This window comes from Streptomyces sp. NPDC060002, assembly GCF_042737245.1.
Classification (GTDB): Bacteria; Actinomycetota; Actinomycetes; order Streptomycetales; family Streptomycetaceae; genus Streptomyces.
Window position 1 is genome coordinate 56,132 of the sequence record NZ_JBHWUW010000029.1, and the last position, 45,805, is coordinate 101,936.

The following is a 45,805-nucleotide window of genomic DNA, read 5'->3' on the forward strand; positions in this document are numbered from 1 at the left end:
GTCGCGGCCAGGTTCATCCGCGGCGCCCGCGCGGCCTCCGATCCGCTGCTGGAGGCCTCACCGGAGGCGCACAGGAACCCCGAGGGGGCAGCACAGCGGCGCGTCGTCTCATAGCGGTACGCCGGCACGGGCCGACGGGGCAAGGGAGGAAGCCAGCCATGGGATCCACGGGATTCATGATCACGCTGTCGGTGCTGCTGATCGTCGGCGCGGTGGCGGGGGTGGTGGCCCAGCGTCGCGCGGCTCGCACCCGACGCCCGGCCGGTCGTCCCGGTCGGTCCGGTCGGCCTCGTCGTCCCGGTCGGTTCGGTCGGTCCGGCCCACCGGGCCCCTCCGGGTTGTCCGACCTGGATGCGGAGGTGGAGGCGAATCACTGGCTGATCCGGCTGGGCGGCGGACTCGTCCCGCCGGACGCGCGCTCCTGGGCGGGTGCGGACGAGACGGCGGGCCGGGCGCTGACCAGCGCGGCGGAGTGTCATCGCGCGGCGCGGGACCGGCTGACCGGGGCCCGCACGGCGGGGGAGTACGAGGAGGTCACGCGGATGGCGAAGGAGGGGCTGGCGCATCTGCGGACGGCCCGTACGGCACTCGGGCAACCGGCCTCGGCCGACGGCGTGCCCGCTCTCCCCCGTGCCGCCCGCGTCCCGGCAGTCGGCGGGGCCTGCACGGTCACGTCTCGCTAGGGGGCCCGCGCTGCGTCTGTCTCGCCGCGCTCCCTCGCCGCGCCCTCCTCGCCGTCCTCTCGGTGCCGCCGCGTGAACGGCCGCGAGGCGGCGTACGCCGACGAGGTGTCGGAGTGCGCCGCCCCGGAGCGGGACGAGCCACGTGCCATGGCCGGCAAGGCTGCCGACCGGTCCTTCTCCCCGCTACTTCGGGTCCCGGTCGAACAGCGACTTGGACCAGAAGTAGCCGAGTACGGCGAGACCCAGGCACCAGGCGACGGCGAGCCATCCGTTGTGGCCGATCTCGCTGCCGAGCAGCAGCCCGCGCAGGGTCTCGATGGCCGGGGTGAACGGCTGGTACTCGGCGATCGGCTGGAACCAGCCCGGCATGGCGTCGACCGGGACGAACGCGCTGGAGATCAGCGGCAGGAAGATCAGCGGCATGGCGTTGTTGCTGGCCGCCTCGGGGTTCGGGCTGGACAGCCCCATCCCGACCGCGATCCAGGTGAGCGCCAGCGCGAACAGCGTGAGCAGCCCGAACGCGGCGAGCCACTCGAGGACCGTGGCATCGGTGGACCGGAAGCCGATGGCCACGGCGACGACACCGACGAGGGCCACGCTCATCACGCACTGGATCACGCCGCCGACGACGTGTCCGAAGAGCACGGAACCGCGGTGGATCGCCATCGTCCGGAAGCGGGCGATGATGCCCTCGGTCATGTCCATGGAGACGGAGACCGCGGTGCCGATCGTGGTGGAGCCGATGGTCATCAGCAGCAGGCCCGGGACGAGATACGCGATGTACTCGGAGCGGTCCGCGCCGCCGCCCCCGATGCCGGCGCTCATCGCGCCGCCGAAGACGTAGACGAAGAGCAGCAGCAGCATGACCGGCGTGAGCAGCAGGTTCAGCGTCATCGACGGGTAGCGCCGCGCGTGCAGCAGATTCCGGCGGAGCATCGTGGAGGAGTCGCGTACGGCGAGGGAGAGGGCGCTCATCGGACGTTCTCCTTGGGCTGGGTGGGCTGGGTGGGCTGGGTGGGGAGGGTGGTGGAGCCGGTCAGGGCGAAGAAGACGTCGTCGAGGTCGGGGGTGTGCACGGTGAGTTCGTCGGCCTCGATGTCGGCGGTGTCCAGCCGGTCGAGGATGGTGCGCAGTTCGCGCTGGCTGCCGTCGCTGGGGATCTGCAGGGTGAGTGCCTCGTCGTCCCGGGCGACCTCGTGCAGTGCGGAGGCGGCGGAGCGGTAGGCGGCGGGGTCACTGAAGCGGAGGCGGACGTGGCCGCCGGGGACGAGCCGTTTCAGTTCCTCGGCGCTGCCCTCGGCGGCGATCTTTCCGTCGTTGAGTACGGCGATGCGGTCGGCGAGTTCGTCGGCCTCGTCCAGGTACTGGGTGGTGAGGAAGACGGTGACGCCGTCGGCGACCAGCTCGCGGATGATCTGCCACATGTTGTGGCGCGAGCGCGGGTCGAGGCCGGTGGTCGGCTCGTCGAGGAAGATGATCCGCGGGCTGCCGACGAGCGTCATGGCGATGTCGAGGCGGCGCTTCATGCCGCCGGAGTAGGTGGCGGCGGGCTTCTTCGCGGCCTCGACCAGGTCGAAGCGCTCCAGCAGTTCGGCGGCCACCCGGCGCCCCTCCGCCTTGGACAGGTGGTGCAGGTCCGCCATGAGGAGCATGTTCTCCTCGCCGGTGATCAGGCCGTCCACGGCGGAGAACTGTCCGGTCACACCGATCGCGGCACGTACCCCGTCCGGTGCGGTGGCGAGGTCGTGGCCCGCGACCTGGGCCTGCCCGCCGTCGGCGGTGATGAGCGTGGAGAGGATCTTCACGGCGGTGGTCTTGCCGGCTCCGTTCGGCCCGAGCAGCGCGAACACGGAACCGGCCGGGATGCGCAGATCGATGCCGTCGAGCACGGTCTTGTCGCCGTACGACTTGCGCAGACCGATGGTGGAGACGGCGATCGGCGACGGGTGAACGTCGCCCTGGCTGGGCGTGGGCATGACAGATGAAGGCATGGGGCCCTCCGATCGAAGGCAGAAGTGGGTGAGGGACGGGGCCGGTCGAGGAGGTGGTGCTCAGGCCTTGGCGCGGCGGACGTGGATGTTGCCGTAACGGGTACGGGCGCGGATCTTGACGGTGTCCTCGGTCTCCTCCGGGGAACCGGACGCGGTGAGCGTGTTGCGCACCTGGCCGGAGTCGGAGCTGACGTCGAGCCAGGCGGCCGTGCCCTCGCGGATGCCGACGTCGATGGCGCCGTACGAGGTCTCCAACTGGACGGTGCCGCGAACCACTTCACCCACCCGCAGGGTGCCATGGGCGGTGGTGGCGGTGACCGAGTCCTCGGCGCGAGTGATGTCGATGTCGCCGTTGGCGCCGCTCACCCGCAGTTCACCGGTCACGGCGCCGACGGTCGTGCTGCCGTGCGAGTTCTTCAGGACGGCGGGGCCGTCGACGAAGCCGACGCGCATGCTGCCGGAGCTGGCGGTGATCTCGGCAGGGCCCTCGACGCGGTCCACGGTGATCGTGCCGTGCGACGCGGTCAGCTCCAATGGGCCCGTGGTGTCGAGGCGGACGTCGCCGGCCGAGTTCTTCACGTGGACCTCGCCGAGCCGGCCCTCGCCGATCACCTGGGTCCAGGCGCCGGTCGTGTCGACACGCGAGCCCGTGGGGAGGTCGACCGTCACGTCGACGGTGCCGGTGCGGCCGAGGCCGAACAGTGTGGGCTTGGGCGTCCTGATGGTCAGTACACCGCTCGCGTAGGTGACCTCGGTCTGGGCGGCCGCCCGCGTGTCCAGATCCTTCTCCGGGTCGCGGGGCCGCACCTCGACGACGGTGTCGGGGCGGTCGCCCGCGGTGAACTGGAGGGAACCGGCGTCCACTCGCGCGGTGACCGAGATCGGTTCGGGAGTGTCGAAAGAAGGCATGGCTGTCCCGTCCTCTTGGCTCTTCAGGGCGTCCCCGCTGGTGGGACGTGGTGTGGGTGAAGCGGTGCGGTTGGAGTGGTGTGGGTGAAGTGGGGCCGGCGGGAGCGCGGTCAGCGCACCCAGCCCGTGAAGCTCTGTCCGAGGGCCTGGGTCTTCTCCGCCGTACGCGGAGGCCGGGTGCCGCCGTCGACCGCGGCCGACACGGCGCGTACCAGCCACGCGTTGACCGACAGGCCCTCGCGGGTCGCGGCCTCCTCGGCGCGGGCCTTGAGGTGGGCCGGCAGGCGCAGGTTGACGCGGGCGGTGCCGCCCTCGTCGCCCTCGGCCGGGGCCTTGAGCGGTTCGACGGGCGCGTCCGGCTCCGCGAGGGCGCGACCGTCGCTGGGCGGGAGGGTCACCACGAAGTGGGGGTCGAGCCCGCGCAGCCGTACGTCGACGGAGCCGGGGGCGAGTTCGCGGGTGATCTCGTCCGTCGCGGCGGAGAGCACATGGAGCATGGTCAGCCGGGTCGCCGACTCCAGGGGCGCGGTGAGCCTCTCCGCAAGCTGGCGGGCTTCGTCACCGCCGGCTTCGGCGGCCACCGCGAGTTCGCGGCGGAGGGTGTCGACATACGGGGTGAGGTCCATGACGCCATCATGGCACCACTGTGGCGCCATCTGCAAGCCGTGAGGTGACATCTCTGGGTTACCGGTCGACTTGACCGTGTTGACCTGCGGAAATGTGCTGTCGCATAAATGGTCGACTGTGGTGCCACGCGCGCTCATGCGCTTTCGGTGGCGGCGAATGGCGCATCGTGGCACCGCATGGCACCGAATGGCACCTCATGGCGCTGGGTGGCACTCGATGGCGCCTGAGGGCGCCGGGTGGCGCCAGGTGGTGCTGGATGGCGTCGGGTGGCGCTGGACGGCGTCAGGCCGCGCCGCTCGCACGGGGGGGGCAGATGTGGAAGTCCGAGTAAGGTTAGCCTCACCAACCCCTTTACCATGGACGGCTGAAAACAGACCTGTATCCCGGCGTTTTTTTGCCTGCCCTTGGAATTCCACAGGTCGTTCCCACGCCTCTGACAGCCTCGCCTCCTAGCTTCGCGGCCATGACGGGAAACGCAGGAAACACAGAAAACACAGCCGGTACCGAGCACGACCAGCAAGGTCCCCGGCACAAGCGTGATCTGACCCGACGCAAGGTGGTCGTCGCCGGTGCGGGCGCGGCCGTCGCCGTCGGGGCGGGCGGCGCGCTCGCCGCCGGTGCCTTCGCCGGGGAGAAGAGCGGGAACAAGCCCAAGGCCGCCGCTTCCGCCAGTGCCGGCGAGGCCTGCTACAAGCTCACCTCCGAGACCACCGAAGGCCCGTACTACATCGACGCGGACAAGCTGCGTCAGGACATCACCGAGGACAAGGAGGGCATCCCGCTCACCCTGGCCCTCAAGGTGATCGACTCCGAGACCTGCAAGCCCATCGCGAACGCCGCCGTCGACGTCTGGCACTGCGACGCCCTCGGCATCTACTCCGGTTACGAGAGCCTCTCCACCGGTGGTGGCGGCGGCGCTCCCACCGACGCGCCCTCCGGCACTCCGACCGGTACGCCGACCGACGTTCCGACCGGCACCCCGACCGGCGAGCCGCCGTCCGGTGGCGGTGGTGGCGGCACGCACGAGGAGCCCACCGACGACGAGCGCTATCTGCGGGGGACCTGGAAGACCGACAGGCAGGGACGCGTCACCTTCAAGACGGTCTTCCCGGGCTGGTACCGCGGCCGTACGGTCCACATCCACACCAAGGTGCACGTCAACGGCGAGTGGACCGACGCCGGTTACGAGGGCGGCAACACCTGCCACACCGGCCAGTTCTTCTTCGACGAGGAGTCCGTGCTCGCCTCGGCCGAGGTGGCGCCGTACTCCACCAGCACCACCGAGCGCACCACCCTCACCGAGGACACGATCTACGACCAGAGCGGCGTCCAGGGCGGTCTGCTCAAGCTGAAGTACAACAAGAAGAACATCGCCAAGGGTGTCGTGGGTTCGATCACGATGGGCGTCGAACCCGACGCCACCCACGAGGGCACCGACGACGCCGTCCAGCCGGGCGCGTCCGAGACCGCGTCGGCCGAGGCGTCGGCCGCCGCGAGCTGATCCACGCGGCGGGGGTGTCGCGGTCACTCGTCCGGTGACGCCCCCTCCTCCAGCAGCCGCTCCGCGATGTCCGTCGACCAGCTCTGGGCCCACGCACGCAGGTCCGTGAGCTGGTCCTCGGTCAGGCCGTACGCCGTGAACGCCGTGTCCGGGTAGTGGTCCGTGCCCGTCAGCCGGGTCTGGAGGGTGGGCAGGTCGAAGTCGTCGCGGGCATGGCGGCGGGCCAGTTCCTCCAGGTCGGGGTGGGTGAAGCGGGTCGAGGCCGCCCTCGCGTCGATCAGGTCGACGGCCAGTCCGCGGTCGTAGAGCGCCCGGACCTTCGTGCCCACCGCGTCCGGGAGGGAGAGCGCCGGACCGTACGGGGTCGGGACGGGCGGGCTCCAGAAGGTCTCCTTGTGCAGGGCCAACCGGAGGACCGTGTCCGTGGTGCGGTCCAGCACGGACAGGTGCGCCGACAGCGGGTCCGAGTCCTGGAGCATCACCTCGTGGAGGCCCCCGGAGGCAAGCGCCGCGCCCAGCGCCTCGGCGAGACCGGGCATCGCCTCCGCGCTCTCCGTCGCCAAGTCCAGATTCGCGTGCGGGCGTTGGAGCAGCTCGTGCGCCTGGAGCGCGTAGCCGCCGGCCAGGGCCCAGGGGGCGCCGACGGCAGCCACGTCGAAGACCTCGGCGAGGAGCCGGAGGTGGGGTTCGAGAAGGTCCACCGAGTAGTCGTACCAGGTGCGGTGACGATCCGTGTGTGTGCGGCGCCCCGGATCGTACGCCCCGGGCGTCTGCCACCCCGCCGGGTTCCCCGGGGTGAGGTGAGGACGTCGTGGTGGTGCCGGCCGCCGGTGGCGAGGGTGGTGTACGGCATCGCCGGCAAGTGATCGGACTGCAACGGCCGACCCGAAGTGACGGCCCGTCGAATTCCATGAATCGCCCCGTACTTCCCCCGTCCTTTCTCCGTGTCCGCTCCGTACTTCTCAAAGTCGCTTAAGGAATCACCAAGGGGCCTCACAGTGAGGTGCCCGATCGTCATGTCATGAGCACCCAACCGGTCCTCGTGGCCACGGACCTCGTCGCCATCTCCGTGCTGGCCTTCGCCGTCTACTTCCCCCGCCATCACCGCCGGGACCTCATCACGGCGTTCCTCGGGATCAACGTCGGCGTACTCGCGGTGGCGATGACGTTGGCCTCCTCCTCGGTGGGGATCGGGCTGGGGATGGGCCTGTTCGGGGTGCTGTCGATCATCCGGCTCCGTTCGTACGAGATCGCTCAGCACGAGATCGCCTACTACTTCTCGGCGCTCGCCATCGGCCTGCTCAACGGCATCCCCGAGGAGACGTCGGTGCTGCCGGTCTCCCTCACGGCGCTGATCGTCGGCACGCTGTACGTCGCCGACCACCCCCGCCTCTTCGCCCGGCACCGCACCCGCGGACTGCGCCTCGACTCCGCGTACACCGACGAGGACGCCCTGCGCGCACACCTCGAGGAACTGCTCGGCGGGCGGGTGGTCAACCTCTCCGTCAAGAGCATCGACCTCGTCAACGACATCACCCAGGTCGAGGTCCGGTACGTCGTGCCGGGCAGGACGACAGCCGCTGAGCAGATCCCCGATCCCGTACGGCGGCCGGAGGTCCGGGCGTGACCGCGCTCGACTCCCTCGGCGCGGCCGTCGGCTTCCTGCGGCCCGTCGCACTCGACGAACTCGTCGCCCGCGCCGAGCTGTTGACCCGCGTCGACCGCAAGTACGTCCTGCCGCTCGCCGACCTGCCGTTCGTGCTCGGCGGGCTCGACACCGGAGCGGAGGTCCTGGAGATCGACGGGGCACGGGACTTCGGATACCGGTCGCTGTACTTCGACACCCCGCGCCTCGACGCCTACCTGGGCGCGGCCCGCGGCCGCCGGCGCCGGTTCAAGGTGCGGATCCGCAGCTACCTGGACTCCGGGCTCGACTTCCTGGAGGTCAAGACACGCGGGCCGCGCGGCACGACCGTCAAGCACCGCGTCCCCTACGAGGGGTCGTTCGCCGCGCCCGGTCCCCGGCTGGACGCGGGTTCCCGCGCCTACGCCGACACGGTTCTCGCCGGCGCGGGCATCGACTCCCGGGGCTTCCGCTTCCTGCCCACGCTGACGACGACGTACCGGCGCACGACCCTGCTCCTGCCCGACGACGGCAGCCGGCTGACCATCGACACCGGCCTGGTCTGGAGCCTGCCCGACGCGAGCCGGGCGCTGGCCGTCCCCGGCCGGGCCGTCGTCGAGACGAAGGCGGGGCGGGCCGGTTGCGGCGCCGACCGGCTGCTGTGGTCGCTCGGCCACCGGCCCTGCACGGTGTCCAAGTACGGCACCGGGCTCGCCGCGCTGCGCCCCGAACTCCCCGCCCACCGCTGGCTGCCGGTCCTGCGCCGCCATGTCCCCACCGCACTCGACTTCCCCACCGCACTCGACGGGAGCCCCGCATGAGCAGAGGAACGGTACGACCGCTGCGGCACAGGGCGGCGGCGGCCCTCGTCTCCGCGGCCCTCGTCTCCGCCGCGCTGGCCGGGTGCTCCTCGGAGGGCACCTCCGACGCGGCCGACAGCGGTTCCGGGGCGTCGGGTTCGGCCTCGGCCGGTGCCGACGTCGACGGCACCCAGACCGCCGCCGCCGTCCTCGCGGCCGACCGGCAGGCCCACGACGCCGACACCGGCGAGGACGTCTCCGCCGCCGTGCGCATCACGCTCGACGGGGACGCGGCCTCCGTCGACGGTGCGGGCGCCGAGGCCGACGGATCCACGGTGACCGTCACCAAGGGCGGTACGTACCGGCTCAGCGGCACCCTCTCCGACGGGCGGATCGTCGTCGACGCGCCCGACGCGACCGTGAAGCTGGTCCTCGACGGGGTGCGGATCTCCAGCTCCACGGGTGCCGCGATCGCCGCCACCGCGGCCGGCGGACTCGTCGTCGTCCTCGCCGACGGCAGCGCCAACACCCTCTCCGACGCCGGCTCCTACGCCGCCGACGCCGAGGTGAACGCGGCCCTGTTCAGCGCCGGTGACCTGACGGTCGCGGGCACCGGCTCGCTCACCGTGCGCGGCAACGGCGACGACGGCATCGCGAGCAAGGACGGCCTGGTCATCGCCGCGGCGACGGTGACCGTGCAGGCCGCCGACGACGGGGTCCGTGGCAAGGACTACCTGGTCGTGCGGGACGGCGAGCTCACCGTCACGGCCGGTGGCGACGGCCTCAAGGCCGACAACGAGGAGGACGCGGACGCCGGATACGTGTCGGTCGCGGGCGGGACGGTCGACGTCACCGCCGAGGGGGACGGGGTCGACGCGGCCACCGACCTGGTCGTCACGGGTGGTCGCCTGACCGTCGGCAGCGGGGGCGGCAGCGGGAACCGGCCGGCCGAGGACGCCTCCGCCAAGGGGCTGAAGGCCGGCGTCATCAGCGTGCTGGCGGGCGGGACGATCGCGGTCGACGCCTCCGACGACGCCGTGCACAGCGACGGCGCCGTCCACTTCGCCGGGGCCACGGTGTCGGTCGCGAGCGGCGACGACGGAGTGCACGCGGAGGGCGACCTCGTCGTGGACAAGGGGACCCTGAAGGTGACGTCCGCGGTCGAGGGACTGGAAGGCTTCGACATCGCCGTCAGGGGCGGCTCGGTCTCCCTCGTCTCCAGTGACGACGGCATCAACGCGTCCGGGAACAGCGGTAGTTCACAGCAGGGCGGCGGCGGCCCGGGCGGCGGGGGCGGCGGCGAGAACGTCGGCGCGTACAAGCTGACCGTCTCCGGCGGCACCCTGCTCGTCGACTCCGAGGGCGACGGCCTCGACTCCAACGGCACCGCCGAGATCACCGGCGGCACCGTCGTCGTCAACGGCCCCCAGCGGGGCGGCAACGGCGCCCTCGACGTCAACGGGACCTTCACGATCGGCGCCGGCACCCTGCTCGCCTCGGGCAGCTCGGGCATGGTCGTCGCCCCCGACGAGGACTCCGCGCAGGGCTGGCTGTCGGCGACCCTCGACTCCTCCGTCCCGGCGGGCACGACCCTGCACGTCGTCGACGCCGCCGGCAAGGTCGTGGCCACATACGTCACGTCCAAGCAGATCCAGAACGTCGTCTACTCGTCGTCCGCGATCAAGTCCGGACAGGAGTACCGGATCTACTCAGGCGGCACGTCGTCCGGCGGCGACGGCACGGGCGGCCTCGCGGTGGAGGCGGGCGCCCTCGGCACGGCGCAGCGGATCGCCACGGCGACGGCCGGCGAGGCGCCGGAGGGCGGCGGCTTCGGCGGCGGCGGTGGTGGTGGTCCGGGTGGTGGTCCGGGCGGAGACCGCGGATGAACGGGGGCGGGCGACGCCCCTTGGGTGGGGCAATCGTGAAGGCGTTTGATCGAGTCGCGGAGGAGGCGGCGGAAAAAATCCTCTGCACGCGGCAACTCTTCACGGGGCGGCGACCACTGACAGGACGTAAGTCCGCTCCTCCCCGTAAGGATCCCCCGTGGCAGCTCCCTCCCACCGCCGGTCCCTCCGCTCGCGCCGCGCCCTCGTCGTCTCCGCCGCCGCCGTGGCCGCGGCTGTCGGCGCCGGTGTCGTCGTGATGAACGCGAACGCCGGGACCGTCGACCTGTACCACCAGACGCTCGCCGCCAAGGACGGCTGGGCCTCCTCCGGCACAGGCACCACCGGTGGCACCAAGGCCGACGCCGCGCACACCTTCACCGTCTCCACCCGCGCCCAGCTGGTGAAGGCGCTGGGCTCCGCCTCCGACACCACCCCCCGGATCATCAAGATCAAGGGCACGATCGACGCCAACACCGACGACGCGGGCAAGAAGCTGACCTGCGCCGACTACGCGTCGGGCACCGGCTACTCGCTCTCCGCCTACCTCAAGGCGTACGACCCCTCCTCCTACGGCACCTCGAAGCTGCCCTCCGGCACCCAGGAGAAGGCCCGCGCCGCCGCCCAGACCAAGCAGGCGAAGAACATCGTCTTCAGGGTGCCGGCCAACACCAGCGTCGTCGGTGTGCCGGGCAGCAACGCCGGGATCTCCGGCGGCATGCTCCAGATCCAGAGCGTGGACAACGTCGTCGTCCGCAACCTGAACTTCGCCGCCACCGAGGACTGCTTCCCGCAGTGGGACCCGACCGACGGCGACGAGGGCAACTGGAACTCCGCCTACGACTCCGTCACCCTGCGCGGCGCGACCCACGTGTGGGCCGACCACAACACGTTCACCGACGCGCCCCACCTCGACAGCGCCAACCCCAAGTACTACGGCCGCGAGTACCAGATCCACGACGGCGCCCTGGACATCACCAAGAGCTCGGACCTGGTGACCGTCTCGCGCAACCAGTTCACCAACCACGACAAGACGATGCTGATCGGCAGCAGCGACAGCGAGCCCTCGGGCAAGCTGCGCGTCTCCATCCACCACAACATCTGGAAGGGCATCGTCCAGCGCGCCCCGCTGGCCCGGGTCGGCCAGGTGCACATCTACAACAACTACTACGACGTCACGGCCCTCAACGGCTACGCGACGCAGTACAGCATCAACTCCCGCGCCAAGGCCCAGGTCGTCGCCGAGAACAACTACTGGAAGGTCCCGGCCGGCGGAAAGGTCGCCAAGCTCCTCAGCGGCGACGGAACCGGCTCCGTCAAGGGCTCCGGCAACCTCGTCAACGGCACGGTCACCGACGTCGTCGCCGCGTACAACGCCGCCTCGTCGAAGGACCTGAAGACCACGGTCAACTGGACCCCGACCCTCACCTCGGGCCTCGAGACCTCGGCGAAGAACCTGCCGACGTCGCTGGCGACGACGACGGGCGCGGGCGTTCTGAAGTAGCACCCCGGACTCGCGAGGGCCGGGTGACCACGAGCCCCCGGCCCTCGCGTTCGCCTGCCTCGCATGCGCCCAGGAGGCGCCTCACGCAAGGCGCATGACCTTGTGGGCTACGGTTCGCCGCTGCGAGAGGACGCGTTTCACGGGTGCGCAGTGTGCTTGTGGAACAGCGACCGGAGGATGGTCAGGCCGCACTGAACCGGCCGCGGACGTGGCCTCCGTGTTCCAGGCAGCCGCCGCATCTCAGAAGCCGAGACAGGTGATCTGCACGACGCAGACCCGTTCGCTGCGCACGACGACCTGGTACGTGAACATGCCGCCGGGAACGATGACATCTCCGCCCTTCGGGTCGACCCGGCATGGGCCACGCCATGGACGTGGAGAGCCTCGGCAGCCCTGACCAGCTCGTCCGCCATTCTTTCGACACCGGTCAGGAAATCTGCGGGAGCGGTGCGGGAAGCTTCCTCCGCGCCGAAGGCGTACTCCCACTTCCAGCTCACTCGCGCACTGTTTTCATGGCTTCGTCCAGGACGTCGCCCAGTTCCCGCAGGGCGTCCCGAGCGACGACGGGATCCTCGTGCTCCAGGTTGCTCTTCGCACGAGCGTGGCGGACGGACAGATCGGGGCGGCGGGCGATCTCGATGTCCCTGGCCCAGGCGAGGACCCAGCTCCGTACGGGACTGAGCGACTGCCACTCGACCGCCTTCGCGAAGGCTTCGTCCTTCGTGCTCTGCATCTCTCCCAGACGCCCCGGGGCGACGACGGCCAGGGCGGCACGCAGGGCATCGGGAGTCTGCTCGGGACGCGGGATCAGCTCGTGTCCGTGATCGGCCTGAATGCTCATCGTGTCCTCCAGGGGGTGCCCCGGCCAGAATATCCGGCCGGGGCGGTCGAGGAGCAGGGACGCCGGCGGAGCCGGACCCGGATGCCAGGCCTCTGAAGTTCGGTGAGAGTCCTGCTTCGGCCCGAACGGCATTGCGGGGGCGAGTGCGAGGGCCCGGCGGTGGCGGAGCAGCACGGCGGACTCGCCCACGACTCGCTCAGGATTCGAGGGGAAGCGAGATCTGTTCGGCGGCCGGTCCCAGGTAGGTGTACTCAGTGGACCGGGCGATACCCACGGAGTCCAGCCGCTGTCGGAAGCGAACTCGGAAATGGACGTTGTCCCCGAGACCCGGACGCATGCGCAGCAGTTCCTCGGGCTCCTCGAAACGGACGTCGTAGGCGTACGCGTTCTTGGCCGTGCCTGTCTTGACCTTCACCCAGCCGCTTTCGCGCAGTTCCGTGATGCGGCCGGAGATCACCATCTCCTGATCGCGGTCCCTGGTCTCCCGGAGCAGTTCCACGTAGCGCCTGCCTCTTTCGGTCAGCTGCGCCCGACGAGCGCCGCCCTCTGCGTCGTACCAGGTCACACCCAGGTCGAGGCGGTACTTGCCCAAGGCACGGGACAGTGCCTCCACCGCGTCGAAGAGCCGAGCCCACTCGCGGATGTCGCTCTCGGCTTCCAGCGCCGACAACAGCTTGGTGAGTGTGCTCATGCCAGTACTCGCCGCAGAGGTAGCGGGCGTGTCCAATGCGTGCGCCTCAGGTGAGAGCACGGGAGCGACCGGCCGTGCGTGCACCACCGTGCTGCCCGCCGAGATACCGGTGAGCTCCAGTTCGACGGGCGTGCCCGCGGCCATGGAGACCGCCGCCTCCACAGGATGGAGGAGGGCGTCACCCCATTGGAAGCGCAGGGCGCCGGCTTCGGTGTCCGGGCCGGTGAGGCGGAGCTGGAGCACTTCGTCGAGACGGGCCTCCGGATCGTACTCGCGCACCGCCGCGAGGCGACTCGCACGGTGCTCGGCCTCGATCTCCTCGTCGTCCCGGTCCTCGGTGCCCATCTCTTCGAGGAGGGACGCCGCGATCTCGGCTGCCCCCTCGGCCCCCAGAATCGAGCGCCTGCGCTCGCGCCAGCTGTCGCCGGTCGTCACAGTCGCACCTCCAGGTATCCGCGCGCCGCAGCGGCGCTCTGCTCGGACGGCGATCCGTCCGCCTGGTCAGGCAGTCGACAGCGCTGCCACCAGTCGTCCCACACACCCCGTTCCATGAAGTATGTCCGTTCCTCCGGTGTCATGAGACCGGACCGGAAGACGTGGCTGACGGGCCGATAACCGACTCTGACCGGAGAGATGCCGAACTCCTCCTTCATATTGTCCCGGCACTGGAAGGCCTTGGTCAGCCACTTCGAGCCGGGTTTGCCACGCACCGCGTGCTCGGCCCGCGTGTCGATCAGGAGGGTCACGTCGATGTTTCCGGGGTCGGGCTTCGTGCTGACGAAGCTGCCGCCGAGCCACAGCCGGTGAACGAGGGTGAGCCCGTCCAGGATGTCCTGGTACATGTCCTCCAGCGCGAAGAAGCGATCCAGATAGCCGTGCAGTCCGGCCCACAGCCGCTGACGCGTGGCGGAATCCCGGAACTCCGGCGCGCTGACCAGTACCGCCTCCGCCTCGTCGAAGGAGATGGAGTACCGGCCCAGCGGAAGGAATCCGTTCGCGGCGAAGGAGGGCAGCACGTGAGGTCCTGTCGGGTGCGGGAGAACGTCCTCATAGCGGTGAGGGCGGGGCAGTGCGGGTCATCTTGCCGGTGCGGCTCCGGCGGTGCCGGGGATTTCGGCGATTCCGCCCACTGATGCGCACGCTCGGCAGGATCCCGGTTCCGGGCCGCGGAAGGCGCGGTCGCAGGTGTCGCAGTTGTGGAGGGGATGCCTGACGGGCGGGGGCTGCTCGGGGGCCCGGTAAGGCGGCAGTGGTGGGAGCTGGGCGGTCAGGCGGTGGGCCAGGAGGGCGGCCGGGCGGTACAGGGGCTCGGCCGGCAGGTCGCTGGTCAGGGCGTGGCGTACGGCGGTGGGGGTGAGGTCGCGCTCCAGCCAGGCGGCGACACCGGGGGCGAGGTGCTCGGCGTCGGTGGCGGAGAGGAGGAGGCGGGGGTCCGCGCGGCGGAGGCCGGCGAGGAGGTCGATGGCCGCCTGGAGGAGGGTGGGGGAGGTGTACGAGGGCTGGGGCACGGCGGGAAGGAGCTTGCGGCGAGGCGGCGGCTTGTCCTGGGCAGGACGTCGGGTGGGCCTGTTCGAGGTGTCGGCCGGGGTGTCACGGCGGCCGGGCTGGTTGCAGGAGACGGTGCGGGTGACGATGCGGCCGCTCTCGGTGCGCTCGCGGGGGCGGCGCAGGTAGCCGTGGGTCTCCAGTTCGCGCAGGGCTGCGGCGATACGGGTCGTGCCCTCGGGGAAGCGGGCGGCGAGGGTCTTGATGTCGACGCGGGCGCCGGCGGGGAGGGACTGGATGTGCACGGCCAGCCCGATGGCGAGCCCCGAGAGGTCGGGGTGCTGGGCGAGGTGGTTGCCGATCACGGTGAAGCGGGTGGTGTGGCGGGTGTTGTCGTGGACGACTCCGCCGGAGTGCGCTGCCGTGGAGGCGCGACGGGGAGGGTGGTTTTTCCCGCTGATACGGGACTGGGCGTGTGGGGGCAGGCTAGGGTTTTGGGTGTCCATCGGGAAGGGTCTGACTTCCTTGGTGGTCAGGCCCTCGCAACGGGATGCCAGTCCCTGCGAGGGCCGTCGTATGTCCGGGGGTTGTGCTGTGTCGCGCTGAGCGTAGAGCAGGCAACCGGTGCCGAATCCAGCTGAGTTGGTGATGTTCACTCGCGCGAGTGAGCGTGTGCCGTGGGCGGGAGGGGTGGGGCTTGGTGGGGTTTCTTTCCCTCTCGTGTTTCTTGGAGGAGAGCGCCCGAGCCACCGGAGCACACGGTTCTGAACTCCGGTGAGAGGTCGAGTTCGGCCCAAACGGTCTTGCGGGGGACGGGGCCGAGTTCGACGCCCCAGCGGTCGGCGAAGGCCTCGACGAGGAGGAGGCCACGTCCGGACTCGGCGTCGGGGATTGGTGGTCGGCGGTGCGGGAGGTCGTCACCGCGTGTGTCCGTCACCTCGATGCGGAGGGTCTCGCCGCGCGCCAGGAGTGCGAGGCGGAAGTCGCGTCCGGGGAGGCGGCCGTGGGTGGCGGCGTTCGCCGCGAGCTCGGCGACGAGGTGTTCTGCGGCCTCGGTGGCGTGGGGCGGCAGGTCCCAGGTGCGCAGCCATTCCGTGGCGAGGAGGCGGGCGAGGCGGACGCCGCGTGGTGTGGGGGACAGCAGGACGCTGAAGTGACGGGTTGGGGGGTGGAGTTGGGTGGAGATTTCCTGGTTCACGTCACTGAGCGTGGCGGCGCGCGCTTACCGTGAACAGTGACGACGCCGATGCGTAGGGTGACTGTCCGGGTCTTGTCCACTGTTGTCCGGGCTGTCGGAGCGGGCCTTACGGGTACGGGCGATGCGGCACGGCGGGACGACGGAGGGCGTGGCATGTCGGTGGACGGCGAGGTACGACGACTCAGGACCGAGGCGGACGAGCCGGGGTGGGAGGTGGACCCGGACGACGAGTGGGGAGTGGCCGTCATCACCACCGTGGGGCGGCAGTTGAAGCTGCGGCGCGAGGCGGTGGGGATGCGGGCCGCCGAGTTCGGGGAGGCGGTGGGGTACGGCGAGGACCTGGTCTACAAGATCGAGGGCGGGAAGCGGATCCCTCGGCAGGAGTACCTGGACAAGGCCGACGAGGTGCTGGGCGCGGACGGGCTTGTCGCGGCGGCTTGGGAGGACGTGAAGAAGGTTCGGTATCCGAAGAGAGTCCGGGAGCTGGGGAAATTGGAGGCCCAGGCGGTTGAGATCGGTATCTACGAGTGCAACAGCATCCATGGGCTGTTGCAGACACCGGAACACGCCCGCGCCTTGATCGAGGCGGCCCAGCCGCCGTACTCCTCGGACGACGTGGAGCGCATGGTCGCTGCCCGTCTGGCTCGACAGACCGTGTTCGAGCGCGACCCGGCGCCCTCCCTCCATTTCGTCCTGGAAGAGACACCGCTGCGCCGACCGGTGGGAGGCACAATGGCGTGGAAGCGTCAGCTCGAACGTTTGCTGGGGGTGGGGCGGTTGAACCACGTCACGCTTCAGGTGATGCCGACGAACACTGATGCCCACCCCGGTGTGGACGGCAAGATCGAGTTGCTGAAGTTTCCGGACGGTACGGCCGTGGGGCGCAGTGATGGTGCGTTCAACGGCCGACCGACTGCTGAGGCCAGGGACCTGCGCATCCTTGAACTGCGGTATGGCACCATCCGGGCGCAGGCTCTCCCGCCGAGAGAGTCGCTCGCCTTCATCGAACAACTGCTGGGAGAGACATGATCCGCAAGGCCTCCACCGAGGACGCCTCTGAACTGGACTGGTTCAAAAGCAGCTACAGCAGCGGCACGGACGGCAACTCCTGCGTCGAGCTTGCCGTCACCCCCGGCGCAGTCCACGTCCGCGACTCCAAGAACACCGGCGGCCCCCGGCTCGCGCTCAGGCCCGATGCCTGGACGCACTTCGTGACGTACGCATCGGGAAGCTGATCCCGTAACTGCCTTCGCCCCGCGCGAGGCGAGGTCCCGCGGTGCATGCCTTACAGATCGAGCAGGGCGTCCGGCTGGGAGGACAGCACGTCGTCGGATCCCACCGGGGGCTTCTGAGGGGGGTGCGTGTAACAGCTCGTGCCTTCGCGCGAGGCATCATCGGCCGGCTTCGCCGGGCGTTCGGAGCGATCGACAGGCGATCAGCCGACGAGTCGGCGACCACGATCTGGGTCGGGGTCCTGAGCGGGGGAAAGGCTCACGGAACCACGTGAACGGTTCGGGTCGGGGTGGTCACGTGTCGTACGTGCCGTCCCACGGCTCGGTGAAGCCCAGACGGTCCGGGTAGAGCTCCGCCCAGGTCTCGGGGTTGCCGTCCTCGTCCTTGTCCTCACGGATCACCAGGCCGAACAGCACGCCCTCGAAAGTGAGCCGGAAGGGGCGGACGGCGATGTCCGTGTAGGAGCGGCGGGGCAGGCTGCGCAGGAGGGTGGCCAGGCGGACGCGGGCCCGGTTGAGGACCGAGTCGTCGCCGTGCGGGTCGCGCTGCTGCTCGCCCCAGGTGCCGGCACACCAGATGTCCGAGTCGCGGTAGTGGCCGTCCGCGTCGAAGGTGTGCAGCACGGTGTAAAGGCGTTTGTGCTCTTCCCAGCCGTCGTCGAGACGGAACCCTTCGGGGAAGGCGTAGGTGACCGACGCGAGGAACTGGCCGTCCGCGTACCGCCCGATGGACTCGGTGCGGTGCTTCGGCCCGTAGGCGATCGGGATGACGTTGGGGACTGCCATGGCGGAAACCATACGGCTTGGCGGGAACATGCCGGAGGCGGGGGAACCTCTTCGGTTCTTCCTCCAGATCTTCCGACCGGGGTCCGTCTTCCGGCCAGGGTCCGGGAGACCCCGGCCAGGGCCGGGAGGCGAAGCGTCCTCTGGTCCGGGAGACCCCGGCCAGGGTCCGGGAGGCGATGCGTCCCGGACCCCGTGGTCGGTCGTCGACGCGCTACGCGGTCGGCTTCTCCTCCAGGCGCGGGAAGAGAACCGCTCCCTTGGTGACCGTCGTACCGGCCGGGAGCGTGCCCCAGGTGCCGGCCTCCTGGACCCGCTGGTCCGCCAGAGCACCCAGGACCGCGTCGGCGCCCAGCGAGTCCCAGAGCTTCTGGGAGGTGTCCGGCATGACGGGGTTCAGCAGTACGGCGACGGCGCGCAGGGACTCCGCGGCGGTGTAGAGGATGGTCGCGAGACGGGCCCGGCCCTCCGCCGAGTCGTCCTTCGCGACCTTCCACGGCTCCTGCTCCGTGATGTAGCCGTTGACCTGCTTGACGAAGTCGAACACGGCCAGGATGCCGCCCTGGAAGTCCAGCTCCTCGCCGATCTTCCGGTCGGCCACCGCGACCGCGTTCGCCAGACCGTCGTGCAGCGCCTTCTCGGCTTCGCTGTAGGCGCCGGCCCCGGGCAGGACGCCGTCGAAGTACTTGCCGACCATCGCGGCCACCCGGGAGGCGAGGTTGCCGTAGTCGTTCGCCAGCTCGCTCGTGTAGCGGGCGGAGAAGTCCTCCCACGAGAACGAGCCGTCCTGGCCGAAGGCGATGGCGCGCAGGAAGTACCAGCGGTACGCGTCCACGCCGAAGTGCGAGGTCAGGTCCTGCGGCTTGATGCCCGTCAGGTTCGACTTCGACATCTTCTCGCCGCCGACCATCAGCCAGCCGTTCGCGGCGATCTTGCCGGGCAGCGGGAGGCCCTGCGCCATCAGCATCGCGGGCCAGATCACCGCGTGGAAGCGGAGGATGTCCTTGCCGACCAGGTGGACGTCGGCCGGGAAGGTGGCCTCGAACTTCTCTTCGTTCTCGTTGTAGCCGACCGCCGTCGCGTAGTTCAGCAGCGCGTCGACCCACACGTAGATCACGTGCTTCTGGTCCCACGGGATCGGGATGCCCCAGTCGAAGGTGGAGCGCGAGATGGAGAGGTCCTGGAGGCCCTGCCGGACGAAGTTCACGACCTCGTTGCGCGCGGACTCGGGCTGGATGAAGCCGGGGTTCGCCTCGTAGAGGGCGAGGAGCTTGTCGCCGTACGCGCTCAGCTTGAAGAAGTAGTTCTCCTCGCTGAGGATCTCCACGGGCTTCTTGTGGATGGGGCACAGCTTCTGACCTGCGAAGTCGCCCTCGCCGTCGAGCAGCTCGCCCGGGAGCTTGTACTCCTCGCAGCCGACGCAGTACGGGCCCTCGTAGCCGCCCTTGTAGATCTCGCCCTTGTCGTACAGGTCCTGCACGAACTCCTGGACGCGGTCGGTGTGCCGCTGCTGCGTGGTGCGGATGAAGTCGTCGTTCGCGATCTCCAGGTGCTCCCAGAGGGGGCGCCAGGACTCGTCGACGAGCTTGTCGGCCCACTGCTGCGGGCTGACGCCGTTCGCCTCCGCGGTGCGCATGATCTTCTGACCGTGCTCGTCCGTGCCGGTGAGGTACCACACCTTCTCGCCACGCTGGCGGTGCCAGCGGGTGAGCACGTCGCCTGCGACGGTCGTATAGGCGTGGCCCAGGTGAGGAGCGTCGTTGACGTAGTAAATGGGGGTGGAGACGTAGAACGCCTTGCCACCCTGCTTCTCGGTTCCAGTGGCCGCCATGCCCGAAATCCTACTGGCCCCGCGAAGATCCACTCACATGCGTTTCGGGGGGTGGACGTGATTCTCCACCCCCCGATGCGGGCCTACGGGCGCCAGGTGGCCAGTACGCCCTCGTAGAGCTCGGCGTCCGTCAGCTCGCGCGGGGCCGGGCCCGCGTGGAAGAAGGACGTGTTGGGGGTCTTGAGCTTGCGCAGGTAGTCGAAGGCCTTGTTGTCGGGCTCGCCGAAAGCGACGAAGGAGAAGAAGACGGCGGGGTGGTTCTTCGCCGCGTCGGTGAGGGACTGGGTGGCCGGGGTCTTCGCGTCCGGGGCGCCGTCCGTCTGGAAGACGACCAGGGCGGGGGTGCCCGGGGCGGCTTCCTTCTCGTGGTGGCCCACGACCGCTTCGACCGCCGCGTGGTAGCTGGTACGGCCCATGCGGCCGAGGCCGGCGTGCAGCTCGTCGATCTTGTTCTCGTGGTCGGTGAGGGTCAGCTCGCCGGTGCCGTCCAGTTCCGTCGAGAAGAAGACGACGTGGACCGTGGCCTCGGGGTCGAGGTGGGTGGCGAGGGCGAGGGTCTGCTCGGCGAGAGCCTGGGCGGAGCCGTCCTTGTAGTACGGGCGCATGCTCGCGGAGCGGTCCAGCACGAGGTAGAGCTTCGCTCGGGTGCCGGTGAGGTGGGCTGCCTCCAGGGCGGTGGCGGCCGCGTCGTAGGCGGTGGCGAGGCCCGGGGGGAGGGTCGGGGTGGGGGCGGCGTGAGTCTCGGCGGGGGCCTTGACCTCGGCCTTGTCCTTGACCTCGGCCTTGTCCTTGACCTCGGCTTCGTCCTTGACCTCGGCTTCGCCGTCGGCGGCCGCGGCCGCGGGCTCCTCGGCTTCCGCCGTAGCGGCCGCGGGCTTGTCGGCTTCCGCCGCAGCGGCGGCGACCGCGACCTGCTCGGGCTCGGCCTCCGGCTGCTCGGCCGCCGGCTCCGCCTCCGCCGCCGTCGGCTCCTCGGACGGGGTGCCGGTCTCGCCCTCGGGCGCCGGCTCTTCTGCCGTCGGCTCCGCCTCGGCGACGGTGACCACCGTGGGCTCCTCGGCCGCCGGCTCAGCCTCCGCAGCCGCCTCGACCGTCGGCTCGTCCACCTTGGCCTCGGGCTCGGCCTTCGCTTCAGCCTCGGGCTCGGGCTCGGGCTCGGTCTCGGGCTCGGCCTTCGCCTGCGTCGGCGCCTCAGCCTCGGCTTCCGCCTTCGCTTCCGCCGTCACCTCAGCCTCAGTCGGCGCTTCAGCCTCGGCCGTCGGCTCGGCCTCGGCCGTCACCTCAGCCTCAGTCGGCTCGTCCACCTTGGCCTCGGGCTCGGCCTTCGCCTCAGCCTCGGGCTCGGGCTCGGTCTCGGGCTCGGCCTTCGCTTCAGCCTCGGGCTCGGTCTCGGTCTCGGGCTCGGCCTTCGCTTCAGCCTCGGGCTCGGTCTCGGCCTTCGCCTGCGTCGGCGTCTCAGCCTCGGCTTCCGCCTTGGCTTCCGCCGTCACCTCAGCCTCAGTCGGCGCTTCAGCCTCGGCCGTCGGCTCGGCCTCGGCCGTCGGCTCGGCCTCGGCCGTCACCTCAGCCTCAGTCGGCTCGTCCACTGTGGCCTCGGGCTCGGCCTTCGCTTCAGCCTCGGGCTCGGTCTCGGTCTCGGTCTCGGTCTCGGGCTCGGCCTCCGCCTGCGTCGGCGCCTCAGCCTCGGCTTCCGCCTTCGCTTCCGCCGTCACCTCAGCCTCAGCCGTCACCTCGGCCTCAGCCGTCACCTCAGCCTCAGCCGTCACCTCGGCCTCAGCCGTCACCTCAGCCTCAGCCTCAGCCTCAGCCTCAGTCTCCGCCTCCGTCGACGGCGGCAGGTCTTCTGTCGACTGGGTCGGTTTGGGAACCGATACGTTGTCGAAGGCTGCTGAGACCAGGTCGTGTTCGTCCTCGGATGCCGGGCGGGGTTCCGGGACCTGGGCCGTGGGGGTGGCCCTCGGGGTGGGTTCGGGGGAGGGGGACGGGACCGTCGGTTCGGGCGTCGGGGTCGGCGCGGCCGCCGGTGCGGGGACGGCCCCGGCCGGCTCCTGGTCCTGCTCCTCGGAGGCGGTCTGTTCCTGCGAAGGAACCTGTTCCGCACCCTCTGCCTCGGCGGCCCGCTCTTTGCGTGACCGTCCGAACGCGTTCCGCAGGAGAGTGAGAATGCCCATGTGCGCAACCCTTCGCGTGAGTTGAAGCCCGTAATCCCTGGCCAGGACGGACACGTAAGGTTAACGGCCCCGGAAGGTGATCTTGGGCAGGGGTGAGTGTAAGGAATCCAGGTGTGTCAATACCGCCTCGTCACCCCCTCCGCGCAAGTCCAACACCCTTCTGGCTGCCGGGGATTCACTCTCCGTTCAGCCTGCAGCAGCGCCTGCGCACAAACGTGCCCCTAACGTCACGGTCACACCAAGGGCACGCAAGGGGAGATTAAAGGTGCGCAAGCTTCTGCCGCTGATCGGAACGCCGTCCCAGTCCCATCCCGGCGGACGCTCCGCCATGACCTGCCGCTTCCGGTGTGGTGACGCCTGCTTCCACGAGGTGCCCAACACCAGCGACAACGAGTACGTCGGAGAGATCATCGCGGGGGCGATCGGCCGCCGCGCGATGGTGCGCGCCGCCGCGGTCGTCACCGTCGCGGCCGCCGCCGGGACCGCCGGTCTGGCCGGTGCGCCGTCCGCCGCGGCCGCGGTGGGCGAGACGTCCGGAAAGTCCTCCGGGAATTCCGGAAAACCCTCCGGGAAGCCTGCCGCCAAGGCAGCCCGCGGGCTGCGGTACAGCTCCGTCGCTCCCAACACCGCCGACGCCGTCACCGTCCCGGACGGGTACGGGCAGAACGTCGTCATCCGCTGGGGCGAGCCGATCCTGCGCGGGGCTCCCGCCTTCGACCCGGAGAAGCAGACCGCCGCCGCCCAGGCCGGGCAGTTCGGCTACAACAACGACTTCCTGGCGCTGCTGCCCGTCCCGGGCGAGTGCGACCGGCAGCTGCTCGTCGCCAACCACGAGTACACCGACGAAGTGCTCATGTTCCGTGGTTACGACGCCGCCAACCCCACCCGGCAGCAGGTCGAGGTCGCCTGGGCGGCGCACGGTCTCGGGGTGGTCGTCGTGGAGGAGGACCGCAGGACCGGCAAGCTGACCGCCGTGCCCCGGCACCACCTCAACCGGCGGGTCACCGCCACCACCGAGTTCCGGCTCACCGGGCCCGCCGCCGGCTCCGGTTTGCTGAAGACCTCCGCCGACCCGACCGGCACGAAGGTGCTCGGCACCCTCAACAACTGCTCCGGCGGCACCACCCCGTGGGGCACCACGCTGCACGGCGAGGAGAACTTCAACCAGTACTTCGCCAACAGCGGCCGGGCCACGGACAAGCGGTACGGGATCGGGGCCGGCGCCACCGAGCGCAAGTGGGAGCGGTTCGACAAGCGGTTCGACGTCGCCCAGGAGCCGAACGAGGTGCACCGCTTCGGGTACGTCGTCGAGCTCGACCCGTACGACCCGACGTCCACGCCCCGCAAGCACACCGCCCTCGGCCGGTTCAAGCACGAGGCCGCGACCGTGCGGCTGACCGAGGACGGGCGGCCGGTCGTCTACTCCGGGGACGACGAGCGGTTCGACTACTTCTACAAGTTCGTCGGCAGCAAGCGCATGAAGAAGGGGTCGAGCCGCGCCGTCCGCGAGCACAACCTGTCGCTGCTCGACGAGGGCACGCTCTACGTCGCCAGGCTCACCGGCGACTCCCCCACGATCGAGATCGACGGCACCGGCAAGCTGCCCGCCGACGGCGAGTTCGACGGGAGCGGCGAGTGGATCCCGGTCGCCACCGCCACCGCCGAGGGCGCCGTCTCGCACGTCGAGGGGATGAGCGCCGAGGAGGTCTTCGTCTTCACCCGCCTCGCCGGTGACAAGGTCGGCGCGACGAAGATGGACCGGCCCGAGGACATCCAGCCCTCGCCCGTCACCGGCAAGGTGTACGTCGCCCTCACCAACAACACCAACCGCGGTGTCGGCGCGAACGCCAAGGCCGACGAGGCCAACCCGCGCAACGCCAACAAGCACGGGCACATCCTGGAGCTGACCGAGCGGCGGGGCCGTCCCGAGAGCACCACGTTCGCCTGGTCGCTGTTCCTCGTCGCCGGTGACCCGGACGACCCGGCGACCTACTTCGCGGGCTTCCCGAAGGACGACGTCAGCCCGATCTCCTGCCCGGACAACGTGGCCTTCGACCCGCACGGCAACCTGTGGATCTCCACCGACGGCAGCCAGCTGGGCTCGCACGACGGTCTGTTCGGCGTCGCGACGCGCGGCTCGCGGCGTGGTGAGCTGAAGCAGTTCCTGACGGTGCCGACCGGGGCGGAGACCTGCGGCCCGATCGTCCAGGACCGGCGGGTGCTCGTCGCCGTGCAGCACCCGGGCGAGGTCGACGGCGCGACGGTGGAGAAGCCGGCGAGCACCTGGCCGGACGGCGCCGGGAAGATCGTCCGCCCGGCGGTCGTGGCCGTGTGGCGCAAGGACGGCGAGGACATCGGGGTCTAGCCGCCCCCGCTCAGGAGCCCGGCGCAGGCCGCCCGCGTGCGGCGAGGTGATCGCCCTCGCCGCCGCGACCTCCCGGCGCAGGGGCTCCCGGACCCTGCCGGGCCCCGGCTACCGGCCCTGCCGGAGGGCGACGGCGGCCCCGGTGGGCACGGTCAGCCACGGCAGGAAGGCGAGCAGTTGCGGTACGGGGGTCACGGCATCGGTGTCGGCGACCCGGCATCCGACGACCACGCTCACCCCGGCCAGCGGCAGCCCGGCGCACCAGACGCCGAGGAGCCGTCCTCGCATCGACCTCATCCCGCCGAAGGCTACGCCCCGGTCTTCGCCAGGAACTCCGTCAGCACCCTGTTGAACTCGTCCGCCCGCTCCAGGTTCGGCAGGTGGGCCGCGCCCTCGACGATCCGGAGTTCGGAGTGCGGGAGCGCCGCGTGCATCGCCTCCGCGTCCGACACGGGGGTGTACTCGTCGTCCGCGCCGACCACGACCAGGGCGGGGACGGTGACGCGGGTCAGCAGGGGGCGGTAGTCGGGGCGTTCGGCCCGGCCGCGCAGCGCGGCGGCGGCGCCCTCGGGAGACGCGGACGTCATCATGCGGTGGACGTGGGCCTTGACCTCGGGGGCCGCGTAGGGGGCGACCATCTTCTCCAGGACCTCGTCGGCGTAGCCCCGCATGCCTTCCGCGAGCAGGCGGTCGGCCATCTCGTTGCGCGCCAGTCTGCCGCCGGGGGTCTCCGGGGCCGGGAAGGTGTCGGCGAGGACCAGACCCCGGACGCGGCCGGGGAACTGCCGGCAGAGGTCCATCGCGATCTGGCCGCCCATCGACAGCCCGGCCAGCACGAACGTCTCCACCTTCAGTTCGTCCAGGAGCGCCGCGATGTCCTGGGCGAAGTCGGAGAGCAGCGTGATGCCGGGGACCACCGGGGACGCGCCGTAACCACGCAGGTCGGGGGCGATCACCCGGCGGGTGGCGGAGAACGCCTCGATCTGCGGGGCCCACATGGTGCGGTCGAAGGGGTGGCCGTGGACGAGGACGAGGGGGAGCGCCGGGGGCGTGTCCATGCCTTTGTCCTCGTATGCGAGGAAGGGTGCCATGTGATCGACAGTAGGGCGGGCCGACTTCTCGGTGCAATAGGATCTTTGTCCTCGGTGCAATCCCGATCGCGCCGAAGAACGGAGCGGGACACCCCTATGGCCGACTTCCGGCTCATCGCCGACCGCATCGCCGGTGACATCGCCGCCGGACGGCTCGGCCCAGGCCAGCAGCTGCCCCCGCAGCGGTGGTTCGCGCGGCGGCACCGCATCGCCCCCTCGACGGCCGGGCGGGTCTACGCCGAACTCGTGCGCCGCGGCCTGGTGGTGGGCGAGGTGGGGCGAGGTACCTTCGTCCGGGCCGCGCCGGCCGTCGCGCACGGGCGGGCGCTCATCGAGACGGCCACCTCCGCGCCCGTCAACCTCGAGCTCAACTACCCGTCGGCCGAGGGGCAGTCTGATCTCCTCGCGGCCTCCCTCGCGCCGCTGCTGCGGGGCGATGTGCTGACGGAGGCCATGCGTCCGGGCGCCGCCGACGGGACCGCGGCCGCCCGCGAGAGTGCCGCCCGGCTCCTCGCGCTGCCCGGCTGGCGGCCGGACCCCGCACAGCTCCTGTTCACCGGCAACGCCCGGCAGGCCATCGCCGCCGCCCTCGCCTCCCTGGTCCGGCCGGGTGGCCGGGTCGGGGTGGAGGAGCTGACCTATCCGCTGGTCAAGGAGATCGCCGGACGGCTGGGGGTGGTTCTCGTCCCGCTCGCCGGTGACGCGGAAGGAGTGCGGCCGGACGTCCTCACCGCCGCCCATCGCGCCGCTCCGCTCTCCGCTCTCTACCTTCAGCCGACGCTCCACAATCCGACGTCCTCGACCATGAGCGAGCGGCGGCGACGCGAACTGGGCCGCCTGGTGGTCGAGTGGGGGCTGCCGGTCGTCGAGGACCGCATCTGGTCCTTCCTCCGTCCGGACGCCGCCGCGTTCGCCGCGCACGCCCCCGGTCTCACCCATGTCGTCGACGGGCTGTCGAAGAGGGTCGCGCCGGGGCTGACCGTCGGCTTCCTCGTCGTACCGGAGGACCGGGTGGAGGCCGTGGGGGCCGCGGTGCGGTCCGGCGGGTGGAGCGCGGGGCGGTTCGCGCTGGAGGCGGCCGTGCGGTGGACGGGGGACGGGGTGGTGCGGCGGCTCGTCGAGGCGAAGCGGGCGGATGTCGCCCGGCGGCAGGCGATCCTCACCGAACACCTCACCGAGCACTTCGGCGGGCACCCCACCGCGCACCTCAACGCGCAGCTCACCGCGCACCGCACCGAGCACCTCGGCGGGCACTTCACCGGGCACCTCAACGCGCACCCCACCGGGCAACTCGGCGGACACGCCACCGGGCAGCCCACCGCGCACCCCACCGAGCGCTTCGGCGGGCGGCTCGCAGGGGGCACGGTACGGACCGATCCGCGCGCCTACTTCGCCTGGTGGGAGCTGCCCGCGCCCTGGCGGGCGGACACCTTCACCGCCGCTGCCGCCGCGCACGGCATCGCCGTGACCCCGGGGACCGCATTCGCCGTCGACCCGCACCGCACCCCGGACGCCGTCAGGCTCGGACTCGCGTCGGCTCCGGAGGGGGAGTTGGCACGGGCGTTGCGCACACTCGCCGCCGTCGCAGCAGGCGGACCGCCGGGGAGCGCCGGCGGATGAGCCAGGTCGCCGCCGCCACCGTCAGGCCCAGCGCGAGCAGCAGCCAGGAGGCCGTCCGCAGGGTGGCGGTGAGGGCGTCGTACACCGCGCCCGCGGCCGGGCGGTGGGTCTCGTCGGGGAGGTCGGAGAGGGTCAGGCGGCGGGCGATCGCGACGGCGAGGCCCAGCAACGCGCCGCCCAGGGCGGTGCCGAGGGCCGTCGCCGTGACCGCCCGGCGGCGGGAGACCGCCACCGAGATACCGGCCATCGCGAACACGACGGCTGCCAGGGGCAGCCAGAAACCGGCTACGTCGAGCACGTGGTAGCCCTTCCGGAGAGCGGCCAGTTCACCTGGCGGGAGGAGTGCGACACGGGTGTGCTCCACCGGTACGCGGTCGGCGAACGGCACGTGATCGGCGGTCATTTGGCGCTTCAGCGGGGAGGTGACGGTGGCGAGGTCCACGGTCACCGGGTGGGAGTCGCGGTCGGCGCTCTCGTCGTTCAGCGCCCTCATCACGGCCGTGTGGGCCGCTTCGTTGCCCGCGTCCCAGGCCGTGCGGTAGGCCCGGGTCGCGGTGAAGGAGCGGACCGCGTCCCGCAGGAAGAGCGGGTTCATCCCGGCCTCGCGTGCCACTCCGTCACCCACCGTGTCCGCGACGGCGTTCCGTACGGCGGGGTCGGAGGCGAGCGGCGCCATCGTGGCGACGTAGCCACGGGTGTCGGTGAGGCCGTACGCAGCCCAGGCCGCGAGCGCGCCGAACGGCACGAGCAGGCAGGACAGCGCGACGAGGACGGCCGAGAGGGCGGTCCGCAGGCTTGGGGACACCCCTCCAGGCAACGGGGTCGGGGCGGGGAACGCGAGCCCATGGCGGCCGTCCGGGTGGTGCCCCGGGGACGGGCCGGGGACGTCCTGGAGCCGCCCTGGTGGCGCCCTGGTGGCGCGCTCCGGTGGAGGGTTCACCCGAACGGGTGTTTCCTGGTTCTGGGGAGAAGGAGGTCGATCATGCGCACCACTTTGGCCCTGCGGACTCTGGCCACGGCCCTGCTCACCGGTGGCACCCTCGCCGGCGCGGCACTGGGAACCACGGCGACGGCAGCCCCTCCGACCAGCGGCGGCGACGGGAACAGCTCGATCCGGGGCACCGTCGTCTCCCGCTCCGAACTGAGCGTGCGACAGGAACCCACCACCCGCTCGCCCGTCGTCGCGGCGCTCGCGCCCGGCAGCCACGACCGTGTGCAGTGCATGGTCAAGGGGCAGAGCGTCAACGGCAACCCGGACTGGTACTGGCTCTTCGGCGCCCAGGGCTGGGCGAGTGCCGCCTTCGTGGACACCGGCGGCGCGCGGGTGCCCGACTGTGCCGACCCGTGCCCGCTGTGGAAGAACGGCGACTGGACCAACTGGGACGACCCCTTCACCAACAGCTCGTTGGGCGTCTCGGCCTCGGGGACGTTCAGCTTCTCCGGCTCCTGGAGCTTCAGCGCCACCGGAACCTCGTCGGGTGACTGGGAGTGGGTCCCGGTCGGCCGGTGAGTGGAGGGATGAGGGAAGGCACGGGCCCCGGCGTACAACGCCGGGGCCCGTGTGCGTCCTGGTGCGGACGCTGTCGGTGGGCGGATCAGCGGATACGGTGTCCGGCCGCGTCCTCGTGCGTGTAGAAGCGGTAGAACAGCGTCACGAAGACGCCTGCCGAGACCGCCAGGGACCACCCCACGGAGCGCAGGACGCTCGCGCTGGTCTCGCTGTAGAGGAATCCGAAGGCGCAGCCGGCGAACGCCGTCCACAGCAGGGCGTGCAGCTCGCGCCGCATGCGTGGGGCCAGGGCGTGGATGCCCATCCACAGGGCCGCGAACACGAAGGCGCTCACGAAGCCGAGCAGGAGGTTCCAGCCGGTGATGGGGCCGCCGGAGCGGTTGTTGGCCGCGACCCAGTAGCCGTAGACGAGTCCCAGTGCCACGGGTGTCGTCCACTCCGCGGCCTGGTGGGTCCGTTCGCTGAAGACGTCGGGTGTACGGGACCGGGTGGAAGTGGTCCGTACGCCTGACGCGGGTGCCGCATGAGCCATGAGAGGACTCCTCTCTCTCCTCGCCCCCGCCTTCCAGGGCACACCTGGGCGGGGGCGGTGGCAAGTCGGGTGCACTGTCTCGTCCGCCGGTTTGGTCCGCCGGGTCCGTGTGCCGGGTCCGTGTGCCCGGTTTCGTGCGCCGGTCCGTGCGCCGGCTCCCGGATGCGGGCGCCTCGCTCCCGTGCTTCGCTGACCTCATGGAGTCCGGCGGTCACAGCCTGCTCGACCGCTATCCGCGGGCCCGGCGCCGGGACGTCCTCCAGCGGCACCAACTGCTCCAGATCCGGGGCCGCAGCGTCACCTGGCTGGTGCCGCTGGTGATGCTCGTCGCCATCTCCTACGCCGACTACAACACCACCGGCGAGTTCCGCATCGTCTCCTGGTGCGTCTTCGTCGCCGCCATCGCCGCCGCGCTCTGCGGGGTGTGGACGACGGCGCTCTTCGCGGCGCTCGCCCTGCTCACCTATGCCACCAGCGACGCCGCCTGGCCGTCCGAGTACCAGCAGGGCGCGGCCGACTTCGTGCTGGTGCTCGTCGGCGGTGCGCTGTCCGTCCTCGCCGCGTCGGTACGGGTGCGCGGCGAGCGACGGATGCTGCACATGATGCACATCGCCGAGACGACCCGCCGTACGGTGCTGCGTCCGCTGCCGTCGCCCTGGGGCGGCCTCGACCATGCGGCGGTCTACCTGGCCGCCGACGCCGACGCCCGGGTGGGCGGCGACTTCTACGACATCCAGCCCGGTCCGCACGGCACCCGGGTCCTCCTCGGCGACGTACAGGGCAAGGGGCTGGGCGCGGTGGACGCGGCCGCCGCGCTGCTGGGCACCTTCCGCGAGGCCGCGTACCACGAGGCGGATCTGGCGACCGTGGCCGGCCGGCTGGAGACCCGGATGCGACGGCACCGGGCGTACACCGCGGCCCTCGGGCGGCCGGACGGCGACCGGTTCGCCACGGCCGTGCTGATCGGGTTCCCCGGGCGGGGGCGGGGGCGGGAGCGCGGGGTGGCGGGGGAGAACCGGGTGGCCGTGGGCGAGCAGGGGATGGTCGAGATCGTCGGGTTCGGGCACGAGCCGGCGCTCGCGGTCGGCGGGACGCAGGGCGTACGGGCCCTGCCGAACGGCGAGGGGCTCCCCCTCGGCCTCGGTCAGCTGGTCGCGCAGGACGACGGGCCCCCGCCGGTGCTGCGGGTGGCCGTGGCCCCCGGTGAGACGCTGCTGCTGGTCACCGACGGGGTGACCGAGGCGCGGGACGCGGCCGGTGAGTTCTATCCGCTGGCCGAGGAGGTCGCGGCGGCCCTCGCCCGGGATCCGCGGACCGCCGAGCCGGGCCGGCTGGTGGCCTTCGTGCGGGACCGCACGCTGCGGCACTGCCGAGGGCGTCTCGCCGACGACACGACGGTCTTCGCGGTGCGGCCCGTGACGTCCGTGACGTCGGTGCCGCCGTCGGTGCCGCCGTCCGTGCCGCCGTCCGTGACACCGCCCGTGCCGCCGCCCGTGCCGCCGCCCGACGAAGGCCCCGTAGAGGGACGTTTGCAGGCCTGAGGCTCCCCTTCGCACCCGCAGCGGTTACGGTGCTGAGGTACCTGATCGACAGGGGAGGGGACCATGCGGGAGGGGACCATGCCCGGAACCGTGCTGCTGCTCGCGGCCTCGCCCATGGGCAAGGGGTGCCTGGTGGACGCGGCCTCCGTGCTCCCCGTGCTCGCGGCCGTGCCGCCTCCCGTGCTGGCCGGAACCGACACCGCGAACGTCGTCGAACTCGCCGATCCGCTGGATCCGCAGGCCGTTCTCACCCGGCTGCGGGCCGCCGCGGTGGCCCCCGGGCCGCTCACCCTGTTCGTCGCGGGTCAGCTTCAGCTCGACCGGCGACAGCGACTGCCCCACCTGGCGCTCGCCCGGACGACGCCCCCGACCGTGCGGTACACGGCGTTCCCGTGGCACTGGTTCCGGGAGGAGCTGCGGCTGCGGGCACCCAATTCCACGACCGTGGTGCTCGATCTGCGCGCGGACCCCGAGACCTGGGACTGGCTGCGGGGGAACACCCTGGACTGCGGGCCCGCGGCGACCGTCTACGGGCGGATCGCGCCGCCGCCGGGCCGCCGGGCCGTCGCCGCGCCGTCGTACATGAGGGCGGTCGCGACGATACTGCGCAGCGGTGGCCGTCCGGCGATCGATCGGCTGCACCAGGCGGCACTGGCCCGCATCGCGGGCGACGGCGAGGTGGGCGACCTGGTACTCACCCCCTTCGGCGGGCCTGCCGGCCGGGCGGTACCCCACGCTTCAGGCGCCCCTGCCGCAGCCCCGGGCACACCCTTCGCGCCCGTAGCCCCGGGCGGGTCTTTCGCGCCTGTAGCCCCGGGCAAACCTTTCGCGCCCGTATCCCCGGGCAAACCTTTCGCGCCCGTAGCCCCGGGCGGGTCTTTCGCGCCCGCAGCCCCGGGCGCACCGCTCGCCTCTGCGGTACCGAACGCATCCGGCCTGCCTGCCGGCCCCGGCGTGCCTCTCGCGTTGGCGGCACCCGACCCGCCTGGCGTCCCTGTCGCCTCGGGCGCACTCCTCACCTCGGCTGTCTCTGCGCCCTTCGCCGTGCCGGTCGCCTCGGGCGGGCCGGAAAGGCGGGACTCCGACCCGCACGTCGCGATTTCCACAGCCGTCCGGGCCGGGCGGCACGGCGACGCCGATGTTCTCGCCGCCTGCCAGGAGCAGGCGGCCGCCGCCTCGTACGGGCCCGGGTCCGAGGAGGCGCTGCACTGGGCCGAGGTGCGGGCGGATCTGGCGATGTTCGCGGGGGACGCCGAGCGCAGCTGCCGCACCTGGATGGCGGTCGCCGTCGCCCGGCTGGAGGCCGGGCAGCCGGTCGACGCGCCCGCCGTGGAGGCGGCCGTCGACCGGGCGCACCACCAGTGGGGGCGGGTCCACGACGCGCCGCGGGCCCGTGCGCTGGGCCCGGAGATCGCGCAGTTGCGCGGCCGGGTGCCGGGCCGCCGCGAGGGCGCGCTGGACCACGTCCAGCAGCAGTTGCGGCAACTCCAGACGCAGGGATGAGCCGCCCCCGTCGGTGAGGCGGACGCCGATGGGGCGGCCGGGAAGGCGGCTGCGGAGTCCTGCCCGGCAAGGGGCGCGGGGAACTGCGCGTCCGGCCCCCACCGGCCCGCCGCGGAGGTACCGTCCGACCCGCGGAGCGCTCAGCGGCGCTCGGCCGTCTCGTGCCGGGCCGTCGGAGAGGTCGGTCCGGCGTCCGTGGCTGTGGCCGGGCCCGCGTTGGCCGCGGTGACCAGGGCCGTCACGGCCAGGACCGCCGCGGCGACGGCCCTGACGTAGGGCGCGGAAGGGCGTGCGGATGTGCGTCCGGGCACGGCTACCTCGCAACGTCGGCGACTGCGATACTCACGTCAGCCAGCTATTAAGCATGCTTAACTCGCCGTTTAACCTAGGGGCTGAGATAGTCCAACGGCAAGAGGTACAGGGGTAGTTGGGGGAGTCGGGCGTGGGAGAGCGGGACGAGCCGGAGGTCGTGGGTCGCCGGGTGCAGCGGCTGCGGGTCGAACGGGGGCTGACACAGCGGCAGTTGGCCGAGCCGACCTACACCCCCGCCTATGTGTCGACGCTGGAGGCCGGCCGGGTGCGGCCCTCCGACGAGGCGCTCAAGCACATCGCCGAGCGGCTCGGCGTCGACTTCGATGAGCTGGCGACCGGTCGGCCCGCCCGCCTCGTCACCGACCTGCGGCTGCGCCTCACCGAGGCGCAGCGGGCGCTGGCCACCGGGGCGGCCGAGGAGGCGGCCCTCCAGTACACCGGGCTGCTCGCGGAGGCGCAGGAGCACGGGCTGGCGGAGGAACAGGCCACCGCGCTGCTCGGCCTCGGGGAGTGCGGGATCGACACGGGCGACCTGGAAACGGCCCTGCGCTGCTTCGAGCGCGCCGAGGCCGCTCTCGCGGACGCGCCGCTCCCCGCCCGCGTCCCCGCCCTGCGCGGCCGCGCCGTCGCCCACTACCTCGCCGGTGAACTCCGTTACGCCGTCTACCTGCTGGAGTCCACGCTCGACGAGCTGAACCGGGGCGGCCTGCACGACCCCGACGCGCTGCTCCTCCTCTACGCCTCCGTCATCGGCCCGTACATGGACATGGGCGCCCAGGCCCGCGCCGCGCAGGCCGCCGAGTTCGCCCTCGCCCTCGCGCCCCAGGTCGGCGACCCCGCCCTGGTCGCCCGCATGCACCGGTCCGTCGCCCGCACCCTGCTCGCCGAGGGCCGCCTCGCGGAGGCCGACGCCTCGCTGGCCAAGGCGTCCGAGCTCTACCGGCAGCTCCAGCTCCGTACGGAGCTCGCCAACTGTCACTGGATGCGCGGCTACGTCTACGCGCAGAACGGCGAACTGGCGCGCGCCGAGGACGAGTTGAAGCAGGCTCAGGCCATGCTCTCCGCGCAGCGCGCCGCCCTCTACAGCAGTCAGGTCGCCGTCGAGCTGGCAGACGTCCTGCACCGGCGGGGCAAGTCGGAGGAGGCAGCCGCGCTGCTGCGCACCGTCCTCGGGGAACTGTCGCCCGAGCGGGGCGCCGTGCACTCCGCGGGGGCGCACCGGCTGCTCGGGATCATCGCCGAGGACGCCCGGGACACGGAGGCGGCGGAGGAGCACTATGTGCGTGCTCTCAGCCTGCTGGAGCGGGCGGGGGCCGCGGGGGATCTCGCCGATCTCTGCCGGATGCTGGGAGATCTGCTGCGGCGTACGGGGCGGGTGGAGGCGGCCCTGGACGCGTACCGCACGGGGCTCGGGCACCGTACGGCGCCGGGGACGACGACGCTGGGACCGGCGCCCGCGCAGCCGCCGCTGTAGTCCTCGAACGCCGGCCGCGCGGGAGACGGACGGGCCGGCACGGGGACGGCTGTCACAGCAGTCTCCTGGGAAAGCGGACGGTCGGACACAGCCGTCGCCGTTAGCTTGCGGGACGTGGAGAATCAACGGACTGTGGCCGACGGCCTGCGGGTCGTCGTGCGCGCGTCCGTGTACGCCGTGCTCGGCGGTGCCGCGCTCGTCGCCATCGCGACCGTCGTGTCCGTCCTCGGGCCGCTGCTCGCGCTCGACCTCTACACCCCGCCGGTGGCCGCCTGGTGGACGGTGTTCACCGCCGTCGCCGTCCAGGGGGTGCCCTTCCTCCTGCTGGGGACGGTCGTCTCGGCGGCGATCGGCGCGTTCGTGCCGGAGCGGGTGTTCCGGCGGCTCCTGCCGCGCAGTCCCGCGCTCGCCGTGCCGGTGGCCGGGATCGCCGGGGCCGTGCTGCCCGGCTGCGAGTGCGCCTCCGTGCCGGTGGCCGGGAGCCTGATGCGGCGCGGGGTCGCCCCGGCGGCCGCCCTCGCCTTCCTGCTCTCCGCGCCCGCGATCAACCCGGTGGTGCTCGTCGCGACCTCCATCGCCTTCCCCGGGCAGCCGAAGATGGTTCTGGCCCGGCTGCTCGCCTCGCTCGGCACGGCCGTGGTGATGGGCTGGCTGTGGGCGCGGTTCGGGAAGGAGAAGTGGCTGCGGCTGCCGGGGCGCGGCACCCCGTCGGCCCACGCCACCGGCCCCCGCGCCTTCCTCACCGGCCTTCAGCACGACTTCCTGCACGCGGGCGGCTTCCTGGTGCTGGGCGCGGCGGCCGCGGCGACCTTCAACATCGCCGTCCCGCGCTCCGTCCTCGACGTCTTCACCGGGTCGCCCTGGCTCGCGGTGCCGCTGCTGGCCGTACTGGCCGTCGTGCTGTGCGTGTGCAGCGAGGCCGACGCCTTCGTCGCCGCCTCCCTGAGCGCCTTCCCGCCCACCGCGCGGCTGGCGTTCATGGTGGTGGGCCCGATGGTGGACCTGAAGCTGCTCGCCCTCCAGGCGGGCACCTTCGGCCGGTCCTTCGCCGTACGGTTCACGTCGGCGACCTGGGTGGTGGCCGTGGCCGCCAGTGTTCTCGTGGGGTGGTGGCTGCTGTGAGGCGGTACGGACCGGCGGCGCTGCTCCTCCTGACGGGCGGCGCGGTCCTGCGGATCACGCTCTTCAGCGACCTGTATCTGCGCTATGTGCAGGCGGGCCTGCGGCCCTACCTGATCGTGTCCGGGGTCGCGCTGGTCCTGCTGGGCGTGGTGACGGCGATCCTGCGCCACCGCACGCCCAGCCTTGACGAGAACGCCCTTGACGAGAACGCCCTTCACGGGGACGCCCTTCACGGGGACGCCCTTCACGGGGACGCCCTTCACGAGGACGCGCACCACGAGGACGACGGCGGGTACGCGGGTCACGAGGGGCATTCCCACGGTCCCGCCGGGCCCCGGGTCGCCTGGCTGCTCACCCTCCCCGCGCTCGCGCTGCTCCTCTTCCCGCCCCCGGCGCTCGGCTCCTACAGCGCCGGCCGCGAGGCCGCCCAGCGGGCCGCGCAGGGCATCGGCGCCTTCCCGGCGCTCCCGGCGGGGAACCCGGTCGAGCTGACGGTCGCCGAGTTCAGCTCGCGCGCGATCTACGACAGCGGACACTCGCTGAAGGGCCGTACCGTCCGGATGACCGGCTTCGTCACCCACGGCGAGGACGGCACCTGGTACGTCACCCGCCTCCTCGTGACCTGCTGCGCCGCCGACGCCACCACCGGCAAGGTCGAGATCCGGGACGCGGACGACGACGTCCTGCCCGCCGACACCTGGGTCACCGTCACCGGCACCTGGCGACCGAAGGGCAGGCTCGGCTCGGACGCGGCCTGGCCGCCGGTCCTGGACGCGGCCGCGGTCACGCGGGTGGAACAGCCGGCGGATCCGTACGAGAAGCCGTAGCCGAGGCAGGTTCTCCTGGTGGGCGAGGGGTACCCGGCGCACCACGAGAGGTGAGCCGGCCCCGTCGACGGAGGTGATGGCAGGTGATGACCATGTGCCACCGGGACCGGGACCGGGACCGGGTCGCCGAGGTCATCGCCGAGGAGACGCGGGGCGCGGGTCCGCGGGAGGTGCCGCAGCGGCTGTGCGACGCCGTGCTGAAGCTGCTGCCGGTGAGCGGCGCGAGCATGTCACTGCGCGGCGACGGCATGCCGGTGCCGCTGAGCGCGAGCGGTGAGCAGGCCGCGCATGTGATGGAGTTGCAGGTCAGTCTGGGGGACGGGCCCTGTCTGGAGGCGGCCGAGACCGGTTCGGTGGTCTGGGCCGCGGACCTGATGTCGAGCCGGGACGCCTCCCGCTGGCCGGTGTTCGCCCAGCAGGCGGCGGCCCTCGGGGTGCGGTCGGTGTACGCGCTGCCGCTGGGCGACCGCGCGGTGTGCGTGGGCACCCTCGATCTCTACCGGGACGTACCCGGCCGGCTCGCCGCCGAGGAGGTCCGCACGGCGCGGGTGGTGGCCGAGATCCTGACGGAGGCGCTGGTGGCGCTGCCCCGGGCCGACCCGGACGACCCGGACGAACCGGACGGCGTCGGCCGCTGGCTCAGCCCGCTGGCCACCGACCACGACGATGTGTACCGGGCCGTCGGGATGGTGATGGCCCAGCTGGGCGTCGCCGCGGACGAGGCGCTGTCGTTGCTGCGCGGCCACGCCTTCGCGAAGAGCCGTACGGTGCTGGAACTCGCCCACGAGGTGGTCGCCCTGCGGACGCGCTTCGACGACCTGCCCCTGTGAGCCCGCTCCCTGCGAGCCCGCACTCGCACGAACCCACCGGGACCTGTGCCGCAGACCGGACCCGCGCTCAGACCTGACCCTCGGACTGCGCCTCAGACCGGACCTGTGCCTCAGACCTGCACTTTCCCCTGCTGTCTGACGTCGGCCAGTCGCCGGACGCCGAGCTGGACGGCCGCCTGGGTCGCCGCGTTCGGCGCGTCGCTCAGGCCGCCGTTGGTGAGGGCGAAGGCATCCTCCCCGGCCCGGACGGCGGCGACGTCCAGGGTGAGGACGGTCGGGTCGCCGCCGGGGTTCTCCGCGGCCGCCGCCCAGATCGTCAGGGTCACGCGCAGGCCCTGGCGGACGTCGCCCACCTCCGGCAGCGGCAGCTCGGAGACCTGCGTGTCCAGCACGGTGTCGCCGGTCGCCTTGGCCGTGAACCGGGCGCACTTCTGCGGCATCGTCTTCAGCCAGGCCAGCTTGGCGTCGACGTCCGCCGGACGGCTGCCGCCGAGCTGGTAGCGGAGCTGGGCGCCGGCGTCCGGATCGTCGAGTCCGACGACCGCGCGGGCCGGGCCGCCCAGCAGCTCGTCGGCGTAGAGGGCGTCGAGGAGTTTCTGGCAGTCGGGGGTGGAGGTGGTCGCCTTGAGCATGCCGTCCCGCCAGGTGGCGGCGCCGCGGGTCGGGGTCCAGGGCGGGCCGAGGTCGGTGTCGGTGATGAGGGCGGCGCGCGCCTGTGCCTCGGTGAGGACAGGGGAGGTGGTCGGCGCGGTGGGCCTGGCCGAGGACCGCTCGACGGTCGGGGTGGCCGGATCGGCGGTCGGCGGATGCTCCAGACCGAGGGTGGCGCAGCCGCTGGTGAGGGTGGCGGTGACGAGGAGGAGCGTGGAGGCCAGGAGGGCGGGACGGGCCATCGGGGGGTGCCTCCAGGGGTGCGCGCGGGTGCCTCCTCTCACGGCAACACCGGTGCCACGAGCCGACCAGCGCGGCGGGCCGTACGGGTTACCGGCGTTGCTGCGGGCGAGTGGTGGGGGCGGGCGGCGCGTGGCGGGGGCGGGTGGCGCGTGGCGGGGGCGGGAGGCCGGAGGCGCTGCCCGCCGACGAGCCGCTCCGCCGGACCGGGGAGCGGACGCCGCCACGCGGGACCGGGAGCCGGCACGTGGGAGCGGGCGGTGGCACGTGGGGCCGGGCGGTGGCACGTGGGGCCGGGCGGTGGCATGTGGGGCCGGTGGGGCCGGGAGCCGGCACGTGGGGCCGGGCGGTGGCATGTGGGGCCGGTGGGGCCGGGAGCCGGTACGTGGGGCCGGGCGGTGGCATGTGGGGCCGGTGGGGCCGGGAGCCGGTACGTGGGGCCGGGCGGTGGCATGTGGGGCCGGTGGGGCCGGGCGGTGGCACGTGGGGCCGGGCGGTGGCACGTGGGGCCGGTGGGGCCGGGAGCCGGTACGTGGGAGCGGGCGGTGGGGGCGAACGCCCGCATAGGGTCGGTGGTGACGGCGACCGTGGTGCGGAAGGAGTTCCGAAGGTGACCGAGCAGCCCATCCCCGTGATCATCGACTGCGACACGGGTGTCGACGACGCCCTCGCCCTGCTGTTCGCCGTACGCCATCCCGGCCTGGACGTGCGGGCGGTGACGTGCGTGGCCGGGAACACGGACGTGGACGGCGTGGTCCGCAACACGCTGACCGTGCTGGAGTACGCGGGCGCCGGGGACATCCCGGTCGCCCGGGGCGCCGAGCGGCCGCTGATCGAGCCGGTGCGCACGGCGGGGCATGTGCACGGGCAGGACGGCATGGGCGACCTGGGTCTGCCCGCCCCGACCCGCCGACCGGTCGACGTGGACGCGGTCACCCTGCTGCGCCGGGAGATCCTCGCCTCCCCGCGCCCGGTCACCCTCGTCCCCACGGCCCCGCTGACGAACATCGCGCTGCTGCTGCGCACCCACCCGGAGGTGACCCGCAACATCGAGCGGATCGTGTTCATGGGCGGCGCGGTGACGACCGGGAACGCCACGCCGGTCGCGGAGTTCAACGTGTGGCACGACCCGGAGGCGGCCGCGATCCTGCTCACCGCGGGCGTGCCGATCACCATGTACGGCCTGGACGTCTTCAAGCGGGTGCTGGTGCCGGCGGCGGACGTGGCGCGGCTGCGGGCGAGCCCCGAGCCCCGTCTCCGGCTGGCCGGCGAACTCCTCGCCCACCGCGACCCGGCCACCTCGGGCGACCCCACGCCCACCGGCGGCCTCGGCGACGCGGGCGCGGTCTGCGCGGTGGCCGACCCGGCGGGCCTGACCACCGGGCTCCTCCCGGTGGAGGTCTCGCTGGCCCCCGGTCCGGCCCGCGGCCAGACGGTCGTCGACCGCCGTCCGCGCCCCGGCGAGTCCGAGATCCACGAGGGCGTACGCGAACAGACCCTCGTGGACGTGGCGTTGGACGTGGACGTGGAGCGCTACGTGAAGCTGTGGCTGACGACAGTGGAGGGCTAGGGCCTGTTGGGAAAGGGCTGGTCACATAGCCCCTCAAGCCCCTCAAGCCCCTCAGGCCGCTCAGGCCGCTCAGGCCGCTCAGGCCGCTCAGGCCGCTCTAGCCCCTCAAGGCAGAACGCGGGCCCGGGGACATGGTCCCCAGGCCCGCGTCACCTCGGCCGAGTCAGCCGTCGGCCCGTCGGCCGAGTCAGCCGTCGGCCACTCAGCCGTCGGCCCGTCGGCCCGTCGGCCCCTCAGTCACTCGGCAGCGTCAGTCACTCGGCAGCGTCAGCCACTCAGCAGCGTCAGTCACTCAGCCGGTGTAAGCCGCTCAACCGCTTCAGCCGCGCAGCGCCTTGCGGCGGCGGGTCGCGACGACGATCGCCGCGCCGCCCGCCAGCAGCGCGGCCGCGCCGCCCGCGATCAGCGGGGTGTTGCTGTCCGCGCCGGTCTCGGCGAGGTCGCCGCCGCCACCGTTCGGCGTGGGGGCCGGCGCGCTGGTCGACTCGGACGCGGACGGCGTCGGCGTGCTCGACTCCGACTCAGGCGCGGACGGCGACGGAGACGTGCTCTCGGACGCCGACTCGGAAGGCTCCGACGGCTTCGACGGCTCGGCCGGGGTCGAGGCGGACGGCGACGGCGACGAGCTGCCCCCGGCCGGCGGGGACGCCGGCGGCTGCTCGGTGACCGTGCAGTCCTTCGTGCCGCCGTTCCAGGCAGCGATCAGCTTGTCCTTGATGACCGGACGGTCCGGCCCCTTGGGCAGGTCCCCGTGGACGAACCCGTCCTTCGCGTCGAGCTTGCCGTCGAACTTGACCGCGCCCCGGTAGAGGTCGATCTGCGCGAAGCAGCCCGCGTCGGGCACGGAGATGTCGAGGGTGTCGGTCTGGCCGGGCTTGACCGTCACGCTGTCGAAGTCGACGAAGACCTGCTCGCCGGAGGTGCCGAAGCTGGCGCCGTGGGCGAGGTAGGAGGCGAGGGAGGCGGTGCACGTCGACGCGTCGCCGGCCGCGCGGACCTTGACGTGGATCTTGCCGTCCTCGGTCGGCCTGAGGTTCTGGTCGTCGACCTTGACCGACTTGTAGAAGTTCGTGCCGTCGAGCGAGAACTCGCAGCGGTCGGTCCCCGTCTCGGTGCCCGCGCCCGTCCCCGGCTGGTACTGGCCGCCGGACTTCCAGCCGTCGCCACCGGGCGTGCCGGTACTGGCGAGGGCGCCGGAGGCGGCGGCGGCGGAGGCGGCGCACAGGGTGAGCGAAGCGGCGCCCGTCCCCAGCAGGCGGCGCACGGTGACACGTCTCGCTATGGACATGCGTATCCCATTCTTGGCGAGTGCCAGGACTGATCGGCCAGAGCTGAATGGCCGGGGCTGATTGGTCAGATCAGAAGAAGAAACACCAGGCCCTCCGGTCACAGGGGCCACAGCGTGGGCCCATCGTCGTGCGGACCACAGACCGCTGTCAACCTGCGTCAAACCTCAGGGAGTTCAAAGTTCCGTCACATCTCCCTCACGTGCGGAATGATCCACTCCGAACGGCTCGCACGTTCACTTTCCGGGCGCAATGGACAGACTTCCGCTCATGACCGACTTCTCCTGCCACCGCCCCGACTGGTGGCGCCAAGCCGTCGTCTACCAGGTGTATCCGCGCAGTTTCGCCGACGCCGACGGCGACGGACTCGGGGACCTGCGAGGCATCACCGACCGGCTGCCCCACCTGGCCGGCCTCGGCGTGGACGCCCTCTGGCTCTCCCCCTTCTACCCGTCCGAGCTCGCCGACGGCGGCTACGACGTCACCGACCACCGGGACGTGGACCCGCGCCTGGGTTCCCTCGCCGACTTCGACGCGCTGGCCGCCGAGACCCACCGCCTCGGTCTGAAGGTGATCGTCGACCTCGTCCCCAACCACACCTCCCACCAGCACCTCTGGTTCCAGGAGGCGCTGGCCGCCGGCCCCGGCTCCCCGGCCCGCGAACGCTACGTCTTCCGCGACGGACGCGGCCCGGGCGGCGAACTGCCGCCCACCGACTGGCAGTCGGTCTTCGGCGGCAGCGCCTGGCAGCGCGTCCCCGACGGCCAGTGGTACCTGCACCTCTTCGCCCGTGAGCAGCCCGACCTGAACTGGGACCACGAGGAGATCCGCGAGGACTTCCGCACTACCCTGCGCTTCTGGTCCGACCGGGGCGTCGACGGCTTCCGCGTGGACGTGGCCCACGCCCTCGCCAAGGACCTCGCCGAACCCCTCCGCGACCTGGGCACACCGGAACTCGTGGGCGAGGACGCCCTCGACCGCCTGCCTCCCGGCACCCACCCCTTCTACGACCGCGACGAGGTCCACGAGATCTACCGCGACTGGCGCCGCGTCCTCGACTCCTACACCCCGCCCCGCACGGCGGTCGCCGAGGCCTGGGTCCCGGGTGCCCGCCGCGCCCTCTACGCCCGCCCCGAGGAGCTGAACCAGGCGTTCAACTTCGAGTACCTCCAGGCGGGCTGGGACGCCGAGGCGATCCGTACGGTCGTCACCGAGTCCCTGGCCGCCGCCCGCGCGGTCGGCGCCTCGGCCACCTGGGTCCTGTCCAACCACGACGTCCTGCGCCACACCTCCCGCCTCATGCTGCCGCCGGGCACGGACGACAACGCCTGGCTCCTCTCGGGCGGCCACGCCCCGCGCGTCGACGAGGCGGCCGGCCTGCGCCGGGCCCGCGCGGCGACGCTGCTGATGCTGGCGCTGCCGGGATCGTCGTACGTCTACCAGGGCGAGGAGCTGGGCCTGCCCGAGGTCGCCGACCTGCCCGTGGAGGTGCTCCAGGACCCGCTCTGGGAACAGACGGGCCGTGTCCGCAAGGGCCGCGACGGCTGCCGGGTGCCGCTGCCGTGGACGACGGCGGGAGCGTCGTACGGCTTCGGCGCGGCCGGTGCCTGGCTGCCGCAGCCGCCGTACTTCGCGCGGTACGCCGTCGAGGCCCAGGAGGGGGTGCAGGGCTCCACCCTGGAGTTCTACCGCACGGCCCTGCGCCTGCGCCGCAAGCTGCTCGAGGGCGAGGAGCTCGGCTGGCTGCGCGACGACACCCCGCCGGACGTGCTGGCCTTCGCCCGCCACGACGGCTGGCGGTGCGTCACCAACCTGTCGGACGCGCCGGTGCCGCTGCCGCCGGGGGAGGTGCTGCTGAGCAGCGTTCCCCTCGACGGCGACGGGCGGCTGGGCCCGGACACGACGGTCTGGCTGGCCTAGCGACCCGTGGCTGTTCCGGTCGGGCGCTCGGGGCGGCCCGAAGTGGAAGTGAAACATTCCGGTCCGCGCACCTCGTCTGTTGAGAGTGAGGCACATGTTCCCTCGTGTGCCCGAATTGCCTCTCTGGGGAGGACAGTTGCGCGGAAGACACCACGGACCCGGCAAGGCCGTCATGGCGGCGGCGCTCGCGCTGATCGCGGGAACGGCCGGCGCGCTGCCGGCCGCCGCCGCCCCGGCCGCCCCGGCCGCGACCGGGGCGCCCGTCACAGCGGGGACGGGCGCCGCCGCCCCCGTGACCCACTGGATCACCCTGATAACGGGTGACCGGGTGGGGGTGAGCGCGGCGGGCGAGCCGGTCCGGATCGTGCCCGGCGAGGGCCGCGAGAGGATACCCGTCAGGATCGAGAGGACCAAGGAACACACCCTGGTCCTCCCGCTCGACGCCCGGCCGCTCCTGGACACGGGCCAGCTCGACGAGCGGCTGTTCGACATCGGGGAACTCGACGCCGCCGCGTACCGCAAGCGCCACACGGCGGGTACCGGACTGATCGTCGGCTACCGCGAGTCGACCGCGGGCGCGGCCGCCGTGCAGGCGGCGCGGAGCCTGAAGTCCGCGTTACGCGCGGACGGCGAGGCCGAGGTCCGCCGCTCGCTCCCCCGGATCGGCGCCGAGGCGCTCACCGTGCCCGACGCCTCGGCGGCAGACGTCTGGAAGACCCTGACCCGGCCCTTTGGCACGGCCCGCACCGGACAGCGCGCCGCCGACCCCGGCCTGCGGCGGATCTCCCTCGACGGTGTGCGCCGGGCGAGTCTCGACAAGAGCACGGCGCAGATCGGTGTGCCCGCCGCCCGGCAGGCCGGCTACGACGGCCAGGGGGTGCGGATCGCGGTCCTGGACACCGGAGTCGACGAGACGCACCCCGACCTCCAGGGCCGGCAGGAGGCCGAGCGGAACTTCTCCGCCTCGCCCGACACCAAGGACCGCTTCGGCCACGGCACCCATGTGGCATCCATCGCGGCCGGTACGGGAGCGAAGTCCGGCGGCACCTATGAGGGGGTCGCCCCGGGCGCCCGCATCCTCGACGGCAAGGTGCTCGACGACGACGGATACGGCAGTGAGTCCGACATCGTCGCCGGCCTGGAGTGGGCGGCCGCCCAGAACGCCGACATCGTCAACCTCAGTCTGGGCATCCAGGACCGGCCCGGCGTCGACCTGGTGGAAGAGGCCGTCAACCGGCTCTCGACCGAGCGCGGCCTCCTCGTCGTGGCCGCCGCGGGCAACGCGGGCCCGGACGCGGGCACCGTCTCCTCGCCCGCCAGTGCCGAGAAGGCGCTGGCGGTGGGCGCGGTCGACGCGAACGACGCCGTCGCGCCCTTCTCCAGCCGTGGTCCGACCGCCGACAACCTCGTCGTCAAGCCGGACATCACGGCGCCCGGGGTGGACATCACCGCCGCCGTGGCGCCCGACAGCGTCATAGCCCGGAAGGCCGGCGAGCAGCCGCCCGGATACGCCACGATCTCGGGCACGTCGATGGCCACCCCGCATGTGGCGGGCGCGGCGGCGCTGCTCAAGCAGCAGCATCCCGGCTGGAAGAGCGCGGAGCTCAAGGCCGCGCTCGTGGCCGGTGCCCGGCCGGTCGGCGCGGGCGCGTTCGCGGAGGGCGGCGGTCGCGTCGACGTCGCCGCGGCCATCGGACAGACGGTGGTCTGCGAGCCCACCGCGGTGGCGTTCGCCCGGCAGTCCTATCCCCACACGGACGACGCCCCCGTCACGAAGCAGCTCACCTACCGCAATCTCGGCGGCGAGCCGGTCACCCTCGACCTGTCGGCGGCGGCCGTCGGACCCGACGGAAAGCCCGCGCCGGCGGGCATGTTCACGCTCGACGCCGAGCGGCTGACCGTCCCCGCGAACGGGACCGCCACCGTCGGTCTGACGGCCGACACCCGGCCCGGCGGCGACGTCGACGGCGTGTACACCGCGACCGTGACGGCCAAGGGGACGGACCAGACCGTCCGGACGACGGCGGCCGTCGAGCGGGAGGTCGAGACGTACGACGTGACGGTGCGGCACCTCGGCACCGACGGCGAGCCGACCGCCGACTACTGGCCCTCGCTGTACGGGCTCACGGGCCTCGGCGTCGCAGGCTACGACTACGCGAAGTGGACCCGGACCGACGCCTACACGGTACGTCTGCCGAAGGGCGTCTACTTCCTCGACGCGACGATCACCGACGCGGACGGGACCGACAGCCGGATCACCGCACCGCACTTCGAGGTCACCGAGGACGCGACGGTCACGCTGGACGCGCGTACCGCGAAGCCGATCGACATCACCGGCCCCGATCCGGCCGCGGAACGGGTGTTCGCCGAGATGTTCACCGAGCTGACCACCCCCGATTTCAACACCTTGACCGGCATGGCCGGTACGTCCTTCGCGACCATACGCAGCGCACAGCTCGGTCCGGACTTCACGACCGAGGGGACTCTCTACCAGGGGTTCAACGTGCTCGACATCAACGATACGAAGGAGTACCGCCTCGCCTACGGCGGCAACGTGACCCGGTTGGCCACCGGGTTCGCACGGACGGCGAAGCCTGCCGAGATGGCGAAGATCAGCACCGCGCTGGGGGCCACGGTCACCGGCAGGCAGGGGATGCTCTACGCCCGACCGATCGTCCCGGACGTCTTCGGTTCCATCATCAGTCCGGGAGTCATGCGGCCGCTGCCCGTTCCGACGACGACGTACGTGACGACGGAGGGCAACGACTGGTTCATCGGGCTGGACCAGTACGACGACACGGGGAGTTACCCCGAGCTGTCGCACGGCACGGGGATACAGCACTTCGAGGCCGGCCGGTCCTACCGCCGCGACCTGGGCGCAGGGGTCTTCGGCCCCGGGCTGGAGACCGTCGAGGGAGTCTCGCGCAACGGTGACGCCCTCACCGGATGCCTGACCCCCTTCCGGGACAGCACCGGCAACTGGAGCTACGCGAACGACGACACCCTCACGGCCACGCTGTACCGGGACGGGGTGGAGGTGGCTTCCACACCGGACCTCCTGGGCTGCTGGAACGCGGTCACCGTCCCGGCGGAGCCCGGTGACTTCCGGCTCACGGCGACCGCGACCCGCGGTGGTCCCTCCGCCGCACCGACCGAGGTCTCGGCGGCCTGGACCTTCACCTCCGGCCACACCACCGCCGAGGAGGCGCTGCCCGTCTCCGTGGTCCGCTTCACCCCGCGTCTGGGCCTCGACTCGACAGCCGAGGCCGGGGCGGTCGTCCGGGTGCCGGTGTCCGTGCTCGGCGCCGCCGCCGGAGAGAACCTCAAGTCGCTGACCGTCGAGGTCAGTCATGACGGAAAGACCTGGAGGAAGGCGAAGGTGGCCAAGGGCGGCTTCCTGGTCCGCAACCCCGCGGCCGGCCGGAGCGTCTCGTTGCGCGCCGTCGTGGTCGACCGGCAGGGCAACACCCTGACCCAGACGATCAGCAACGCCTACCGGGTCGAGTAGGGCGCCCGGGACCCGAACCGCCGCACGGGCCGGGGGTGCCGGTGCGGTACCGGAGAGGGGCGGCGCCGCGCTGGGGGGGCGGGGCGGCCCACGGGAGGTGGTGGGGCGGGGGGGGCAGCGGGGGCGCCGGATGGGCGGAGTTCGACCGC

At 72.2% G+C, this 45,805-nt stretch carries 40 protein-coding genes and 1 pseudogene (1 of these 41 only partly in view); 21 read left to right on the forward strand and 20 right to left on the reverse strand.

What is annotated here, in order from left to right:
• On the forward strand, positions 1–114 hold the 3' portion of the coding sequence (locus ACFWBD_RS24440) for an MFS transporter (RefSeq protein WP_385670448.1). 1,272 nt of this gene lie to the left of the window's left edge; only the last 114 of its 1,386 coding nucleotides appear in the window; the start codon falls outside the window, past its left edge; the stop codon is at positions 112–114.
• Between the two features lie 245 nt (positions 115–359).
• Positions 360–683 carry a hypothetical protein gene (locus ACFWBD_RS24445; protein WP_385670451.1) on the forward strand — a complete coding sequence of 108 codons (324 nt, stop codon included), beginning with the start codon at positions 360–362 and terminating at the stop codon, positions 681–683.
• A 183-nt stretch (positions 684–866) separates the two neighbouring features.
• Here ACFWBD_RS24445 and ACFWBD_RS24450 read toward each other — a convergent pair whose 3' ends face one another.
• The 4 genes from ACFWBD_RS24450 to ACFWBD_RS24465 all read right to left on the reverse strand — a co-directional run bounded on the left by ACFWBD_RS24450 (position 867) and on the right by ACFWBD_RS24465 (position 4,209).
• Complete coding sequence (locus ACFWBD_RS24450; protein ID WP_385670454.1) at positions 867–1,658, reverse strand: ABC transporter permease; 792 nt, start codon at positions 1,656–1,658, stop codon at positions 867–869.
• Positions 1,655–2,674, reverse strand: a complete 1,020-nt coding sequence (locus ACFWBD_RS24455) for an ATP-binding cassette domain-containing protein (RefSeq protein WP_385670457.1) — start codon at positions 2,672–2,674, stop codon at positions 1,655–1,657. The genes ACFWBD_RS24450 and ACFWBD_RS24455 overlap by 4 nt, the downstream gene beginning before the upstream one ends.
• A 60-nt stretch (positions 2,675–2,734) precedes the next feature.
• Complete coding sequence (locus tag ACFWBD_RS24460) at positions 2,735–3,583, reverse strand: DUF4097 domain-containing protein (protein WP_385670460.1); 849 nt, start codon at positions 3,581–3,583, stop codon at positions 2,735–2,737.
• Between the two features lie 110 nt (positions 3,584–3,693).
• Entirely contained in the window at positions 3,694–4,209 is a 516-nt protein-coding gene (locus ACFWBD_RS24465) for a toxin-antitoxin system HicB family antitoxin (protein WP_385670463.1), read from the reverse strand.
• A 464-nt stretch (positions 4,210–4,673) separates the two neighbouring features.
• Between ACFWBD_RS24465 and ACFWBD_RS24470 the strand changes: the two genes are divergently transcribed.
• Positions 4,674–5,711, forward strand: coding sequence for an intradiol ring-cleavage dioxygenase (locus ACFWBD_RS24470; protein WP_385670466.1), 1,038 nt, complete (start codon positions 4,674–4,676; stop codon positions 5,709–5,711).
• A 23-nt stretch (positions 5,712–5,734) separates the two neighbouring features.
• Here ACFWBD_RS24470 and ACFWBD_RS24475 read toward each other — a convergent pair whose 3' ends face one another.
• A complete protein-coding gene (locus tag ACFWBD_RS24475; RefSeq protein ID WP_385670469.1) occupies positions 5,735–6,412 on the reverse strand; it encodes a hypothetical protein in 678 nt (225 codons plus the stop codon).
• 320 nt (positions 6,413–6,732) lie between these two features.
• On the opposite strand from ACFWBD_RS24475, the gene ACFWBD_RS24480 reads away from it, so the two are divergent.
• The 4 genes from ACFWBD_RS24480 to ACFWBD_RS24495 all read left to right on the forward strand — a co-directional run bounded on the left by ACFWBD_RS24480 (position 6,733) and on the right by ACFWBD_RS24495 (position 11,522).
• Positions 6,733–7,338, forward strand: coding sequence for a DUF4956 domain-containing protein (locus tag ACFWBD_RS24480; RefSeq protein WP_385670472.1), 606 nt, complete (start codon positions 6,733–6,735; stop codon positions 7,336–7,338).
• Complete coding sequence (locus ACFWBD_RS24485) at positions 7,335–8,156, forward strand: VTC domain-containing protein (protein WP_385670475.1); 822 nt, start codon at positions 7,335–7,337, stop codon at positions 8,154–8,156. The genes ACFWBD_RS24480 and ACFWBD_RS24485 overlap by 4 nt, the downstream gene beginning before the upstream one ends.
• Positions 8,153–10,021, forward strand: a complete 1,869-nt coding sequence (locus ACFWBD_RS24490; protein ID WP_385670478.1) for a carbohydrate-binding domain-containing protein — start codon at positions 8,153–8,155, stop codon at positions 10,019–10,021. Before ACFWBD_RS24485 ends, ACFWBD_RS24490 begins: the two co-directional genes overlap by 4 nt.
• Positions 10,022–10,178: 157 nt before the next feature.
• Positions 10,179–11,522 (forward strand): polysaccharide lyase family 1 protein, encoded by a 1,344-nt coding sequence (locus ACFWBD_RS24495; RefSeq protein WP_385670481.1) that lies wholly within the window; start codon positions 10,179–10,181, stop codon positions 11,520–11,522.
• Between the two features lie 493 nt (positions 11,523–12,015).
• Here ACFWBD_RS24495 and ACFWBD_RS24500 read toward each other — a convergent pair whose 3' ends face one another.
• From ACFWBD_RS24500 to ACFWBD_RS24520, 5 genes are all read right to left on the reverse strand, one after another.
• Complete coding sequence (locus tag ACFWBD_RS24500) at positions 12,016–12,363, reverse strand: hypothetical protein (protein ID WP_385670484.1); 348 nt, start codon at positions 12,361–12,363, stop codon at positions 12,016–12,018.
• 196 nt (positions 12,364–12,559) lie between these two features.
• Positions 12,560–13,489, reverse strand: a complete 930-nt coding sequence (locus ACFWBD_RS24505; RefSeq protein ID WP_385670487.1) for a hypothetical protein — start codon at positions 13,487–13,489, stop codon at positions 12,560–12,562.
• The gene (locus ACFWBD_RS24510; RefSeq protein WP_385670491.1) at positions 13,486–14,070 is read right to left on the reverse strand and encodes a DUF6932 family protein; all 585 of its coding nucleotides are present in this window, start codon (positions 14,068–14,070) and stop codon (positions 13,486–13,488) included. Before ACFWBD_RS24510 ends, ACFWBD_RS24505 begins: the two co-directional genes overlap by 4 nt.
• A gap of 60 nt (positions 14,071–14,130) precedes the next feature.
• Positions 14,131–15,045: a helix-turn-helix domain-containing protein gene (locus tag ACFWBD_RS24515; protein ID WP_385670494.1), complete on the reverse strand. Its 915-nt coding sequence runs from the start codon at positions 15,043–15,045 to the stop codon at positions 14,131–14,133.
• 146 nt (positions 15,046–15,191) lie between these two features.
• On the reverse strand, positions 15,192–15,737 hold the full coding sequence (locus ACFWBD_RS24520; RefSeq protein ID WP_385670497.1) for an ATP-binding protein: 546 nt from the start codon (positions 15,735–15,737) through the stop codon (positions 15,192–15,194).
• Between the two features lie 153 nt (positions 15,738–15,890).
• Between ACFWBD_RS24520 and ACFWBD_RS24525 the strand changes: the two genes are divergently transcribed.
• Together ACFWBD_RS24525 and ACFWBD_RS24530 are read left to right on the forward strand one after the other, a co-directional pair.
• Complete coding sequence (locus ACFWBD_RS24525) at positions 15,891–16,766, forward strand: helix-turn-helix domain-containing protein (protein WP_385670499.1); 876 nt, start codon at positions 15,891–15,893, stop codon at positions 16,764–16,766.
• On the forward strand, positions 16,763–16,972 hold the full coding sequence (locus tag ACFWBD_RS24530) for a DUF397 domain-containing protein (protein WP_385670502.1): 210 nt from the start codon (positions 16,763–16,765) through the stop codon (positions 16,970–16,972). The genes ACFWBD_RS24525 and ACFWBD_RS24530 overlap by 4 nt, the downstream gene beginning before the upstream one ends.
• Positions 16,973–17,263: 291 nt before the next feature.
• Here the strand turns inward: ACFWBD_RS24530 and ACFWBD_RS24535 are convergent, their stop codons facing one another.
• From ACFWBD_RS24535 to ACFWBD_RS24545, 3 genes are all read right to left on the reverse strand, one after another.
• On the reverse strand, positions 17,264–17,755 hold the full coding sequence (locus tag ACFWBD_RS24535; protein ID WP_385670505.1) for a hypothetical protein: 492 nt from the start codon (positions 17,753–17,755) through the stop codon (positions 17,264–17,266).
• 211 nt (positions 17,756–17,966) lie between these two features.
• On the reverse strand, positions 17,967–19,583 hold the full coding sequence (gene metG / locus ACFWBD_RS24540; RefSeq protein ID WP_385670508.1) for a methionine--tRNA ligase: 1,617 nt from the start codon (positions 19,581–19,583) through the stop codon (positions 17,967–17,969).
• Positions 19,584–19,666: 83 nt separating this feature from the next.
• Complete coding sequence (locus ACFWBD_RS24545) at positions 19,667–21,754, reverse strand: VWA domain-containing protein (RefSeq protein ID WP_385670510.1); 2,088 nt, start codon at positions 21,752–21,754, stop codon at positions 19,667–19,669.
• A 265-nt stretch (positions 21,755–22,019) separates the two neighbouring features.
• Here ACFWBD_RS24545 and ACFWBD_RS24550 point away from each other — a divergent pair, with 265 nt between their 5' ends.
• Complete coding sequence (locus tag ACFWBD_RS24550) at positions 22,020–24,119, forward strand: PhoX family protein (RefSeq protein ID WP_385670513.1); 2,100 nt, start codon at positions 22,020–22,022, stop codon at positions 24,117–24,119.
• 123 nt (positions 24,120–24,242) lie between these two features.
• Here the strand turns inward: ACFWBD_RS24550 and ACFWBD_RS24555 are convergent.
• Positions 24,243–24,416, reverse strand: a pseudogene (locus ACFWBD_RS24555) (endonuclease/exonuclease/phosphatase family protein); the annotation flags it as partial.
• Between the two features lie 11 nt (positions 24,417–24,427).
• Positions 24,428–25,210, reverse strand: a complete 783-nt coding sequence (locus ACFWBD_RS24560; protein ID WP_385670516.1) for an alpha/beta fold hydrolase — start codon at positions 25,208–25,210, stop codon at positions 24,428–24,430.
• Positions 25,211–25,306: 96 nt separating this feature from the next.
• Between ACFWBD_RS24560 and ACFWBD_RS24565 the strand changes: the two genes are divergently transcribed.
• Positions 25,307–26,830, forward strand: coding sequence for a PLP-dependent aminotransferase family protein (locus ACFWBD_RS24565; protein WP_385670519.1), 1,524 nt, complete (start codon positions 25,307–25,309; stop codon positions 26,828–26,830).
• Here the strand turns inward: ACFWBD_RS24565 and ACFWBD_RS24570 are convergent.
• Positions 26,727–27,635: a hypothetical protein gene (locus ACFWBD_RS24570; protein WP_385670522.1), complete on the reverse strand. Its 909-nt coding sequence runs from the start codon at positions 27,633–27,635 to the stop codon at positions 26,727–26,729. The genes ACFWBD_RS24565 and ACFWBD_RS24570 overlap by 104 nt on opposite strands.
• A 177-nt stretch (positions 27,636–27,812) precedes the next feature.
• On the opposite strand from ACFWBD_RS24570, the gene ACFWBD_RS24575 reads away from it, so the two are divergent.
• Positions 27,813–28,340, forward strand: a complete 528-nt coding sequence (locus ACFWBD_RS24575; RefSeq protein WP_385670525.1) for an SH3 domain-containing protein — start codon at positions 27,813–27,815, stop codon at positions 28,338–28,340.
• 85 nt (positions 28,341–28,425) lie between these two features.
• Here ACFWBD_RS24575 and ACFWBD_RS24580 read toward each other — a convergent pair whose 3' ends face one another.
• On the reverse strand, positions 28,426–28,872 hold the full coding sequence (locus ACFWBD_RS24580; RefSeq protein ID WP_385670528.1) for a hypothetical protein: 447 nt from the start codon (positions 28,870–28,872) through the stop codon (positions 28,426–28,428).
• A 197-nt stretch (positions 28,873–29,069) separates the two neighbouring features.
• On the opposite strand from ACFWBD_RS24580, the gene ACFWBD_RS24585 reads away from it, so the two are divergent.
• Positions 29,070–30,413 (forward strand): PP2C family protein-serine/threonine phosphatase, encoded by a 1,344-nt coding sequence (locus ACFWBD_RS24585; protein ID WP_385670531.1) that lies wholly within the window; start codon positions 29,070–29,072, stop codon positions 30,411–30,413.
• 78 nt (positions 30,414–30,491) lie between these two features.
• The gene (locus ACFWBD_RS24590) at positions 30,492–31,916 is read left to right on the forward strand and encodes a hypothetical protein (protein WP_385670534.1); all 1,425 of its coding nucleotides are present in this window, start codon (positions 30,492–30,494) and stop codon (positions 31,914–31,916) included.
• A 140-nt stretch (positions 31,917–32,056) separates the two neighbouring features.
• On the opposite strand, the gene ACFWBD_RS24595 is transcribed toward ACFWBD_RS24590, so the two are convergent.
• On the reverse strand, positions 32,057–32,227 hold the full coding sequence (locus ACFWBD_RS24595) for a hypothetical protein (RefSeq protein WP_385670537.1): 171 nt from the start codon (positions 32,225–32,227) through the stop codon (positions 32,057–32,059).
• A gap of 131 nt (positions 32,228–32,358) precedes the next feature.
• On the opposite strand from ACFWBD_RS24595, the gene ACFWBD_RS24600 reads away from it, so the two are divergent.
• From ACFWBD_RS24600 to ACFWBD_RS24615, 4 genes are all read left to right on the forward strand, one after another.
• Complete coding sequence (locus ACFWBD_RS24600) at positions 32,359–33,702, forward strand: helix-turn-helix domain-containing protein (protein ID WP_385670540.1); 1,344 nt, start codon at positions 32,359–32,361, stop codon at positions 33,700–33,702.
• Positions 33,703–33,816: 114 nt separating this feature from the next.
• On the forward strand, positions 33,817–34,824 hold the full coding sequence (locus ACFWBD_RS24605; protein WP_351768401.1) for a permease: 1,008 nt from the start codon (positions 33,817–33,819) through the stop codon (positions 34,822–34,824).
• Entirely contained in the window at positions 34,821–35,651 is an 831-nt protein-coding gene (locus tag ACFWBD_RS24610) for a TIGR03943 family putative permease subunit (RefSeq protein ID WP_385670566.1), read from the forward strand. The genes ACFWBD_RS24605 and ACFWBD_RS24610 overlap by 4 nt, the downstream gene beginning before the upstream one ends.
• Positions 35,652–35,737: 86 nt before the next feature.
• Positions 35,738–36,481, forward strand: coding sequence for a GAF and ANTAR domain-containing protein (locus ACFWBD_RS24615; protein ID WP_385670544.1), 744 nt, complete (start codon positions 35,738–35,740; stop codon positions 36,479–36,481).
• Between the two features lie 110 nt (positions 36,482–36,591).
• On the opposite strand, the gene ACFWBD_RS24620 is transcribed toward ACFWBD_RS24615, so the two are convergent.
• Positions 36,592–37,374, reverse strand: a complete 783-nt coding sequence (locus tag ACFWBD_RS24620; RefSeq protein WP_385670547.1) for a hypothetical protein — start codon at positions 37,372–37,374, stop codon at positions 36,592–36,594.
• A gap of 608 nt (positions 37,375–37,982) precedes the next feature.
• Between ACFWBD_RS24620 and ACFWBD_RS24625 the strand changes: the two genes are divergently transcribed.
• A complete protein-coding gene (locus ACFWBD_RS24625) occupies positions 37,983–38,942 on the forward strand; it encodes a nucleoside hydrolase (protein WP_385670550.1) in 960 nt (319 codons plus the stop codon).
• 319 nt (positions 38,943–39,261) lie between these two features.
• Here ACFWBD_RS24625 and ACFWBD_RS24630 read toward each other — a convergent pair whose 3' ends face one another.
• Entirely contained in the window at positions 39,262–40,230 is a 969-nt protein-coding gene (locus ACFWBD_RS24630; protein ID WP_385670554.1) for an LAETG motif-containing sortase-dependent surface protein, read from the reverse strand.
• Between the two features lie 268 nt (positions 40,231–40,498).
• Between ACFWBD_RS24630 and ACFWBD_RS24635 the strand changes: the two genes are divergently transcribed.
• Both ACFWBD_RS24635 and ACFWBD_RS24640 read left to right on the forward strand, forming a co-directional pair.
• Positions 40,499–42,148, forward strand: coding sequence for a glycoside hydrolase family 13 protein (locus tag ACFWBD_RS24635; protein ID WP_385670557.1), 1,650 nt, complete (start codon positions 40,499–40,501; stop codon positions 42,146–42,148).
• A gap of 136 nt (positions 42,149–42,284) precedes the next feature.
• On the forward strand, positions 42,285–45,656 hold the full coding sequence (locus ACFWBD_RS24640; RefSeq protein WP_385670560.1) for a S8 family serine peptidase: 3,372 nt from the start codon (positions 42,285–42,287) through the stop codon (positions 45,654–45,656).
• Positions 45,657–45,805: the final 149 nt, after the last annotated feature.

Excerpts from the sequence above, each read along its gene's own strand:
- ACFWBD_RS24465 (WP_385670463.1), bottom strand. The coding sequence starts at position 4,209 with ATGGACCTCACCCCGTATGTCGACACCCTCCGCCGCGAACTCGCGGTG.
- ACFWBD_RS24500 (WP_385670484.1), bottom strand. The coding sequence starts at position 12,363 with ATGAGCATTCAGGCCGATCACGGACACGAGCTGATCCCGCGTCCCGAG.
- ACFWBD_RS24560 (WP_385670516.1), bottom strand. The coding sequence starts at position 25,210 with ATGGCACCCTTCCTCGCATACGAGGACAAAGGCATGGACACGCCCCCG.
- ACFWBD_RS24635 (WP_385670557.1), top strand. The coding sequence starts at position 40,499 with ATGACCGACTTCTCCTGCCACCGCCCCGACTGGTGGCGCCAAGCCGTC.
- ACFWBD_RS24455 (WP_385670457.1), bottom strand. The coding sequence starts at position 2,674 with ATGCCTTCATCTGTCATGCCCACGCCCAGCCAGGGCGACGTTCACCCG.
- ACFWBD_RS24615 (WP_385670544.1), top strand. The coding sequence starts at position 35,738 with ATGACCATGTGCCACCGGGACCGGGACCGGGACCGGGTCGCCGAGGTC.
- ACFWBD_RS24620 (WP_385670547.1), bottom strand. The coding sequence starts at position 37,374 with ATGGCCCGTCCCGCCCTCCTGGCCTCCACGCTCCTCCTCGTCACCGCC.
- ACFWBD_RS24530 (WP_385670502.1), top strand. The coding sequence starts at position 16,763 with ATGATCCGCAAGGCCTCCACCGAGGACGCCTCTGAACTGGACTGGTTC.
- ACFWBD_RS24515 (WP_385670494.1), bottom strand. The coding sequence starts at position 15,045 with ATGGACACCCAAAACCCTAGCCTGCCCCCACACGCCCAGTCCCGTATC.
- ACFWBD_RS24630 (WP_385670554.1), bottom strand. The coding sequence starts at position 40,230 with ATGTCCATAGCGAGACGTGTCACCGTGCGCCGCCTGCTGGGGACGGGC.
- ACFWBD_RS24490 (WP_385670478.1), top strand. The coding sequence starts at position 8,153 with ATGAGCAGAGGAACGGTACGACCGCTGCGGCACAGGGCGGCGGCGGCC.
- ACFWBD_RS24480 (WP_385670472.1), top strand. The coding sequence starts at position 6,733 with ATGAGCACCCAACCGGTCCTCGTGGCCACGGACCTCGTCGCCATCTCC.
- ACFWBD_RS24575 (WP_385670525.1), top strand. The coding sequence starts at position 27,813 with ATGCGCACCACTTTGGCCCTGCGGACTCTGGCCACGGCCCTGCTCACC.
- ACFWBD_RS24590 (WP_385670534.1), top strand. The coding sequence starts at position 30,492 with ATGCCCGGAACCGTGCTGCTGCTCGCGGCCTCGCCCATGGGCAAGGGG.
- metG (WP_385670508.1), bottom strand. The coding sequence starts at position 19,583 with ATGGCGGCCACTGGAACCGAGAAGCAGGGTGGCAAGGCGTTCTACGTC.
- ACFWBD_RS24470 (WP_385670466.1), top strand. The coding sequence starts at position 4,674 with ATGACGGGAAACGCAGGAAACACAGAAAACACAGCCGGTACCGAGCAC.
- ACFWBD_RS24585 (WP_385670531.1), top strand. The coding sequence starts at position 29,070 with ATGGAGTCCGGCGGTCACAGCCTGCTCGACCGCTATCCGCGGGCCCGG.
- ACFWBD_RS24545 (WP_385670510.1), bottom strand. The coding sequence starts at position 21,754 with ATGGGCATTCTCACTCTCCTGCGGAACGCGTTCGGACGGTCACGCAAA.
- ACFWBD_RS24450 (WP_385670454.1), bottom strand. The coding sequence starts at position 1,658 with ATGAGCGCCCTCTCCCTCGCCGTACGCGACTCCTCCACGATGCTCCGC.
- ACFWBD_RS24460 (WP_385670460.1), bottom strand. The coding sequence starts at position 3,583 with ATGCCTTCTTTCGACACTCCCGAACCGATCTCGGTCACCGCGCGAGTG.
- ACFWBD_RS24580 (WP_385670528.1), bottom strand. The coding sequence starts at position 28,872 with ATGGCTCATGCGGCACCCGCGTCAGGCGTACGGACCACTTCCACCCGG.
- ACFWBD_RS24525 (WP_385670499.1), top strand. The coding sequence starts at position 15,891 with ATGTCGGTGGACGGCGAGGTACGACGACTCAGGACCGAGGCGGACGAG.
- ACFWBD_RS24535 (WP_385670505.1), bottom strand. The coding sequence starts at position 17,755 with ATGGCAGTCCCCAACGTCATCCCGATCGCCTACGGGCCGAAGCACCGC.
- ACFWBD_RS24565 (WP_385670519.1), top strand. The coding sequence starts at position 25,307 with ATGGCCGACTTCCGGCTCATCGCCGACCGCATCGCCGGTGACATCGCC.